Source organism: Alterinioella nitratireducens, from assembly GCF_013155465.1.
GTDB lineage: Bacteria > Pseudomonadota > Alphaproteobacteria > Rhodobacterales > Rhodobacteraceae > Alterinioella > Alterinioella nitratireducens.
Window position 1 is genome coordinate 223,869 of the sequence record NZ_JABJVX010000004.1, and the last position, 52,811, is coordinate 276,679.

The 52,811-nt window shown below is 65.2% G+C and carries 66 protein-coding genes and 1 tRNA gene (2 of these 67 cut by a window edge); 41 read left to right on the forward strand and 26 right to left on the reverse strand.

Translation table 11 applies throughout. From position 1 onward, the window contains the following. From HNS34_RS08795 to HNS34_RS08805, 3 genes are all read right to left on the reverse strand, one after another. Positions 1 to 167, reverse strand: the start of a protein-coding gene (locus tag HNS34_RS08795) for a 3-oxoacid CoA-transferase subunit B (RefSeq protein ID WP_172319684.1). Its footprint begins 460 nt before the window's first position; only the first 167 of its 627 coding nucleotides appear in the window; the start codon lies at positions 165 to 167; the stop codon falls past the left edge of the window. After that, positions 167 to 871, reverse strand: a complete 705-nt coding sequence (locus HNS34_RS08800; RefSeq protein ID WP_172319685.1) for a CoA transferase subunit A — start codon at positions 869 to 871, stop codon at positions 167 to 169. Before HNS34_RS08800 ends, HNS34_RS08795 begins: the two co-directional genes overlap by 1 nt. 87 nt (positions 872 to 958) lie before the next feature. Then, on the reverse strand, positions 959 to 2,056 hold the full coding sequence (locus HNS34_RS08805) for a class II histone deacetylase (RefSeq protein ID WP_172319686.1): 1,098 nt from the start codon (positions 2,054 to 2,056) through the stop codon (positions 959 to 961). Between the two features lie 97 nt (positions 2,057 to 2,153). Between HNS34_RS08805 and HNS34_RS08810 the strand changes: the two genes are divergently transcribed. Continuing rightward, positions 2,154 to 2,501 (forward strand): TraR/DksA family transcriptional regulator, encoded by a 348-nt coding sequence (locus HNS34_RS08810; RefSeq protein ID WP_172319687.1) that lies wholly within the window; start codon positions 2,154 to 2,156, stop codon positions 2,499 to 2,501. A gap of 97 nt (positions 2,502 to 2,598) precedes the next feature. Here the strand turns inward: HNS34_RS08810 and HNS34_RS08815 are convergent, their stop codons facing one another. Beyond that, positions 2,599 to 3,330, reverse strand: coding sequence for a sulfotransferase family protein (locus tag HNS34_RS08815; protein ID WP_172319688.1), 732 nt, complete (start codon positions 3,328 to 3,330; stop codon positions 2,599 to 2,601). A gap of 8 nt (positions 3,331 to 3,338) precedes the next feature. Continuing rightward, on the reverse strand, positions 3,339 to 3,578 hold the full coding sequence (locus HNS34_RS08820) for a DUF8831 family protein (RefSeq protein WP_172319689.1): 240 nt from the start codon (positions 3,576 to 3,578) through the stop codon (positions 3,339 to 3,341). A gap of 194 nt (positions 3,579 to 3,772) precedes the next feature. Between HNS34_RS08820 and HNS34_RS08825 the strand changes: the two genes are divergently transcribed. The 3 genes from HNS34_RS08825 (at position 3,773) to HNS34_RS08835 (ending at position 4,813) form a co-directional block, all read left to right on the forward strand. After that, positions 3,773 to 4,024, forward strand: coding sequence for a DUF6455 family protein (locus HNS34_RS08825; protein ID WP_172319690.1), 252 nt, complete (start codon positions 3,773 to 3,775; stop codon positions 4,022 to 4,024). A gap of 88 nt (positions 4,025 to 4,112) precedes the next feature. Next, entirely contained in the window at positions 4,113 to 4,466 is a 354-nt protein-coding gene (locus tag HNS34_RS08830) for a diacylglycerol kinase (protein WP_172319691.1), read from the forward strand. Then, positions 4,466 to 4,813 carry a YigZ family protein gene (locus HNS34_RS08835; protein WP_172319692.1) on the forward strand — a complete coding sequence of 116 codons (348 nt, stop codon included), beginning with the start codon at positions 4,466 to 4,468 and terminating at the stop codon, positions 4,811 to 4,813. Before HNS34_RS08830 ends, HNS34_RS08835 begins: the two co-directional genes overlap by 1 nt. Before the next feature lie 68 nt (positions 4,814 to 4,881). On the opposite strand, the gene HNS34_RS08840 is transcribed toward HNS34_RS08835, so the two are convergent. Next, a complete protein-coding gene (locus HNS34_RS08840) occupies positions 4,882 to 5,661 on the reverse strand; it encodes an aspartate dehydrogenase (RefSeq protein ID WP_172319693.1) in 780 nt (259 codons plus the stop codon). A gap of 190 nt (positions 5,662 to 5,851) precedes the next feature. Here HNS34_RS08840 and HNS34_RS08845 point away from each other — a divergent pair, with 190 nt between their 5' ends. Then, positions 5,852 to 6,004 carry an RSP_7527 family protein gene (locus tag HNS34_RS08845; protein ID WP_172319694.1) on the forward strand — a complete coding sequence of 51 codons (153 nt, stop codon included), beginning with the start codon at positions 5,852 to 5,854 and terminating at the stop codon, positions 6,002 to 6,004. A 720-nt stretch (positions 6,005 to 6,724) separates the two neighbouring features. Here HNS34_RS08845 and rimO read toward each other — a convergent pair. After that, the gene (rimO, locus tag HNS34_RS08850) at positions 6,725 to 8,119 is read right to left on the reverse strand and encodes a 30S ribosomal protein S12 methylthiotransferase RimO (RefSeq protein WP_172319695.1); all 1,395 of its coding nucleotides are present in this window, start codon (positions 8,117 to 8,119) and stop codon (positions 6,725 to 6,727) included. Between the two features lie 105 nt (positions 8,120 to 8,224). Here rimO and HNS34_RS08855 point away from each other — a divergent pair, with 105 nt between their 5' ends. The 19 genes from HNS34_RS08855 to rplQ all read left to right on the forward strand — a co-directional run bounded on the left by HNS34_RS08855 (position 8,225) and on the right by rplQ (position 19,172). Next, positions 8,225 to 8,527: a DUF4389 domain-containing protein gene (locus HNS34_RS08855; protein ID WP_407925856.1), complete on the forward strand. Its 303-nt coding sequence runs from the start codon at positions 8,225 to 8,227 to the stop codon at positions 8,525 to 8,527. Between the two features lie 791 nt (positions 8,528 to 9,318). After that, positions 9,319 to 9,528, forward strand: coding sequence for a 50S ribosomal protein L29 (gene rpmC / locus HNS34_RS08860; RefSeq protein ID WP_172319697.1), 210 nt, complete (start codon positions 9,319 to 9,321; stop codon positions 9,526 to 9,528). A gap of 4 nt (positions 9,529 to 9,532) precedes the next feature. Then, positions 9,533 to 9,763, forward strand: coding sequence for a 30S ribosomal protein S17 (rpsQ, locus tag HNS34_RS08865; RefSeq protein ID WP_172319698.1), 231 nt, complete (start codon positions 9,533 to 9,535; stop codon positions 9,761 to 9,763). A gap of 81 nt (positions 9,764 to 9,844) precedes the next feature. Continuing rightward, positions 9,845 to 10,213: a 50S ribosomal protein L14 gene (rplN, locus tag HNS34_RS08870; RefSeq protein ID WP_005621870.1), complete on the forward strand. Its 369-nt coding sequence runs from the start codon at positions 9,845 to 9,847 to the stop codon at positions 10,211 to 10,213. Further along, positions 10,213 to 10,524 carry a 50S ribosomal protein L24 gene (gene rplX / locus HNS34_RS08875; RefSeq protein ID WP_172319699.1) on the forward strand — a complete coding sequence of 104 codons (312 nt, stop codon included), beginning with the start codon at positions 10,213 to 10,215 and terminating at the stop codon, positions 10,522 to 10,524. The genes rplN and rplX overlap by 1 nt, the downstream gene beginning before the upstream one ends. After that, positions 10,517 to 11,080 carry a 50S ribosomal protein L5 gene (rplE, locus tag HNS34_RS08880; RefSeq protein WP_172319700.1) on the forward strand — a complete coding sequence of 188 codons (564 nt, stop codon included), beginning with the start codon at positions 10,517 to 10,519 and terminating at the stop codon, positions 11,078 to 11,080. Before rplX ends, rplE begins: the two co-directional genes overlap by 8 nt. A 21-nt stretch (positions 11,081 to 11,101) precedes the next feature. Then, entirely contained in the window at positions 11,102 to 11,407 is a 306-nt protein-coding gene (gene rpsN / locus HNS34_RS08885) for a 30S ribosomal protein S14 (protein WP_172319701.1), read from the forward strand. 13 nt (positions 11,408 to 11,420) lie between these two features. Further along, the gene (rpsH, locus tag HNS34_RS08890; protein ID WP_172319702.1) at positions 11,421 to 11,813 is read left to right on the forward strand and encodes a 30S ribosomal protein S8; all 393 of its coding nucleotides are present in this window, start codon (positions 11,421 to 11,423) and stop codon (positions 11,811 to 11,813) included. An 11-nt stretch (positions 11,814 to 11,824) separates the two neighbouring features. Next, positions 11,825 to 12,358, forward strand: a complete 534-nt coding sequence (rplF, locus tag HNS34_RS08895; protein WP_172319703.1) for a 50S ribosomal protein L6 — start codon at positions 11,825 to 11,827, stop codon at positions 12,356 to 12,358. A gap of 11 nt (positions 12,359 to 12,369) precedes the next feature. Beyond that, positions 12,370 to 12,729: a 50S ribosomal protein L18 gene (gene rplR, locus HNS34_RS08900; RefSeq protein ID WP_172319704.1), complete on the forward strand. Its 360-nt coding sequence runs from the start codon at positions 12,370 to 12,372 to the stop codon at positions 12,727 to 12,729. Between the two features lie 152 nt (positions 12,730 to 12,881). Then, positions 12,882 to 13,460: a 30S ribosomal protein S5 gene (rpsE, locus tag HNS34_RS08905; protein WP_172319705.1), complete on the forward strand. Its 579-nt coding sequence runs from the start codon at positions 12,882 to 12,884 to the stop codon at positions 13,458 to 13,460. Positions 13,461 to 13,465: 5 nt separating this feature from the next. After that, positions 13,466 to 13,654 carry a 50S ribosomal protein L30 gene (gene rpmD, locus HNS34_RS08910; protein ID WP_085802457.1) on the forward strand — a complete coding sequence of 63 codons (189 nt, stop codon included), beginning with the start codon at positions 13,466 to 13,468 and terminating at the stop codon, positions 13,652 to 13,654. Positions 13,655 to 13,883: 229 nt separating this feature from the next. Next, positions 13,884 to 14,357 carry a 50S ribosomal protein L15 gene (rplO, locus tag HNS34_RS08915; protein ID WP_172319706.1) on the forward strand — a complete coding sequence of 158 codons (474 nt, stop codon included), beginning with the start codon at positions 13,884 to 13,886 and terminating at the stop codon, positions 14,355 to 14,357. 119 nt (positions 14,358 to 14,476) lie between these two features. Next, complete coding sequence (secY, locus tag HNS34_RS08920) at positions 14,477 to 15,850, forward strand: preprotein translocase subunit SecY (RefSeq protein WP_172319707.1); 1,374 nt, start codon at positions 14,477 to 14,479, stop codon at positions 15,848 to 15,850. Then, on the forward strand, positions 15,847 to 16,494 hold the full coding sequence (locus HNS34_RS08925; protein WP_172319708.1) for an adenylate kinase: 648 nt from the start codon (positions 15,847 to 15,849) through the stop codon (positions 16,492 to 16,494). The genes secY and HNS34_RS08925 overlap by 4 nt, the downstream gene beginning before the upstream one ends. A gap of 192 nt (positions 16,495 to 16,686) precedes the next feature. Continuing rightward, positions 16,687 to 17,055 (forward strand): 30S ribosomal protein S13, encoded by a 369-nt coding sequence (gene rpsM, locus HNS34_RS08930; protein WP_172319709.1) that lies wholly within the window; start codon positions 16,687 to 16,689, stop codon positions 17,053 to 17,055. Positions 17,056 to 17,067: 12 nt separating this feature from the next. After that, positions 17,068 to 17,457 (forward strand): 30S ribosomal protein S11, encoded by a 390-nt coding sequence (gene rpsK, locus HNS34_RS08935; protein ID WP_172319710.1) that lies wholly within the window; start codon positions 17,068 to 17,070, stop codon positions 17,455 to 17,457. A gap of 114 nt (positions 17,458 to 17,571) precedes the next feature. After that, positions 17,572 to 18,588 (forward strand): DNA-directed RNA polymerase subunit alpha, encoded by a 1,017-nt coding sequence (locus HNS34_RS08940; protein ID WP_172319711.1) that lies wholly within the window; start codon positions 17,572 to 17,574, stop codon positions 18,586 to 18,588. 167 nt (positions 18,589 to 18,755) lie between these two features. Further along, entirely contained in the window at positions 18,756 to 19,172 is a 417-nt protein-coding gene (rplQ, locus tag HNS34_RS08945; protein ID WP_172319712.1) for a 50S ribosomal protein L17, read from the forward strand. A gap of 110 nt (positions 19,173 to 19,282) precedes the next feature. Here rplQ and HNS34_RS08950 read toward each other — a convergent pair whose 3' ends face one another. Then, positions 19,283 to 19,456 (reverse strand): hypothetical protein, encoded by a 174-nt coding sequence (locus HNS34_RS08950; protein ID WP_172319713.1) that lies wholly within the window; start codon positions 19,454 to 19,456, stop codon positions 19,283 to 19,285. A 73-nt stretch (positions 19,457 to 19,529) separates the two neighbouring features. Between HNS34_RS08950 and HNS34_RS08955 the strand changes: the two genes are divergently transcribed. The 11 genes from HNS34_RS08955 to HNS34_RS09005 all read left to right on the forward strand — a co-directional run bounded on the left by HNS34_RS08955 (position 19,530) and on the right by HNS34_RS09005 (position 30,078). Further along, positions 19,530 to 20,141: an autoinducer binding domain-containing protein gene (locus HNS34_RS08955; RefSeq protein ID WP_172319714.1), complete on the forward strand. Its 612-nt coding sequence runs from the start codon at positions 19,530 to 19,532 to the stop codon at positions 20,139 to 20,141. Between the two features lie 57 nt (positions 20,142 to 20,198). Continuing rightward, entirely contained in the window at positions 20,199 to 20,786 is a 588-nt protein-coding gene (locus HNS34_RS08960; protein WP_172319715.1) for an acyl-homoserine-lactone synthase, read from the forward strand. A 54-nt stretch (positions 20,787 to 20,840) separates the two neighbouring features. After that, complete coding sequence (locus tag HNS34_RS08965; protein ID WP_172319716.1) at positions 20,841 to 22,157, forward strand: replication-associated recombination protein A; 1,317 nt, start codon at positions 20,841 to 20,843, stop codon at positions 22,155 to 22,157. Between the two features lie 32 nt (positions 22,158 to 22,189). Then, positions 22,190 to 22,570, forward strand: coding sequence for a fluoride efflux transporter CrcB (gene crcB, locus HNS34_RS08970; protein WP_172319717.1), 381 nt, complete (start codon positions 22,190 to 22,192; stop codon positions 22,568 to 22,570). Further along, positions 22,567 to 23,616, forward strand: a complete 1,050-nt coding sequence (locus tag HNS34_RS08975) for an RluA family pseudouridine synthase (protein WP_172319718.1) — start codon at positions 22,567 to 22,569, stop codon at positions 23,614 to 23,616. The genes crcB and HNS34_RS08975 overlap by 4 nt, the downstream gene beginning before the upstream one ends. Continuing rightward, entirely contained in the window at positions 23,613 to 24,296 is a 684-nt protein-coding gene (locus HNS34_RS08980; RefSeq protein WP_172319719.1) for an HAD-IA family hydrolase, read from the forward strand. Before HNS34_RS08975 ends, HNS34_RS08980 begins: the two co-directional genes overlap by 4 nt. Next, positions 24,293 to 25,006, forward strand: a complete 714-nt coding sequence (locus HNS34_RS08985; protein ID WP_172319720.1) for an ATP12 family chaperone protein — start codon at positions 24,293 to 24,295, stop codon at positions 25,004 to 25,006. The genes HNS34_RS08980 and HNS34_RS08985 overlap by 4 nt, the downstream gene beginning before the upstream one ends. Positions 25,007 to 25,233: 227 nt before the next feature. Further along, positions 25,234 to 26,265 (forward strand): amino acid ABC transporter substrate-binding protein, encoded by a 1,032-nt coding sequence (locus HNS34_RS08990; protein WP_172319721.1) that lies wholly within the window; start codon positions 25,234 to 25,236, stop codon positions 26,263 to 26,265. 140 nt (positions 26,266 to 26,405) lie between these two features. Next, positions 26,406 to 27,944, forward strand: coding sequence for an amino acid ABC transporter permease (locus HNS34_RS08995; RefSeq protein WP_172319722.1), 1,539 nt, complete (start codon positions 26,406 to 26,408; stop codon positions 27,942 to 27,944). Between the two features lies 1 nt (position 27,945). Beyond that, positions 27,946 to 29,271 (forward strand): amino acid ABC transporter permease, encoded by a 1,326-nt coding sequence (locus tag HNS34_RS09000; protein ID WP_172319723.1) that lies wholly within the window; start codon positions 27,946 to 27,948, stop codon positions 29,269 to 29,271. A gap of 12 nt (positions 29,272 to 29,283) precedes the next feature. Beyond that, positions 29,284 to 30,078 carry an amino acid ABC transporter ATP-binding protein gene (locus HNS34_RS09005; RefSeq protein ID WP_328700498.1) on the forward strand — a complete coding sequence of 265 codons (795 nt, stop codon included), beginning with the start codon at positions 29,284 to 29,286 and terminating at the stop codon, positions 30,076 to 30,078. Between the two features lie 54 nt (positions 30,079 to 30,132). On the opposite strand, the gene HNS34_RS09010 is transcribed toward HNS34_RS09005, so the two are convergent. The 8 genes from HNS34_RS09010 to ttcA all read right to left on the reverse strand — a co-directional run bounded on the left by HNS34_RS09010 (position 30,133) and on the right by ttcA (position 38,085). Beyond that, the gene (locus HNS34_RS09010; RefSeq protein ID WP_172319724.1) at positions 30,133 to 30,645 is read right to left on the reverse strand and encodes a SixA phosphatase family protein; all 513 of its coding nucleotides are present in this window, start codon (positions 30,643 to 30,645) and stop codon (positions 30,133 to 30,135) included. Next, the gene (locus HNS34_RS09015) at positions 30,642 to 31,289 is read right to left on the reverse strand and encodes a ferredoxin (protein ID WP_172319725.1); all 648 of its coding nucleotides are present in this window, start codon (positions 31,287 to 31,289) and stop codon (positions 30,642 to 30,644) included. Before HNS34_RS09015 ends, HNS34_RS09010 begins: the two co-directional genes overlap by 4 nt. A gap of 10 nt (positions 31,290 to 31,299) precedes the next feature. After that, on the reverse strand, positions 31,300 to 32,163 hold the full coding sequence (gene argB / locus HNS34_RS09020) for an acetylglutamate kinase (RefSeq protein WP_172319726.1): 864 nt from the start codon (positions 32,161 to 32,163) through the stop codon (positions 31,300 to 31,302). A gap of 58 nt (positions 32,164 to 32,221) precedes the next feature. Continuing rightward, positions 32,222 to 32,872 (reverse strand): ribosome biogenesis GTP-binding protein YihA/YsxC, encoded by a 651-nt coding sequence (gene yihA, locus HNS34_RS09025; RefSeq protein ID WP_172319727.1) that lies wholly within the window; start codon positions 32,870 to 32,872, stop codon positions 32,222 to 32,224. 1 nt (position 32,873) lies between these two features. Beyond that, positions 32,874 to 33,611, reverse strand: a complete 738-nt coding sequence (locus HNS34_RS09030) for an MOSC domain-containing protein (protein WP_172319728.1) — start codon at positions 33,609 to 33,611, stop codon at positions 32,874 to 32,876. Then, positions 33,608 to 35,422, reverse strand: a complete 1,815-nt coding sequence (gene yidC, locus HNS34_RS09035; RefSeq protein WP_172319729.1) for a membrane protein insertase YidC — start codon at positions 35,420 to 35,422, stop codon at positions 33,608 to 33,610. Before yidC ends, HNS34_RS09030 begins: the two co-directional genes overlap by 4 nt. Positions 35,423 to 35,554: 132 nt before the next feature. Then, a complete protein-coding gene (locus tag HNS34_RS09040) occupies positions 35,555 to 37,105 on the reverse strand; it encodes a putative bifunctional diguanylate cyclase/phosphodiesterase (RefSeq protein ID WP_235952671.1) in 1,551 nt (516 codons plus the stop codon). Positions 37,106 to 37,221: 116 nt separating this feature from the next. After that, complete coding sequence (ttcA, locus tag HNS34_RS09045) at positions 37,222 to 38,085, reverse strand: tRNA 2-thiocytidine(32) synthetase TtcA (protein ID WP_172319730.1); 864 nt, start codon at positions 38,083 to 38,085, stop codon at positions 37,222 to 37,224. Positions 38,086 to 38,195: 110 nt separating this feature from the next. Here ttcA and HNS34_RS09050 point away from each other — a divergent pair, with 110 nt between their 5' ends. Then, entirely contained in the window at positions 38,196 to 39,116 is a 921-nt protein-coding gene (locus HNS34_RS09050) for an alpha/beta hydrolase (RefSeq protein WP_172319731.1), read from the forward strand. A gap of 34 nt (positions 39,117 to 39,150) precedes the next feature. Here the strand turns inward: HNS34_RS09050 and HNS34_RS09055 are convergent, their stop codons facing one another. The 4 genes from HNS34_RS09055 to rpmH form a co-directional block, all read right to left on the reverse strand. Beyond that, complete coding sequence (locus HNS34_RS09055; protein WP_172319732.1) at positions 39,151 to 39,291, reverse strand: hypothetical protein; 141 nt, start codon at positions 39,289 to 39,291, stop codon at positions 39,151 to 39,153. Positions 39,292 to 39,346: 55 nt separating this feature from the next. Continuing rightward, complete coding sequence (yidD, locus tag HNS34_RS09060; RefSeq protein ID WP_172319733.1) at positions 39,347 to 39,592, reverse strand: membrane protein insertion efficiency factor YidD; 246 nt, start codon at positions 39,590 to 39,592, stop codon at positions 39,347 to 39,349. Continuing rightward, complete coding sequence (rnpA, locus tag HNS34_RS09065) at positions 39,589 to 39,942, reverse strand: ribonuclease P protein component (protein ID WP_172319734.1); 354 nt, start codon at positions 39,940 to 39,942, stop codon at positions 39,589 to 39,591. Before rnpA ends, yidD begins: the two co-directional genes overlap by 4 nt. Positions 39,943 to 40,049: 107 nt before the next feature. After that, positions 40,050 to 40,184, reverse strand: coding sequence for a 50S ribosomal protein L34 (rpmH, locus tag HNS34_RS09070; protein ID WP_005980833.1), 135 nt, complete (start codon positions 40,182 to 40,184; stop codon positions 40,050 to 40,052). A 322-nt stretch (positions 40,185 to 40,506) separates the two neighbouring features. Between rpmH and HNS34_RS09075 the strand changes: the two genes are divergently transcribed. From HNS34_RS09075 to HNS34_RS09090, 4 genes are all read left to right on the forward strand, one after another. Continuing rightward, a complete protein-coding gene (locus tag HNS34_RS09075; protein ID WP_407925857.1) occupies positions 40,507 to 41,205 on the forward strand; it encodes a TVP38/TMEM64 family protein in 699 nt (232 codons plus the stop codon). Between the two features lie 3 nt (positions 41,206 to 41,208). Then, on the forward strand, positions 41,209 to 42,621 hold the full coding sequence (locus HNS34_RS09080) for a dihydrolipoyl dehydrogenase family protein (RefSeq protein WP_172319736.1): 1,413 nt from the start codon (positions 41,209 to 41,211) through the stop codon (positions 42,619 to 42,621). Between the two features lie 76 nt (positions 42,622 to 42,697). Next, positions 42,698 to 44,044 (forward strand): sensor histidine kinase, encoded by a 1,347-nt coding sequence (locus tag HNS34_RS09085; protein WP_172319866.1) that lies wholly within the window; start codon positions 42,698 to 42,700, stop codon positions 44,042 to 44,044. 69 nt (positions 44,045 to 44,113) lie between these two features. Next, positions 44,114 to 44,190: transfer RNA gene (locus tag HNS34_RS09090), tRNA-Arg, on the forward strand. Between the two features lie 44 nt (positions 44,191 to 44,234). Here HNS34_RS09090 and HNS34_RS09095 read toward each other — a convergent pair. From HNS34_RS09095 to HNS34_RS09120, 6 genes are all read right to left on the reverse strand, one after another. Next, on the reverse strand, positions 44,235 to 47,546 hold the full coding sequence (locus HNS34_RS09095) for an error-prone DNA polymerase (protein ID WP_172319737.1): 3,312 nt from the start codon (positions 47,544 to 47,546) through the stop codon (positions 44,235 to 44,237). Then, positions 47,546 to 49,090 (reverse strand): Y-family DNA polymerase, encoded by a 1,545-nt coding sequence (locus HNS34_RS09100; RefSeq protein WP_235952672.1) that lies wholly within the window; start codon positions 49,088 to 49,090, stop codon positions 47,546 to 47,548. Before HNS34_RS09100 ends, HNS34_RS09095 begins: the two co-directional genes overlap by 1 nt. After that, complete coding sequence (locus tag HNS34_RS09105) at positions 48,981 to 49,679, reverse strand: ImuA family protein (protein WP_328700500.1); 699 nt, start codon at positions 49,677 to 49,679, stop codon at positions 48,981 to 48,983. The genes HNS34_RS09100 and HNS34_RS09105 overlap by 110 nt, the downstream gene beginning before the upstream one ends. Positions 49,680 to 49,788: 109 nt before the next feature. Beyond that, on the reverse strand, positions 49,789 to 50,538 hold the full coding sequence (locus tag HNS34_RS09110; protein ID WP_172319739.1) for a maleate cis-trans isomerase family protein: 750 nt from the start codon (positions 50,536 to 50,538) through the stop codon (positions 49,789 to 49,791). Continuing rightward, on the reverse strand, positions 50,535 to 51,569 hold the full coding sequence (locus HNS34_RS09115; RefSeq protein WP_172319740.1) for a pyridoxal-phosphate dependent enzyme: 1,035 nt from the start codon (positions 51,567 to 51,569) through the stop codon (positions 50,535 to 50,537). Before HNS34_RS09115 ends, HNS34_RS09110 begins: the two co-directional genes overlap by 4 nt. A gap of 10 nt (positions 51,570 to 51,579) precedes the next feature. Further along, positions 51,580 to 52,401 (reverse strand): hormone-sensitive lipase, encoded by an 822-nt coding sequence (locus tag HNS34_RS09120; protein ID WP_172319741.1) that lies wholly within the window; start codon positions 52,399 to 52,401, stop codon positions 51,580 to 51,582. 70 nt (positions 52,402 to 52,471) lie between these two features. On the opposite strand from HNS34_RS09120, the gene kynU reads away from it, so the two are divergent. After that, positions 52,472 to 52,811, forward strand: the beginning of a protein-coding gene (gene kynU, locus HNS34_RS09125; RefSeq protein WP_172319742.1) for a kynureninase. It continues 848 nt past the right edge of the window; only the first 340 of its 1,188 coding nucleotides appear in the window; its start codon is at positions 52,472 to 52,474; its stop codon lies off the right edge, out of view.

The window sequence follows — 52,811 nt, forward strand, 5'->3', positions numbered from 1 at the left end:
GGGAACGGGCCCATGCCGAGCATGCCGTTTTCGGATTGCAGGGTGATGTCCTTGTCGCCCACGTAATTCGCCACCAGCGTCGGAATGCCGATGCCGAGGTTCACATACCAGCCGTCTTCCAGTTCTTCCGCGGCACGCGCCGCCATTTGGTTGCGATCCCAGGGCATTATGCGTCCTCCCGCTTGCGCACGGTGCGCTGTTCGATGCGTTTTTCGTGCTGCCCTTGGATCAGGCGATGCACGTAGATGCCGGGCAGGTGGATCAGGTCGGGGTCCAGCGAGCCGCGCGGCACGATCTCCTCGACCTCGGCGATGCAGATACGCCCACACATCGCGGCGGGCGGGTTGAAGTTGCGCGCCGTCTTGCGGAAGATCAGGTTGCCGGTGTCGTCCGCTTTCCACGCCTTGACGATGGAGAGGTCGGCGAAGATGCCTTCCTCCATGATGTAGTCCTCGCCGTTGAATTGCTTGACGTCCTTGCCCTCGGCGATCTGGGTGCCGACGCCGGTCTTGGTGTAGAAGCCCGGAATACCGGCCCCGCCCGCGCGCATCCGTTCGGCCAGCGTGCCTTGCGGGTTGAACTCAAGCTCCAGCTCGCCGGACAGGTATTGCCGCATGAATTCGGCATTCTCGCCCACGTAGGACGACATCATTTTCTTGATCTGCCGGGTCTCCAGGAGCTTGCCGAGGCCGAAGCCATCAACGCCCGCATTGTTCGAGGCAACCGTCAGATCCTTGACGCCCGACGCGACGATGCCGTCGATCAGCAGTTCCGGAATACCGCAGAGGCCGAACCCCCCCGCGGCGATAAGCATGCCGTCGTGCAGGACACCGTCCAGCGCTTCAGTAGCCGAGCCGTATACCTTCTTCATGGAGCACCTTTCCCATTGAAACCCCGCGCAACCTGACGCGGGCCGATGTAACTGTCAACGCATGTGCCGCAGCGCGGCAAAGCGCATCTAGAGCGCCGCCTCCATTTCCGCGATCAGGATCGAGCAGTAATGCTCGAACCGGGCGTTCGGCTGGCGGGCGTCGAAGGTGTCGCCCAGGGGGTCGGGCGCGTCGATCGTGCTGCCCGCCATTTCGGCAATCACGCCATGGCCGCAAAAGGGCACGTAAGCCTCGGAATAGCCGCCCTCATGGACCACCAGCAGCTTGCCGCCGCAGAGGTCGGCGGCGGCCTCCATCACCATCGTGGTCATGGCGCGGAAGGTCTCGGCGGTGGCCAGCATCCGGCTGAGCGGGTCGATGGCCGCCGCGTCATAGCCGCAGGCGACGATGATCACGTCGGGCTGGAACTCGGTCAGGGCGGGGAGGACCAGCCGCTCCATCGCCTCAAGATAGGTCGCATGGCCCGCGCCGGGGGGCAGGGGGATATTGAGGTTGAACCCCTCGCCCGCGCCCAGGCCGCGATCCTCGAAATCCCCGGTGTCGATGGGGTAGTTGCGTTCCTGGTGCAGCGAGATCGCCAGCACATCGTCGCGGTCGTAATAGATCGCCTCGGTGCCGTTGCCGTGATGCACGTCCCAATCCACAACCGCGACGCGGGTGGCCAGCCCGCCCGCCAGCGCCGCCTCGATCGCGATGGGAATGTTGGCCAGCAGGCAGAACCCGTTGGGATAATCCGGCAGGCAGTGATGGCCGGGCGGGCGCGACAGGGAATAGGCATTGTCCACCTCGCCGGTCAGCACGGCCGCAAGCGCCGCCTTGGCCAGCCCTGCCGAGACGCAGGCGATCTCGTATCCGCCGGGGCCGAACGGCGTGCGCAGCCCCAACTCTCCGCCGCCCGCATCTGACATCTCCTTGAACCGGGACAGGTAGCGCTCGGGGTGGACGCGCCGCAGGTCTTCATATGTCGCGGGCGGGGCGTGGCGCTGGATCAACTCGTCGATCAGGCCGGTCACCTCCATCAGGTTCTTGAGCCGCCGCTTGGTCTCGGGGTTCTCGGGCAGCCCGCCCGCCATCGGCTGCACCAGCCCACCGACCGGCATCGTTGCGGCGTAATTTCCACCCGAATGCCAGAAACAGCGTTCGTCCCAGAAAAACCCTGTGCGCATGATCCCTCCCGTTGATGGCCTTGCCGCCAGAGTGGCCCCGCCCGCCTTGCGTTGCAAGTGCTTGACGAGGGCGGGTGCGGGCGGCTTCTCTGGGGGCATGACGGACCCTACCGACACCGAGCTGGCCGACCGCTACCGAACCGCCCTGGAGGAGGAGCGCGCCGCCCTGCTGACCGCGTCCGAGGACACCGGCGAGGGGCGCAAGCCGGTCATGCTGGATCAGACGCAGGTGGGGCGGCTGTCGCGCATGGACGCGATGCAGGGCCAGGCGATGGAGGCGGCGCTCGAGGCGCGCCGACACGGGCGCATCCGCGCCATCGACGCCGCCCTGCGCCGGATCGAGGAAGGCGAATTCGGCTGGTGCGATGATTGCGGCAGCTTCATCGGCTTTGGGCGGCTCGATTCCGATGCCGCCGCGATGCGCTGCATCTCCTGCGCGTCCTGAGGCGTTTCGGGTTCCAACGAAAAGTGAGGATCGGTTTTCGCGTTCGACCCTGAAACGGGCGAGGCAGAGAAACCGATGCAACTGGACCTGAAACGATCTATGCCGCTTTCCAGGCACTCAGGTCGCGCCCGGTCTGCTCTTCCAACAGGGCGATGTCGTCTTGGTAATAGGCGTGCAGCTTGGCCCGCAGCCCGTCGCTCAACCGGGGCATCACGGGCCAGTCGTTCTTCTTGAACTTGCGCGCCTTGGCGTTGACTACGAAATCCAGATCGGCATCCGCCACGTCGCGCGCGACATCCAGATCACCCAGGATTGTTGAAAAGAACGCCGATTTGTCTGCTACGAAATCGTCGAAGAAATAGACCCGCACCTGCGGCAGAACCTTGCGCCAATGGGCCAGGATCGCCCCGTATAGCCCGAAGGCCAGCATATTGCGGGAACTCTCCATCACGTCGATCTCGGGCGCATAGGGATAGCGCGATTTCATCATGTGATGGGTATAGGCGCTGAGGTATCTATCGACGGGATTGCGCAGGATCACGAGGATCTCGGCATCGGGCAGCACCTCGGCAATCCGCGCGGCCACATCGCCCCGGTCGCCCGGAAGCCGGAAATACTCGGGCGAGGATTCGTAAGCATGGCGCACGCCGTCCCGCGCCGGGAAATGCGCCGCGTAACTGTCGAGTTTCGCGGCATAATCCGGGTCGAGGAAAAAGTTCAGCTCCTTCGGTTTCGAGGCCTGGAACTGCGCCGATTTCCTCAGCGCCTGGTGCAGCCATGTGGTCGCCGATTTCTGCGCGCCCGCGATCAGCAGATTGGGAAGGGGCATGGGCGGTCCTAGCTCTCGGCGGGGCGCAGGCGGTAGATGCCTTCGGGCAGGTCCAACGCCGCGGCCAGGTCGCGCAACTGGCTTTCCGACAGGGTGATCTTCTGCACCCGGTCGGTGCGCGGATCAAGCTGCTCCAGCGTGACGCATTCGGCAAAGGCCGCGATGGTCAGATCCTCCTGCAGGGGGGCTGCGCCTTCATCCACGAGGGTCACGACCGTGGCGTCGAATTCATGCTCGATGGTAAACATGGGCCGCAGCTTAGAACCGGTGTCGCGGCTTGCCTAGCCCTGATCTGGGGGCATGAGTTCATCAAGGGAAACAAGCGCTTGTAGGCGTGTGACAGGCGGCATTGATCTGCATCAAGGTCAAGGTTGACCTTAGGTCGCAGGCTTTCACCATCCGCCGTGCCGGGGGGCATGGCCCAAGGCGAAAGGGCTGCAAGATGCCAAGTAGCAAGCAGATGGAGAAACACGGGCGGCTGGTTGCCAGGATGGCCGACCGGTTGGGCACCGATCTGGACGAGGCCGAGCTGCGCGGCGACCTGAGACCGGGGGAGCGGAACGCGATGGTGTTGAGCTGCACCAACTGCACCTCGCCCGAGGCCTGTGAGGCCTGGCTGGAAGCGCATGACAGCGCCGGGGATACGCCAACCTATTGTCGGAACGGCGAAAAACTGAAGTCGCTGAAGCCCTGACAGGGTGCCGCATGGCGGTTTCCCGGTGACAGGGGGCCGACGCCGCAGTAGCGTCTCTTGCGGGATCCGAAGCGGGGGAGGGGCGAGCATGCTGCGCCGGGAATGGGAGCGATTGAGGAACCGGTGCATCTGGTCCTGGGCCGGATGGCGGCGGGCCTGGGCCGAGGAACCGAGCCTCAAATTCTGGACCTGCATGAATATCCCTTCTGCCGCGCTGGCGCTATGGCTTCCTCTAACCCGTTCCGAAACAATGATAATCCTGATGGGCGGTGTGCTGATTCTGGCGGCTGAGCTGCTCAATACGGGGATTGAGCGGGTGGTCGATATTGCCGATTCCACGCGCAGCGATCAGGCGCGGGATGCCAAGGATATGGCCAGCGCGGGCGTGGCGCTGAGCGCGATCGCTGTGGGTGTGGCCTGGGCCGTGGTGCTGGTGGGCTGATGCGGGTGATCGAGGGGGTGATCCGCGACCGGGGGTCGAAATATGCTGTCTCGGGCGCGCCTGTTGCATCGCGTGCGGATGTGGATGACGTTCTGAAAGCTCTGAAAAAGAAGAAGAAATTCGCAAAGGCCACCCATAATTCCTGGGCCGTGCTGCTGCCCGAGGGGCCGCTCAAATCCGACGATGGCGAGGCCGGGGCGGGCAATGTGATCTTGCAGGTGCTGGAGGGCGCGGGGGTGCAAGATCACGTTGTCATCGTCACGCGCTGGTTCGGTGGCAAGCATCTGGGCGGCGACCGGTTCCGGCATGTGGCCGAGGCGGTCCGGGTCTATCTGGCCGAAAAATAGGCGTACACCCCCCGTACACCCCCCGATGCACCCCCCGTACACCCCCCTGGGGCGTCAAAGCCCCGCCCTTAACTGCGGATGCGCGCCGCGATCCGGGCCAGCGTGGCGACGACGCTCATCGCGGCCAGCGCGGAGGTGCGGGGGCTGGCGGGCAGGGAATGGCCCGAGATGGTGAAGGTGAAGTCTCCGAAATCGCCCTCTGCCCGGACCTCGTGGATATTGGTCGTCACGGTCGGATCGGCGATCAGCTCCACCTGCGTGGCCTCGAACCCCAGACCGGCCAGCGCCACGGCGGCGGCGACATTGGCGTTCTTGGGGTATTGCAACGCGGCCTCGCGCGCCGTGCCACTGAAATGCGTCTGCGGTCCGTCCATCGGGGCGGTCAGGTCGATCCGGTCCTCGGCGGGCGAGCCGAGCCAACCCTTCGGCGGCTTGCGGCCCGTATAGGTGACGGATCTGAGCTGCCCCGCGCGGGCCGATTGCAGCGCGTCGAGCCCGCCGAGCGCGCCGCTGGCCAGATGCAGGCGGGCATTGCCGGCCTCGGCGGCGGCTTGCAGGTCTTGCAGGAGACCCGGATTGGCCAGCGCGCCGATGGAGACGGTGATCACGTCGATGCCCTTGGCGAGCGCGTCGGGGCCGTGGCTGGCCAGCGCCTCATGGCCCGCGCAATCGACGAGATGGGTGACTTGGGCGGGCAGGTCGGCGGCGCAGGCGACACGGGGGATGTCGGAGGGCTCGGAAAGGCGCGCGGGCCGGACGAGGAGGGCGGCGGGGGGCTTGCCTTGCGCGGCCAGCGCGTCCTGAACGTAAGTCGAGATGGCACCGGTGCCGATGAGGGCGATCTGCATGGGGGCGTCCTCCGTCTGGATCGCGGTCATGAAAGCCCGGTTTTGCTGGCCGGGGCAAGTGCGGCCGGCAGGCACCCATACATGCAGCGCAAGCATAGCGGGTCTTCGCGGATGGGCGGTGTTGCCGCGCCGCCAAGGGTCTATCTAGCGCCTGAGACCCAACCTCAGACTCTCCGAAAGAGACCACCAGATGACTGATACAGATTTCCATATGGCCACGGATGCCGAGATTCGCGCCGTGCTGGCACAGGCAAGGCGATTGCGCGCCGAGGCGATGAAGGACATGGCCCGGACCGTCGGCCAGTGGCTGACCCGGCCCCGGTTCGGGGTGCGCCCGGCCTGAACGGGTGCGCGCGCAACATTGGTGGGAGAAAAGAGAAATGCGGCGCGGGATGCGTCGCATTTTTCGGTTTTGGGGTGACGGCGGCGTGGTGGGCAGAACTGCCCACCCTACGAATTCTGGCGCGGAATCAAGGCGTAGCCGCAGCGCCATCGTCAGCGTTGACCCGGCAGGCGATTTCCAAGAGAAATCTGCCGAGAGGGGGCAGGGACAAGCTGCTGCCGCTTTTAGCCCCGAATCTCGATTGCGTGTCAGTTCGCGCTCGGGGACGTATACCAGCGATTGAATCGGATTACGCTGTTTTGGGTGTCACTGGGGGCGCCAAACGCTATTCTGACTGCGGACGGCGAAGCGCACGAGAATAATTGCTGGCCCGAACTGTTGGTAATACCAATACAGATTCCCGGATAACTCTGATCGACTTCACCAGAAAAGAGTTCCCACCATCCAAGGTTGCTGGTGCTGCCAGTCAGGTCGCAGACGTTCACAATGCGATTTGCACCGTCCCACGCATATTGCACGATTTGCGTATAGTTTCGTCTTGCTTCGGGCAGTGATACGCGAGCACTGGCAACGGCGCGACCAGCGGAACAGTCAGGAGCGGCAGTCGCGGCAAATGAAGAGAGGAATAGGGCCACAATTGTCAACGCAGATAGGCAAACGTTTTTCAAGGCAATCTCCCAGAATTGGCTGAATATCCTAAACCAAGAATGTACATTCTAGCTATGGTTGTGTCGAGAAATTTGTTTGCCCGCTTTCGTTGACTCGCCCCCACAAATCATACTCCGAGGCCTCATCCACCTCCACCGTGACGATATCCCCTGGCCCCAACCCCTCGAACCCCTCGTCAATAAAGAGGTTCCCGTCGATCTCGGGGGCGTCCGCTTTCGTCCGGCAAGTGGCGCCTTCCGCGTCGACCTCGTCCACGATCACCTCAAGCCGCGACCCCACCTTGGCCGCCAGTTTGGCCTCGGAAATCGCTTGGCTCTTCTCCATGAAGCGGTGGTAGCGCTCGGCCTTGACCTCATCGGCCACATGATCGGGCAGGGCGTTCGAGCGCGCGCCCGCGACGTTTTCGTACTGAAAACAGCCGACGCGATCCAGTTGGGCCTCGTCGAGCCAATCCAGCAGGGTCTGGAACTCGGCCTCGGTCTCGCCGGGATAGCCGACGATGAAGGTGGAGCGCAGGGTGATATCCGGACAATCCGCGCGCCAGGCGGCGATCTCGTCCAGCGTGCGGGCGGCGGCGGCGGGGCGGGCCATGCGTTTCAATGTGTCGGGATGGGCGTGCTGGAAGGGGATGTCGAGATAGGGCAGGATCAGGCCCTCGGCCATCGCGGGGATCATCTCGCGCACATGCGGGTAGGGGTAGACGTAGTGCATCCGCACCCAGGCCCCCAGGCTGCCCAGATCGCGGGCGAGGGGGAGGATCGGGAACTTGTCGTCGCGGTCCTTCCAGTCCGTGCCATAGGCGGAGGTGTCCTGGGAGATCACCAGCAGCTCCTTGACGCCCGCATCAACGAGGCGTTCCGCCTCGCGCATCACCACCTTGTGGGGGCGGGAGGCGAGGCGACCGCGCATGTCGGGGATGATGCAGAACTTGCACTTGTGGTTACAGCCCTCGGAGATCTTGAGATAGCTGTAATGGCGCGGCGTGAGGGAGACGCCGGAGGCGGGCAGCAGGTCGATGTAAGGGTCGGGGCTGGGCGGCACGGCGGCGTGGACGGCATCCAGGACTTGTTCGTATTGCTGCGGGCCGGTGACGGCGAGGACGGTGGGATGCGTGCCGGTGATGGCCTCGGGCTCCGCGCCGAGGCAGCCGGTGACGATGACCTTGCCGTTTTGCGTGAGCGCCTCGCCGATGGCCTCGAGGCTCTCCATCTTGGCGCTGTCCAGAAACCCGCAGGTGTTGACAATGACCGCCTCCGCGCCCGCGTAATCGGGGGAGATCGCGTAGCCCTCGGCGCGCAGGCGGGTCAGGATGCGTTCGCTGTCGACCAGCGCCTTGGGGCAGCCGAGCGAGACCATGCCGATGGTCGGCTGGCCGGGGCGGTTTGGCTCCGCGATGCGGGCTTTGGGCGCGAGGTCGGGGCGGAGGTCGGGGGGGTTCTGGCTCATGGGATCGGGCTATAGGGCAGGGACGGCATCGGGGGAAGGGGGCGCTTTACATTGGGGCTGCGCTCATGTCCCATATGTGCGGACGGTCAGCCGGAGGAAATGACGATGCGCGACACCGACGAAGACAGGATATCGGGTCGCCTGCATGGTGAGCAGTTCGAGACCGAGGAGGACAGCATCCTTCTGCGGCTGGTCTTCATGGTGATCATCTGGGTCATGATCCAGCTGGCGCAGACCGTGCTGGGCGTGGCCACTGTGATCCAGTTCATCATCATGGCCGTCCAGAAGGAGCGCAACGAGAGGCTGGCCGAGTTCGGCACCGATCTGGGCATCTGGATGGCGAAGGCGGCGCGCTACCAGACGGCGGCGAGCAACGTGAAACCCTGGCCCTGGACGGACCTCGACTGAAGGCTAGCGCGCCGCGTTCATCTGCAATCACGCAGGCGCACTCCAACCCATTGAGACGCATGTCCGAGAAGCCCAAAACCGGTTCCCATTTTTGAGCGACATGCTTGCCTTATGCTGATCGTGGTTCTTATGCGAAGAAAGAGCCAGCGTGCGCCACACCAGCTATGGCGCACGCTGGCGGTGGCTGGATCGTCACAGGCTTCGTCGTGAGGGACCGTGTTGGAGTGTGATCAGCCATCGTCTTCGCATTGGGCCTGAACGGATACAGGGCGGCATGAAGCGCTCTACGACAAGCATAGGACACGCGAAGATGATGAAAGATAGCATTGGCATCGATATCTCGAAAGCGCACCTCGACGTGCATCGCCTTACCACCGGCGACGCCGCGCAATTTGCCAATAGGACCATGTGAATTCACGCCCTGCGCCGCTGGATCGGCGCGGGTGGCCCCCGACCTCGTGGTCTACGAGACGACCGGCGCCCATCACGCCGCTTTCGAGCGCTTCAACGCGTGACCGTATCTGAAACCTGCATGGGCCGCGCCAGATACACAGAGTTCTTGACACTCCCCGGCCTGATAGCGGATTGCTTTGCTCCTGCTCGCGTGCAGCCATGTGCCATCGTCCCCCCCCAAACTTCCCCCTTGCCACCCGCGCCCATCCCCCCTAGAAGGCCCCATCTGCCGAGTCCCCGGATCACCTCCGGGGATTCGTCGTTTGTCATTCATCCACCAGGTCAAGGGTGACCCGTCTTTGGGGCCTGCTGGTGTTTTGAGAGAAGGAAGAGGCGACATGAACGCCAGTGAACTGCGCGACAAGACACCGGACCAGCTCCGGGATGAGCTTGCCAACCTGAAAAAGGAGGCCTTCAACCTCCGCTTCCAGCAGGCCACCAGCCAGCTGGAAAACACCGCGCGCATGCGCAGCGTCCGTCGTGACGCCGCGCGCGTGAAGACCATCCTGAACGAAAAAGCAGCCGCCGCTGCGCAATCGGAGGCCTGAGCCCATGCCCAAACGCATCCTGACAGGTACCGTGACCAGCGACGCCAACGACCAGACCGTCAGCGTTTCCGTGGAACGCCGCTTCAAGCACCCGGTGCTGCAGAAGACCATCCGGAAGTCCAAGAAATATCGGGCCCACGATCCGGAGAACAGTTTCAAGATCGGGGATACCGTCCGTATCCAGGAATGTGCCCCGATGTCGAAAACCAAACGCTGGGAGGTGATCGCCTCCTAAGGGCCATCACACCCGGTTTAATCGAAACCGCGGGGGAAAAGGGCATAACTGAAGCCCTCCCCACAGGTCGGGAGAAACCACATGATCCAGATGCAGACCAATCTGGATGTTGCTGACAACTCCGGCGCTCGCCGAGTTCAGTGCATCAAGGTCCTGGGTGGTTCCAAGCGTAAATACGCCTCCGTTGGCGACATCATTGTCGTCTCGGTGAAGGAAGCCATCCCGCGCGGCCGCGTGAAGAAGGGCGACGTCCGCAAGGCCGTCGTCGTGCGCACCGCCAAGGAAGTTCGCCGTGAAGACGGCACCGCGATCCGCTTCGATCGCAACGCCGCCGTGATCCTCAACAACAACAACGAGCCCGTCGGCACCCGTATCTTCGGGCCGGTGGTTCGTGAGCTGCGCGCGAAGAACTTCATGAAGATCATCTCGCTTGCGCCGGAGGTGCTGTGATGGCCGCGAAACTGAAAAAGGGCGACAAGGTCGTCGTGCTGGCCGGCAAGGACAAGGGAAAGGAGGGCGAGATTGCCTCCGTCGATCCCAAATCCGGCAAGGCCGTGGTCGATGGCATCAACATGGCCGTCCGCCACACCAAGCAATCCCAGAGCGACCAGGGCGGACGTCTGCCCAAGGCGATGCCGATCCAGCTGAGCAACCTGGCGCTGCTGGATGCCAAGGGCAAGGCAACGCGCGTCGGCTTCCGCATGGAAGACGGCAAGAAGGTGCGTTTTGCGAAAACCACGGGGGACGTGATCGATGCTTGATAGTGCAAATTACACCCCGCGCCTGAAGGCCGACTACAAGGACCGCATCCGCGCGGCCATGAAAGAGCAGTTCGGCTACGACAACGACATGCAGATCCCGCGCCTGGACAAGATCGTCCTGAATATCGGCTGCGGGGCCGAGGCGGTGCGTGACAGCAAGAAGGCCAAGTCTGCGCAGGAAGATCTGACGCTGATCGCGGGCCAGAAGGCGATGACCACCAAGGCCAAGAAATCCATCGCGGGCTTCCGCGTGCGTGAAGAGATGCCGCTTGGCGCCAAGGTCACGCTGCGCGGCGACCGGATGTATGAATTTCTGGATCGTCTGATCACCATCGCAATGCCCCGTATCCGCGACTTCCGCGGCGTCCCGGGCAAGAGCTTCGACGGTCGTGGCAACTATGCCATGGGCATGAAGGAGCATATCGTGTTCCCCGAGATCAACTTCGACAAGGTCGATGAGGTCTGGGGCCTGGATATCGTGATCGCCACCACCGCGAATACCGACGCGGAAGCAAAGGCGCTGTTGAAGCTCTTCAACATGCCCTTCAACAGCTGATCCGCGGAGAGGACCAAAGACATGGCTAAGAAAGCAATGATCGAACGCGAGCTGAAGCGTCAGCGCCTGGTGGAGAAATACGCCGCCAAACGTGCCGAGCTGAAGGCGATCGCGTCTGACGAAGACCGCCCGATGGAGGAGCGCTTCAAGGCGCGCCTGAAACTGGCCGAACTGCCGCGCAACAGCTCGGCCACCCGGCTGCACAACCGTTGCCAGCTGACCGGCCGCCCCAAGGCGTATTACCGCAAGCTGAAAATGTCGCGGATCAAGCTGCGTGATCTGGCCTCGAACGGCCAGATCCCCGGCATGGTCAAGTCGAGCTGGTAAGGGAGGGAAAGCAATGAACGATCCTATCGGTGATATGCTGACCCGCATCCGCAACGGTCAGCTGCGCGGCAAATCCACGGTTCTCACCCCGGCCTCCAAGCTGCGCGGTTGGGTTCTGGATGTGCTGGCGGACGAAGGCTATATCCGCGGCTACGAGGCCACCACGGTTGACGGTGGTCATCCCGGCTTCGAAATCAGCCTGAAATACTACGAAGGCACCCCGGTGATCCGCGAAGTCAAGCGCGTGTCCACCCCGGGCCGTCGTGTTTACATGGGCGTGAACGACATCCCGCAGGTCCGTCAGGGCCTGGGTGTTTCCATCGTCTCCACGTCGAAGGGCGTGATGTCGGACGCAGCAGCGCGCGGTGCCAATGTTGGCGGCGAAGTGCTCTGCACCGTATTCTAAGGAGGTCTGGAATGTCTCGTATTGGGAAAAAACCGGTCGACCTGCCCGGCGGCGTCAGCGCCTCGGTGTCCGGCCAGACCGTTGAAGTGAAGGGGCCGAAAGGCACCCGCAGCTTCACCGCAACCGACGATGTGACGATCACGGTCGAAGACAATGCCGTGACGATCACGCCGCGTGGGCGCTCCAAGCGTGCCCGTCAGCAATGGGGCATGTCGCGCACCCAGGTGGCCAATCTGGTCACCGGTGTGACGGAAGGCTTCAAGAAAGAGCTCGAGATCCAGGGTGTGGGCTATCGCGCGCAGATGCAGGGCAATTCGCTCAAGCTGGCGCTCGGCCTCAGCCATGACGTGATCTTCGATGTGCCGCAGGGGGTCACCGTGACCGCCCCGAAGCCCACCGAAGTGATCATCGAGGGCATCGACGAGCAACTGGTCGGTCAAGTGGCGGCGAACATCCGTGAATGGCGCAAGCCCGAGCCCTACAAGGGCAAGGGCATCCGCTACAAGGGTGAGTTCGTCTTCCGCAAAGAAGGCAAGAAGAAGTAAAGGCGCGAAAAATGGCAAACAGCAAAAAAGTCCTGTTCCAGAAACGCCGCCTGCGCGTTCGGAACAAGTTGCGGCGCACCGCGAACGGGCGTCCGCGCCTCAGCGTGCACCGCTCGAACAAGAACATCAGCGTGCAGCTGATCGACGATGTGAACGGCGTCACGCTCGCCTCGGCCTCTTCGATGGAGAAGGACCTGGGCGTCGTGGGCAAGAACAACGTCGAAGCGGCGGCCAAGATCGGGTCGGCAATCGCCGAGCGCGCCAAGGCGGCGGGCATCGAGGATTGCTACTTCGACCGTGGCGGCTTCCTCTTTCACGGCAAGGTGAAGGCCCTGGCCGACGCCGCGCGTGAAGGTGGCCTGAAGTTCTGACGGGTTGAGGTGGGCTAACAGCCCACCCTACGGATTGAAAATGCGGGCGGCGCGCTACCTGCGCCGCCTCGATGATCGGGGGGCCTGCGGGCTCACTTCGATTGAGACAAGAGCGGCGCGCACAAGCGCCTTGATGGAAAGGACGCCTGAGAATGGCAGAACGTAACGAACGCCGGGGCCGTCGCCAGGAACGCGACGAAACCCCCGAATTCGCAGACCGCCTGGTCGCGATCAACCGGGTCTCCAAGACCGTCAAGGGCGGCAAGCGCTTCGGCTTCGCGGCCCTCGTCGTCGTCGGCGACCAGCGGGGCCGTGTCGGCTTTGGCAAGGGCAAGGCGAAAGAGGTGCCCGAGGCGATCCGCAAGGCCACCGAGCAGGCCAAGCGCCAGCTGATCCGCGTGCCGCTGAAGGAAGGCCGCACGCTGCATCACGACGTCAAGGGCCATCACGGCGCCGGCAAGGTCACGATGCGCACGGCACCGGAAGGGACCGGGATCATCGCGGGTGGCCCGATGCGCGCCATCTTCGAGATGCTCGGCGTCAAGGACGTCGTCGCCAAATCGACCGGCACGCAGAACCCCTACAACATGATCCGCGCCACGCTGGACGGTCTGCGCCAGGAAAGCAGCCCCCGCATGGTCGCGTCGCGCCGTGGCAAGAAGGTCGCCGATATCCTGCCCAAGCGGGATGACGCGCCGGCCGAGTCCAGCCAAGTTGCCGAGGAGGCCTGAGACCAATGGCAAAAACAATCGTCGTCAAGCAGATCGGCTCGCCGATTCGCCGCCCCGAAAAGCAGCGCCAGACGCTGATCGGCCTGGGTCTGAACAAGATGCACAAGACCCGTGAGCTGGAAGACACCCCCGCCGTGCGCGGCATGATCGCCAAGATCCCGCATATGGTGGAGATCGTGGAAGAGAAGGGCTGACGTTTGGTGGGCAGAACTGCCCACCCTGCGGATGGAACAGAGTGCCCCGGTCAGTGATGGCCGGGGCGTTTTTCTTTTTGGGGCCAGGGCCTCAGGTCATTGCCCCTTGATCCACCCCCTCACCCCGTCTATACGCCCCCGGTGGCCTCATACCGCCACCAGAATCAACCACAAAGCCGTGTTTGGCCCCAGATCGCTTCGGGGGTCAGTTCCGGCAAGGAGAAGCGACATGAAACTCAACGAACTGCGCGACAATCCCGGCGCGACGAAGCCCAAGAAACGCGTCGGACGCGGTGCCGGGTCCGGCATGGGCAAGACCGCCGGGCGCGGCATCAAGGGTCAGAAATCCCGTTCCGGCGTGGCCATCAAGGGCTACGAGGGCGGCCAGATGCCGATCTACCAGCGTCTGCCCAAGCGCGGCTTCAACAAGCCCAACCGCAAGTCCTTTGCCGTGGTGAACCTCGGGAACATCCAGAAATTCATCGACGACGGCAAGCTGGACGCGAAATCCGAGATCACCGAGGATGTTCTGCTGGCCTCGGGCCTCGTGCGGCGCAAGCTTGACGGTGTGCGCGTGCTGGCCAAGGGCGATCTGTCCGCGAAAGTCACCCTGACGGTGACCGGTGCCTCCAAATCGGCCGTCGAGGCCGTCGAGAAGGCCGGTGGCAGCCTGACCGTGGCGGCGCCTGCTGCGGCGGAATAACCGCGCGCCTTGATGAATGCTTGTGAGCGCGCCCGTTAGCGCTTACATCATCAGGCAACGTTCTTCCCGCGCCGCGTGGTCGATCCCGATCTCGCGGCGCAGTGCATGAGAGAGACCACATGGCATCTGCTGCAGAGCAAATGGCGGCCAACCTGAGTTGGAGCACTTTTGGCAAGGCCACCGAGCTGCGCCAGCGCATCCTTTTCACCATCGGCCTTCTGATCATCTACCGCCTCGGCACCTATATTCCGGTTCCCGGCATCGACGGCGGCGAATTGCGCGCCTTCATGGAGCAGGCGGCGGCGGGCCTCGGCGGGGTCATCGACCTCTTTACCGGTGGCGCGATCGGGCGGATGGGCGTCTTTGCCCTGGGCATCATGCCCTATATCTCGGCCTCGATCATCATCCAGCTGATGACCGCCATGGTCCCGGCGCTTGAGAACATCAAGAAAGAGGGTGAGCAGGGCCGCAAGAAGATCAACCAGTACACGCGCTACGGCACCGTGCTGCTGGCGACCTTCCAGGCCTACGGGCTTGCCGTCAGCCTTGAAGCGGGCGGGCTGGTCACCGATCCCGGCTGGTTCTTCCGCGCGGCCTGCGTGGTGACGCTGGTCGGCGGCACGATGTTCCTGATGTGGCTTGGCGAACAGATCACCGCGCGCGGTATCGGCAACGGTATCAGCCTGATCATCTTCGTCGGCATCATCGCCGAGATCCCCGGCGCCTTCGCCCAGTTCTTCGAGCAGGGGCGCCAGAACGCGATCACCACGCCGGTGATCCTGGGCGTGCTGGTGATGATCATGGCGACGCTGCTTTTCGTCGTGTTCATGGAGCGATCCCTGCGCAAGATCCATATCCAGTATCCGCGCCGCCAGGTGGGGATGAAGGTCTATGACGGCGGCTCCAGCCACCTGCCGATCAAGGTGAACCCGGCGGGCGTGATCCCGGCGATCTTCGCCTCGTCGCTGCTGCTGCTGCCGACGACGATCAGCACCTTCTCCGGGCAGAATGCCGGTCCGCTGATGACCTGGATCCTGACGCTCTTCGGTCCCGGTCAGCCGCTCTACCTGATCTTCTTTGCCGGGATGATCATCTTCTTCACCTATTTCTACACGCTCAACGTGTCGTTCAAGGTCGAGGACGTCGCCGACAACCTGAAGAACCAGAACGGCTTCATCCCCGGTATCCGCCCCGGTCCCAAGACCGCCGAATACCTGGAATACGTGGTCAACCGCGTCCTCGTCCTCGGCTCGGGCTACCTGGCGCTGGTGGTGTTGCTGCCCGAGATGATCCGCACGCAATTGTCGATCACGGCCTATTTCGGCGGCACCTCGATCCTGATCATCGTCTCGGTGGGCATGGACACGGTCCAACAGGTGCAAAGCCATCTTCTGGCGCATCAGTATGAGGGCCTGATCGAGAAATCGCAGCTGCGCGGCCGCAAGGGTGGTGCCAAGGCTGGCAAACGGAAGAAGGGACCGGCGCGGCGATGAACATCATCCTTCTCGGACCGCCGGGGGCGGGCAAGGGCACGCAGGCGCGTCGCCTGGTTGACGACCGCAACATGGTGCAGCTCTCGACCGGCGACATGCTGCGCGCGGCGCAAAGCTCGGGCACCGAGATGGGCAAGCGCGTGGCCGATGTCATGGCGCGCGGTGAGCTTGTCACCGACGAGATCGTGATCGGCCTGATCGAGGAGCAGATCGAGACGGTGGACGCCGCGGGCTTCATCTTCGACGGCTTTCCCCGGACGCTGGCCCAGGCCGACGCGCTTGGGGAATTGCTGGAGAAGGAAGGCGAGACCCTCGATGCCGTGATCGAGATGAAGGTCGATGACGAGGCACTGGTCGCGCGCGTCACCGGACGCTCGACCTGCGCAAATTGCGGCGAGGTCTATCACGACGAGACCAAGCCGCAGCCCGCCGACGGCACATGCGCCAAATGCGGCGCGTCCGAGTTCAAGCGCCGCCCCGACGACAACGAGGACAGCTTTCGCACCCGGCTTCTGGCCTATTACCGCGATACCTCGCCCCTGATTGGCTATTATTATGCCAAGGGGCAGCATGTGGCGGTGGACGGAATGGCCGATATCGAGGCTGTTTCGGCAGAAATCAAGGAAGTTCTTGACAGGGCCTGACCGGCCCCTTGACCCCAGGGTGAAATGCCACTACCTGCAAGCGTCCCGTAAGGGAATCGCCTGGGAAATGGCCGCGACCCGCGACCCGACAGTGCAAATCAGTTTCGACGGCCCGGTGGCACCCCGCCTCGGGCTTTCGGTTGTGAAAAAAGGTTCTGGAAGCACGGAACCGCAACGAAAAGGAAGACTTACGTGGCACGTATTGCTGGCGTGAACATCCCCACCGCCAAGCGCGTTCCGATCGCGCTGACCTATATCACCGGAATCGGCCCCTCGTCGGCCAAGGAAATCTGCGACGCCGTCGGCATCGACCAGACCCGCCGGGTCAATGAGCTGTCGGATGCCGAGGTTCTGCAGATCCGCGAACATATCGACGCCAACTTCACCGTTGAAGGCGACCTGCGCCGCGAGACGCAGATGAACGTCAAGCGCCTGATGGACCTGGGCTGCTACCGTGGCCTGCGCCACCGCCGCAACCTGCCCGTGCGCGGTCAGCGCACCCATACCAACGCACGCACCCGCAAAGGCCCCGCAAAGGCCATTGCCGGCAAGAAGAAGTAAGGGGGCAGATCAATGGCACGCGACAAGAGAGCACCCAAGCGCAAAGAGCGCAAGAATATTGCCACCGGCGTGGCACATGTGAACAGCTCGTTCAACAACACCAAGATCCTCATCTCGGATATCCAGGGCAACGCGATTTCCTGGTCTTCCGCTGGCACGATGGGCTTCAAGGGCAGCCGGAAATCCACGCCCTACGCGGCGCAGATGGCTGCGGAAGATGCAGGCAAGAAGGCACAGGAACACGGCGTGAAATCGCTTGAGGTCGAAGTGCAGGGACCGGGATCGGGCCGCGAAAGCGCGCTGCGGGCCTTGGCTGCTGTCGGCTTCAACATCACCGCGATTCGCGACGTGACCCCGATGGCGCATAACGGCTGCCGTCCGCCGAAGCGCCGCCGCGTTTAAGATACCGTTTACTCTCCCCGGGCCGTGCCATTTTGCGCGGCCCGTGGTGTCATTTTGATCCTCGAGCGTTCCGGCCACGGATCACAAGGCCCGGAACAGGAATGGAGGCGACACATGATCCATAAGAATTGGCAAGAGCTGATCAAGCCCACGCAACTGGTGGTGAACCCCGGCAACGATCCCGCCCGTCAGGCGACCGTCGTGGCCGAACCGCTGGAACGTGGCTTTGGCCTGACGCTCGGCAACGCGCTGCGCCGCGTGCTGATGTCCTCGCTGCAAGGTGCCGCGATCACCTCGGTGCAGATCGACAATGTCCTGCACGAGTTCTCCTCGATCTCGGGTGTGCGCGAAGACGTCACCGATGTCGTGCTGAACCTCAAGGGCGTCTCGATCCGCATGGATGCCGATGGCCCCAAGCGTGTCTCGATTTCCGCCAAGGGCCCCAAGGTCGTCACCGCCGGTGACATTTCCGAAAGCGCCGGGATCGAGATCCTGAACCGCGATCACGTGATCTGCCACCTCGACGAGGGCGCGGACCTGTTCATGGAGCTGACGGTCAACACCGGCAAGGGTTATGTTGCCGCCGACAAGAACCGCCCCGAGGATGCGCCCATCGGCCTGATCGCCATCGACGCGATCTATTCGCCGGTCAAGAAGGTCAGCTATGACGTGCAGCCCACCCGCGAGGGGCAGGTGCTGGATTATGACAAGCTGACGCTCAAGCTGGAAACCGACGGCTCGCTGAGCCCCGACGATGCCGTGGCCTATGCCGCGCGGATCATCCAGGATCAGCTGTCGATCTTCGTCAACTTCGACGAGCCCGAGGCCGCCGGCCGCCAGGACGACGAGGACGATCTGGAATTCAACCCGCTTCTGCTGAAGAAGGTCGATGAGCTGGAACTGTCGGTGCGGTCCGCCAACTGCCTGAAGAACGACAATATCGTCTATATCGGCGATCTGATCCAGAAAACCGAAGCCGAGATGCTGCGCACGCCGAACTTTGGCCGCAAATCCCTGAACGAGATCAAGGAAGTGCTGTCGGGCATGGGCCTGCACCTGGGCATGGACATCATCGACTGGCCCCCCGACAATATCGAGGATCTGGCGAAGAAGTTCGAAGACAATTTCTGATTGGTGGGCAAACTGCCCACCCTACGGCAGGGCGCAATGTCCTGCCGCACGACAACAGCGGAACCTGGCCCTTGGCCAAAACCCGCCTTGGGCAACCACGCCCCAATAGGTGAGGGACGGGCACGCACCTGTCCCCGGACAAAGCAAAATGTAAGGAGACCCAAATCATGCGTCACGCACGAGGATACCGCCGCCTGAACCGCACCCATGAGCACCGCAAGGCGCTGTGGGCGAACATGGCCGGCTCGCTCATCGAACATGAGCAGATCAAGACCACCCTGCCCAAGGCCAAGGAATTGCGTCCGATCGTCGAGAAACTGATCACGCTGGCCAAGCGCGGCGACCTGCACGCGCGCCGCCAGGCCGCGAGCCAGCTCAAGCAAGACGCCTATGTTGCGAAACTGTTCGAGGTTCTCGGCCCCCGCTATGCCGAGCGTCAGGGTGGCTATGTCCGCATCATGAAGGCGGGCTTCCGCTACGGCGACATGGCCCCGATGGCGATCATCGAGTTCGTCGACCGCGACGTCGATGCCAAGGGTGCGGGCGACCGCGCACGGGTCGAGGCCGAGGAAGCGGCGGAATAACGCCGCCCGCGCCGCCCCCGAGGACGGCCCGAAAAACACGAAACCCCGCCTTGGGAAAGGGCGGGGTTTTCTCGTGATGGAGCGGCATTCTGCCGCTTTCGCGTAATCTGTTAAACCGGTTTTGGTGTTTCGCTGTTACCTTTCTGAGCGATCTCTTCGATCAGCCGTTCCAGTTCCGCTTCCGCAATAGGGGTTTCCCCCATGAATTCCAAAAGATCCCTGCGTGCCGGGTGGGCCAGACCCATCAGACGCGCGAAAAGATCCGCATTAATCTTCTCGGACATTCGACTCGCCAAGTTGTTCGTCATAATAAGACTTTACGGCCCGTTCCATTTCAGACAACCTATCTAAAAAGACATGTCCCAAAGTAGAGTACTCATATCCTTGCTTAATCAGTTAGGCACATTGGCCCCGATGGGATACACCGTCGGCCTGCACATTCGGTTTGCCTCCCCCCTCATTCTTCGCAGCACATACCCTGCCGCCTGGCAGCAGGAGTATCAGGATAACGCTTATGCCCTGCGCGATCCCCTCGTCTTCTGGGGGATCGGCATCAGTGGCCAGACACGGTGGAGCGAGATCAGGCTGCCGGACCCGTTCAGCATCATGCAGAAGGCCAAGCAGCATGGCCTGCTCTATGGGGCGGTGGTGTCCTGCGGGCCGATCACGTCGCGGTCGATCATCGGTGCCGCGCGCGGAGATCGCGAATTCACCGACGCCGAGATCGACCAGATCGCCGAATGTGCGCGGTCGCTGCATGACGCGGCGGCCCCCCCGACCGAACTTACCAAGGCACAAGTCGAGGCGCTCCGCCTCATTGCCGATGGTGATCGTCATACCGCAGCGGCTGCCAAGCTAGGTATTTCCGAAAGCGCGCTGAAGGCGCGCCTTTCCTCCGCCAGGGTTCGTCTGGGTGCGCGAACCACGGCGGAGGCATTGAAAAAGGCACGGGAATTCCGATTATTATGAAGGCTGACGCAGTTGCCTCGGTGCAGGTTTTTCAACCGCCAACCAGGAGGCACCCACATGCAAGTCACTACCCTCTCTTTCGAGAACATGCACAATCATGGTGAACTGTTCGCAAACATGCTGCGCGCGAGACACCAGACATTTATTGTCCAGAACAACTGGGACCTGCCGGAAGCGAACGGCATGGAGTTTGACCAGTACGACACGCCTGCCAGCCGCTGGATAGCGGTACATGAATACGGGCAGGTCATGGCCGGGGTGCGTCTGACCCCGACCACGCATCGTTGCGGCATCTACACCTACATGATCCGTGACGCGCAGCGGGGGCTGCTGGATTCGATCCCGTCCGACCTGTTGGACGAGACCGCGCCCGTGGCCCCGCATATCTGGGAAAGCAGCCGCGTCTTCGTCAGCCGCGATGTGCCCGCCAAGCTGCGGATGCGGGTGCAGATGCAGCTGATCTCGGAAATGGTCAACTCGGCGCGCGAGTTGGGGGCAACCTCGGTGCTGGGAATCATCCCGGCCAACAGCCCGCGCCTGGCGCGTCGGGTGGGGCTGGATTGCGTTCCGGCGGGCCGAATCCTCGATTTCGACGGGGAGGAAAGCCGCTGCGTTACGATCAGCATGGCCACGAAGATGCACTGACCGGGATCGTGCCTTTGGCTTTTCCCCAACGCATCGACAGCATAGGGTGCGGGCATGGCCGACCTGTTCGACACTGCCCCGCCCGCAAACCCCGACGCAGCCGGCCCCCGCCCCCTGGCGGATCGGCTGCGTCCCCGTGCCCTGGATCAGGTGATCGGCCAGGCGCATCTGCTGGGCGAGAATGGCAGCCTGCGGGGCATGCTGGACGCCGGCGCGCTCGGCTCGCTGGTCTTCTGGGGGCCGCCCGGCGTGGGCAAGACCACCATCGCCCGGCTTCTGGCGCAGGAGACGGACCTGCATTTCGTCCAGATCAGTGCCATTTTTACCGGGATCTCCGACCTTCGTAAGGTCTTCGAGGCCGCGAAGATCCGGCGCGCCAATGGCTCCGGCACGCTCCTGTTCGTCGATGAGATCCATCGCTTCAACAAGGCGCAGCAGGACGGGTTCTTGCCGCATATGGAGGATGGGACCATTCTTCTGGTCGGCGCGACCACCGAAAACCCCTCGTTCGAGTTGAATGCCGCCGTGCTGTCGCGCAGCCAGGTGCTGGTGCTGGAGCGGCTCTCGGATGAGGATCTGGAGGAACTCATGCAACGTGCGGAAGCGGCGCTGGAACGCCGCCTGCCGCTGGATGACAGTGCGCGCGCGACGCTGCGCGAGATGGCCGATGGCGACGGGCGGGCGCTGCTCAACCTGGTCGAACAGGCGGCGGCGTGGAAGACCGACGCGCCCCTCGGCCCGGCCGAGCTTGGCAAGCGCCTCAGCCGCCGCGCGGCGCAATACGACAAATCGGGCGACGCGCATTACAACCTGATTTCCGCCTTGCACAAATCGGTGCGCGGCTCGGACCCCGATGCCGCGCTTTACTGGTTCGCCCGGATGCTGGAGGGCGGCGAGGATCCCCGGTTCCTTGCCCGACGCCTGACCCGCATGGCGGTGGAGGATATCGGCCTGGCCGACCCGGCGGCGCAGCGTCAATGCCTCGATGCCTGGGAAACCTATGAGCGGCTCGGCAGCCCCGAGGGCGAGCTGGCCCTGGCGCAGGCGGTGATCTACGTGGCGCTGGCCCCGAAATCGAACGGCGCCTATGTCGCCTACAAGGCGGCGCGCAAGGCGGCGGCCAAGACCGGGTCGGAACCGCCACCCAAGCACATCCTGAACGCGCCCACGGGGATGATGAAGGACCAGGGCTATGGCGCGGGCTATGCCTATGACCATGATGCCGAGGACGGGTTCTCGGGGCAGGACTACTTCCCCGAGACCATGGCGCGCGAGGCCTATTACCAGCCGGTCGAGCGCGGGTTCGAGCGTGACCTGGCCAAGCGGCTGGCCTATTTCTCCAAGCTGCGCGCCAAGCGGCAGGGCGGTTGACAAGCGCCCCGCCAAGGCACACACCGCGCCCCATGTTTGCAACGCTTCTCCAGGTCGCCATCGGCGGCGCGATCGGGGCCTGCCTGCGCTATTCGGCGGGGCTGGGCATCATCCGGCTGACGGGGCACTGGGGTTTCCCTGTCGCCATCCTTGCGGTCAATGTCCTGGGCTCGTTCCTGATGGGCGTTTTCGTGGTCGCAGCCGCGCAGCGCGGGCTGACCTATCTGTCGCCTTTCGTGATGACGGGGCTCCTGGGCGGGTTCACCACCTTTTCCGCCTTCTCGCTGGAGGCGATGACGCTATATGAGCGCGGCGATATCGGCAGTGCTGCGCTCTATGTCGTGCTGTCGGTGGTATTGTCCATAATGGGATTGGGGCTGGGCGTGATGCTGGCCAGAGGGGTGTTCGCATGAGCCGGGTTCAGACCATCGAGGTTGCGAAGGGCGACGCGGACCAGCGGCTTGATCGCTGGTTCCGCCGCCAGTTCCCGCATATCTCGCATGGCGCGGTGGAGAAGCTCTGCCGCAAGGGCGAGATCCGCGTCGATGGCGGTCGGGTCAAGGCCAATACACGGCTGCAGCCGGGGCAAACGGTGCGCGTGCCGCCCTTGCCCGATGACGTGATCGAGCCGCCCGCCAATGCAAAGGTCCGGATCACCGATGCCGATGCGGCGATGATGCGGAACCTCGTGATCTATCGCGACGATCATGTCATTGCCCTGAACAAGCCCCCGGGGCTGCCGACGCAGGGCGGCACCGGGCAGACGCGCCATATCGACGGGCTGGCCGATGCGCTGTGTTTCGGGCTGGATGAGAAACCGCGCCTGGTGCATCGGCTGGACAAGGACACGTCGGGCGTGCTGCTGATGGCGCGCACACGGGCGGCGGCCTCGAAACTGACGGCGTCCTTCCGGCACCGCAATACGCGCAAGATCTATTGGGGCGCGGTCGCGGGCGTGCCGCAGCCGCGCATGGGCACGATCAAATACGGGCTGGTCAAGGCCCCCGGCCACGGCAAGGGCGGCGAGGGCGAGAAGATGCACTGCATCCACCCGGCCGAGGTCGATGCGACCGAGGGCGCCAAGCGGGCAACCACGGATTATGCGGTGCTGTCAGGGCTTGGCGGGCGCGTCTCCTGGGTCGCGATGGTGCCGGTCACGGGCCGCACCCACCAGCTGCGCGCACATATGGCCGAGCTTGGCCATCCGATCATCGGCGACGGCAAATACGGCGGCTCGGGGCAGGAGAATCTCGGCGACGGCTGGGGCGCCCAACTGGGCGGAGAGATCAGCCGCAAACTGCACCTTCATTCGCGCAGCCTGACGCTGGAGCACCCGTTCACCGGCGCGACGCTGAACCTGACGGCGCCCTTGCCCGAGCATATGAAACGGACCTGGGACACGCTGGGCTGGCACGAACGCGACGTGCCCGCCGACCCGTTCGAGGAGCCGGAGTTTTGAGCAGCCGCCCCAGGCTGGTCATCTTCGATGTCGACGGCACGCTGGTCGACAGCCAGGCGCATATCATGGCCGCCGCCACCCGCGCCTTCGAGGGGGAAGGACTGGCCACGCCGGCCCGCGCGGCGGTCCTGGGATGCGTCGGCCTGTCGCTGCCGGTCCTGATGGCGCGCATCGCGCCCGAGGCGGATGCCGGTCTGCAGGCGCGGCTGGTCGCGGGCTACCGGAAGGGCTATGGCGATCTGCGGGCAGTGGGGGCCGAGGATTTGTCGCCGCTCTATCCCGGTGCCCGCGATGCGCTGGACGCGTTGGCGGGCCGCGACGATGTCCTGCTGGCGGTCGCGACCGGCAAATCGCGGCGCGGCATGGCGCATCTCATCGCGCAGCACGGGCTTGTGGGGATGTTCCAGAGCATCCAGACAGCCGATGACCACCCCTCCAAGCCAAGCCCCGAGATGCTGCGCGCCTGCCTTGTCGAGACCGGGGTTGATGCGCGGGACGCAACGATTCTCGGGGATACGGCGTTTGACATGGAAATGGGCCGCAACGCGGGCGTTCACGCGCTGGGCGTCACCTGGGGCTATCACGATAGGAACAGATTGTTTCAGGGCGGCGCGTCGGAGGTCATCGACGATTTCACGGGCGTGATCCCGGCCCTGGAGCGCCGATGGAGGCTGCAATGAGCGATTGGAAAGCGAAACGGTTCTGGAGCGAGACCAACGTGGTCGAGGGCGATACCGGTTTCGAGCTGCGCCTCGATGGGCGGCCCGTGCGCACGCCGCTGAAGACGCTGCTGGTGATGCCCACCCGGTCGATGGCCGAGGCCGCCGCCGCCGAATGGGACGCGCAGGAGGGGGTGATCGACCCGATGACGATGCCGGTCACGCGCTCGGCCAATTCGGCGTTGGACCAGCTGATGCCGCAGCAAGAGGCCGTCGCGGCCATGCTGGCGGGCTATGCCGAGACCGATCTGCTGTGCTATCGCGCACCGCAGCCGCAGGGCCTGATTGATCAGCAAAACAAGGGCTGGACCCCGATCCTGACTTGGGCCGCGGATCGTTATGGCGCGCCGCTGATCACGGTGACGGGGGTGCTGCCCGCCGAACAGCCCGCCTCCAGCCTGAGCGTATACCACCGTGCGGTCGCCGCGTTCCGGCCCTTTTCGATGACCGCCCTGCATGACCTTGTCACGCTGTCGGGCTCGCTGATCCTGGCGCTTTGGGTCGCCGATGGCGCGGGCGAGGCCGAGGCGGCCTGGGCGCTCAGCCGGATCGACGAGGATTGGCAGGTTGCGCAATGGGGCGAGGATCGCCAGGCCGCCGAAGAGGCGGCGCTGAAACGTGCGGCTTTCCTGCACGCGGCCCGGTTCCTGGACCTTTCTGGCTGGGCCTGAGTGCCGCAGCGCAGAAAAGCGCCCCGAACGGCCCGGTTTACCCCGCGTAAGGCGGGGTGTCCGGCAAATCGTCAGAACGAACCCTTGACCTGACGGGCCAGATTTGCCCAATTAAGACCCGTTGGGGGCGCCTTCTGGCACCTCTTACGCTATAGCAATGGTCGCAAGGCCAATAAAACCGCCCGTGGGTTCACCCTCATGCGGCGGTCCATCAGGAAGAGGATAACATGAAAAAATCCGTATTTCTCGGCACTCTTGCCGTGACTGGTCTCGCAGCCGGCTTCGCCGCTGCCGACGCGCATAGCGGCGGCACGCTGGGCGAAGTGCAGGCGCGCGGCGCTCTGAACTGCGGCGTCACCACCGGCCTCGTGGGCTTTGCCGCCCCCGATGCGAATGGCGAGTGGCAGGGCTTCGACGTCGATGTCTGCCGTGCCGTTGCCGCCGCCGTGCTTGACGACCCGAGCGCAGTGAACTTCGTGCCCACCACCGGCCAGACCCGCTTTACCGCGCTGGCCTCGGGCGAGATCGACCTCTTGGCCCGGAACACCACCTGGACCTTCAGCCGCGACGTCGACCTGCGTTTCGAGTTTGTCGGCATCAACTACTATGACGGCCAGGGCTTCATGGTTCCGCGCGACCTGGGCGTTGCCTCGGCGCTGGAACTGGACGGCGCGACCGTCTGCATCCAGACCGGCACCACCACAGAACTGAACCTGGCCGACTTCTTCAGCTCCAACAACATGAGCTATGAGCCGGTTCCGGTCGAAACCAACGCCGAAGCGCAGCAGCAGTATCTGGCTGGCGCCTGCGACGTCTACACCACCGACGCCTCCGGCCTTGCCGCGACCCGCGCCACCTTCGAGGATCCGGCCGCGCATGTCGTTCTGCCCGAGATCATCTCGAAAGAGCCGCTTGGGCCGCTGGTGCGCCATGGCGACAACGAGTGGGGCGACATCGCCCGCTGGACGCTGAACGCACTGATCGCCGCCGAAGAGCTGGGCGTGACCTCGGCCAACGTCGCCGAACTGGCCGGTGGCACCGAGAACCCGGAAATCAACCGCCTGTTGGGCACCGAAGGTGCGCTGGGCGAGATGCTGGGCCTCGACAATGACTGGGCACAGCGCGCGATTGCCGCTGTCGGCAACTACGGTGAAAGCTTCGAGCGCAACATCGGTGAGAACTCCGCGATCGGCCTCTCGCGTGGCCTGAACGCACAGTGGACCGATGGTGGCCTGCTCTACGCACCGCCGTTCCGCTAAATCCAAGGAAAAGGGCGCGGTCACACCGCGCCCTTTTTCCATCCACGTCACAACGACAATCGACCGACCGACCAGAGCCGCCGTAACAATGAGCATGGCTCGGATCGCTCGGCATTCCAACAGAACCGGGGTTCCCTGCTATGTCAGCAATTTCAGACCCGCCAGCGCAGTCGTTCCGACTTAGCCAGCTTATCTATGACAGCCGATACCGTTCGATGACCATCCAGGTGATCGCGCTGATCCTGATCATGGGCGGCATCTACTGGCTGGCCCGCAACACCGTCCAGAACCTCTCGGAACTGGGCAAGGATTTCGACTTCGGTTTCCTGTCGCAGCGCGCGGGGTATGACATCAACCAGCGCCTGGTCGAATACACCAATGACAGCACCCACGCCCGCGCGGCCCTGGTGGGTATCCTCAACACGCTGCTGGTGGCCTTCCTGGGCTGCCTCATGGCGACGATCCTGGGTGTCATCGCGGGCGTGCTGCGCCTGTCGAAGAACTGGATCGTGGGCCGCCTGATGACGGTCTATGTCGAGGGTTTCCGCAACGTGCCGCTGCTTTTGTGGATCATCGCCATTTTCGCGGTGATGACCGAAGCCACGCCACAGCCGAGGGATTTCCGGGGCGATGACCCCGATGCCTCGATGATCCTGGGCGAAAGCGTCGCCATCACCAATCGCGGCATCTTCATTCCGTCTCCGGTCTGGGGCGATGGGGCGATGCTGCTGGTCCTGACATTCGTGGCATCGCTGGTCGCGATCTTCCTGTTCCGCCGCTTTGCCCATAAACGGCAAGAGGCAACCGGGGAGATCCTTCCGGTCCTGTGGGTCTCGCTTGGTCTGTTCATCGTCCCGACGCTTCTGGTCTACCTGGCCTATTCGGCGACCGGTGCGCGCGATCAGTTTCCGGTTCTGGCCGTCGGCGCCCAACAGGGCATGACGCTGGAGGAGTTCACCGACGAGAACCGCAACCCCGCGATATGCGCCTTGCCGCGCACTGCCGCGGTGAACCTTTCGACCGACCTCCGCGCCATCGGTGAACGTGCCTCGATCGTGCCGGTGGAAACCTCCGCCGATCTGCAATCCAACATCGAATCGGGTGAGTGCGTCCTGGCGGTGATCTCGCCGGAGGCCGGCGAAACCCTGGTCGCCGGTGTCGAGGGCGTGGCCCTCGCGCCGCTGGAGGACACGGTCGATCGCGGCCGCCCGCTGCAATTCGAGCGTCCGCAACTGGCCGGCTTCAACTTCGAGGGCGGCTTGCAGCTTCGCAACTCGCTGATCGCGCTGTGGTTCGCCCTGTCCCTCTACACGGGCGCCTTCATCGCCGAGATCGTGCGCGCCGGTATCCTTGCCGTCAGCCACGGCCAGACCGAGGCCGCGGGGGCCCTGGGAATGCGGTCGAACCGGATCATGAACCTGGTTGTGCTGCCGCAGGCGCTGCGGGTGATCATCCCGCCCTTGATCTCGCAATATCTGAACCTGACCAAGAACTCGTCACTGGCCATCGCCGTGGGCTACATGGATGTGCGCGCGACGCTTGGCGGGATCACCATCAACCAGACCGGTCGTGAGCTGGAGGGGATGCTGCTGCTTGGCCTCTTCTACCTGATCACGTCGCTGGCGATTGCAGGTGTGATGAACATCTACAATGCCTCCGTCAAACTGAAGGAGCGCTGAGATGAGCGATACACATTCCGAAAGCGCCCTGCACACCGCCTATGTCCGCAAGGAGATGCTGCCCGAACGGGACCCGCCGGCATCGCAGAAAGGGGCCGTGCTGTGGATGCGGGAGAACCTGTTTTCCTCCATCCCCAATGCGATCATGACCGTCGTGTCGCTCTACGTGATCTACTACATCCTTGCGGGGATCGGTCCGTGGATGATCGGCGGCATCTGGGACGCGGAATCCCTGACGGAATGCCGCGCCATCCGCGACGAGCTTTATGGCCACGGCCGTGAGGTCGCCTGTTGGGCCGTCATCACGGATCGCTGGCATCAGCTGCTGTTCGGCTTCTACCCGCAGGACCTCTACTGGCGTCCGATCCTGACGCTGGCGCTGTTCGGTGTGGCCGTGGCCCCGGTACTGTTCGAGAACGCGCCGCGCCCGCTGCTGATCGTCACCGCGATCTTCCCCTTCGTGGCCTATTTCCTGCTCTGGGGCGGGTCGGTCTGGGGTCCGGCGGCGGTTGCGGTCGGGTTCATCCTGGCCTGGGCGATCCTGACCTATACGCAGGACATCCTGGGCTCGCTTGCGGCAACCCTGGCTGCGATCGTGGTGCCGCTGCTCTACTGGCTCTACCTTGTCGGCCCGGTGGCCGGATGGCTGCACGGGTTGGCCCCGATCGGGATCGAGGCGGTTGGATCGGATGAAATCGGCGGCTTCCTCCTGGCGCTTGTCATCGGCGGCACAGGCATCATCCTGTCGCTGCCCATCGGCATCCTGCTGGCGCTCGGGCGGCAATCGGACCTTTTCATCATCAACAAGTGCTCGGTGATCTTCATCGAAGTGATCCGGGGCGTCCCGCTGATCGTGTGGCTGTTCACGGCCTCGCTGCTGCTGAACTACTTTCTGCCGCCGGGGACCAATTTCGACCTGATGCTGCGGGTGATCATCATGGTGACGCTGTTCGCCTCGGCCTATATCGCCGAGGTGGTCCGGGGGGGCCTCGCCGCCCTGCCGCGCGGGCAGTATGAAGGCGCCGACAGCCTGGGCCTGAATTACTGGCAGTCCATGCAGTTGATCGTGCTGCCGCAGGCGCTGAAGATTTCCATTCCGGGCATCGTCAGCACCTTTATCGGCCTGTTCAAGGACACCACGCTGGTGGTCTTCGTGGGCCTCTCTGATCCGATCGGCTTTTCCAACCTGATCCGCGCCACTTCCGAGTGGAACGGTATCTATTGGGAACTGTTCATCTTCATCGGGATCTGCTTCTGGATCTTCTGTTTTTCCATGTCCCGCTATTCGCAGTGGTTGGAGCGCAAGCTCAACACCGGACATCGCTAAGGAACCTTTGACATGACTGACACAGCAACCAAACCCCGCTCCGTCAACCGGTCGCAGATGAAAGTCTCGGATGAGGTGGCCATCGAGATCACGGACATGAACAAGTGGTTCGGCACCTTCCACGTGCTGCGCGACATCAACCTGACCGTGAACCAGGGCGAACGGATCGTGATCTGCGGGCCTTCTGGCTCTGGCAAGTCGACCCTGATCCGCTGCATCAACGCGCTGGAGGAACACCAGCAGGGCAAGATCGTCGTCGATGGCACGGAACTGTCCAACGACCTCAAGAATATCGACAAGATCCGGTCCGAGGTCGGCATGTGCTTCCAGCACTTCAACCTGTTTCCGCATCTGACGATTCTGGAAAACTGCACGCTGGCCCCGATCTGGGTGCGCAAGACGCCCAAGCGCGAGGCCGAGGAAACGGCGATGTATTTCCTGGAGAAGGTCAAGATCCCCGACCAGGCCAACAAGTATCCCGGCCAGTTGTCCGGCGGTCAGCAGCAGCGCGTGGCCATCGCGCGCAGCCTGTGCATGCGGCCCCGGATCATGCTCTTTGATGAACCCACCTCGGCGCTCGATCCCGAGATGATCAAGGAGGTGCTGGACACCATGATCCAGCTGGCCGAGGAAGGCATGACCATGCTCTGCGTGACGCATGAGATGGGCTTTGCCCGCCAGGTCGCCAACCGCGTGATCTTCATGGATGCGGGCCAGATCATCGAACAGAACGAACCCGAAGAGTTCTTCAACAACCCGCAGAGCGACCGGACCAAGCTGTTCCTGAGCCAGATTCTGGGGCACTGAAGGTCGGTTCCAGGTGACAAGCAGGGCCCTCCGCGCAATCGGAGGGCCCTTTTTTCATGCCGGGTCTGGCAGGTCGCGCGGGGTGACAAAGGCGCGAACCTGGCCGGTGCCGGGGGCGATGTCCCGCCAATCCTCCGCGTCAAACCCCAACACCGTTGTCGCCGCCGTCGGGTAGCGCCCGAAGTCGGGATGCGCGGGCGGGGTCTTCGCCAGCATCCGGGCCAGGGCCGCGGTGCCGGGGTTATGGGCGACCATCGCCACGACGGGGGCCGAGGCGTCGCGCAGATGACGCAGCATCGTGTCGGGGCTGGCATGGTAGAGGGCCGGGATCAGCCTGGGGGCGGGGGCGTCCGGCAGGCGATCCGCGATCAGGTGCCAGGTCTCCTGGGTGCGGGTGGCGTCCGAGACCAGCGCCTCCTCCGGCGTCAGCCCCTCGCGGGCCAGCCAGGCCCCGATGCGCGGGGCGGCGCGGCGACCGCGCGGGTTCAGCGCGCGCTGGTGATCGGTGAGGCGCGGATCGTCCCAATCGGACTTGGCGTGGCGGATCAGGATCAGGGTGCGGGTCATTTGTGAAACTGCCTCATGTGATAGGCGGATTGGGTGGGAACGCGCCCCGATGCGGCGCTGAGGGGGCAGGCGCGGCGGGCCTTGCAGCCCAATTCCATGCAATCCCTGCCGGGGTCGGTGTCCAGATAGGCATGGCAGGCCGCCACATCATAGCCGTCCGGCCCAAGCGCATCCACCGGGCAGGCGCTGCGGCAGGGGGCGGCGCAGGTCTCGCAGGGGCGCGGGCCGGTTGCGGGCCGGTCGATGGAATAGGGCAGGGCGATGGCCCCCCGGATCGAGATCATGAGCCCGGCGCGGTCATGCACCAGCATCCCGACAGGCGAGGGCCAGGCCCGCCCGGTGCGCGTGGCCCAGGCGATAAAGGGCAGGTAGGGCGGCCCGCCGAAGGGGAAAAGCGCCCGGCCGCCGGTGGTCTCGGCCAGCGCGCCGATCACCCGCGTGGACCAACGGTCGAGCGGGTCGGGGGCCTCGTCCTGAAACTCGGGCGTGGCGGCGACGCGGGGCCAGAAACCGGGCTCCTCCGGCGCGAAGAGCAGCATCGTGGCCGTGCCATCGGGGCAGGCATCCGCCGGTTCGGGAAGGAAGCCTCCGAAGATCGTCAGGCCCTCACCTGCGGCCCTCCTGTGGATGTCGTCATAGGTCATCGCACCCGCCTCAGGCGCGGATCATGCTGCCCGCCCCGTGATCGGTATAGAGCTCCAGCAGCACGGCGTTCGAGACCCGGCCATCGACGATGGTGCAGGCCCGCACGCCCGCGCGCACGGCGGCCAGCGCGGTCTGCGTCTTGGGGATCATGCCGCCCGCGATGATGCCATCGGCGGTCATGCGCACGACATCCTCGGCGCTCAACTCGGTCACGACCTCGCCGCTGGCATCCTTGACGCCCGCCACATCGGTCAGCAACAGCAGCCGGTCGGCCTTGAGCGCCGCCGCGATGGCGCCCGCCGCCGTGTCGCCGTTGATGTTGAATGTCTCGCCTCCCCGGCCCGCGCCCAAGGGGGCGACGACGGGGATGATCTTGTCCTTGAACAGGTTGTGCAGCACCTCGGGGTTCACGTCATTCGGCACGCCCACAAAGCCGAATTTCGGATCTTCCGGGTCGCAGGTGATGAGGTTCGCATCCTTGCCCGAGAGGCCGACGGCCCGTCCCCCCTGCGCATTGATGGCCTGCACGATGCGCTTGTTGACGCTGCCCGACAGCACCATTTCCACAACCTCGACCGTGGCCGCATCGGTGACGCGCTTGCCATCGACGAATTCCGAGATGACGCCGAGCTTCTTCAGCATCTCGTTGATCATCGGCCCGCCGCCATGCACGATGACAGGATTCACGCCGACCTGCCGCATCAACACGATATCGCGGGCGAAAGTCGCCATGGCCTCGTCATCGCCCATGGCGTGACCGCCGAACTTGATCACCACGATGGCGTCGTTGAAGCGTTGCAGGTAGGGCAGCGCCTCGGACAGGGTGCGGGCGGTGGCGGCGTAGTCACGGGACATGGCGGTCTGCTTTTTCATCGGAGGAACCTCTCTGGTCCGACCTTGTTAGCCCCGCGCTGCGCCCCGCTCAAGCGGATCAGTCGATCCCGGCGATGATCGCGCGCAGGGTGGCGATGCCGTCGCCCTTCTCGGACGAGGTCAGCACAAGTTCGGGAAAGGCCGCAGGGTGCCTTGCCAGTGCCCCGCGCACCTGCGCCAACACCTTCTCTCGGTCCTTTTCCTTGACCTTGTCGGATTTGGTCAGCACCGCCTGGAACGGCACGGCGGAGCGGTCGAGCAACTCCATGATCTCGCTATCCACCGGCTTCACGCCGTGGCGCGCGTCGATCAGCACGAAGGCACGGCGCAGGTTGGCGCGGCCTGAAAGGTAAGCCTTGAGCAGGCGCTGCCATTTCTCGATCACGTTGACCGGCGCGTTGGCATAGCCATAGCCGGGCAGATCGACCAGGTAGCGCTCATTGCCCAGAGTGAAGAAGTTGATTTCCTGCGTGCGGCCCGGCGTATTGGACGCCCGCGCCAGCGCCTTGCGGCCCGTCAGCGCGTTGATCAGCGTGGATTTGCCCACGTTGGAGCGGCCCGCGAAACAGACCTCGACCCGGTCGGGCGGAGGCATACCGTCCATCGCGACGACGCCTTTCAGGAACTCGGTCTCACCGGCGAAGAGGATGCGGCCCTTCTCGGCGGCCTGCGCGTCTGGTGCCTCGGCCAGGGGGAATTTCAACTCCATCTCAGAGCACCTCGATACCATTGCCAAGCGCGATCTCGCCGCTTGTAACCACCTCGCCATAAACGCAGAACTCGCGCGCCTCGTTCAGCACGCTCAGCGTGTCGGCGTCGCGCTGGCCGGTCTCGGGGTTGGCCGTGGTGGCAAGGCAGCGCACGACCGGTTCGCGCACTGCGATCTCGGCGCTGCCGATGCGCACGGTCTTGCCGATCCAGTCGCCCTCGTCCCAGGGCGGCAATCCATCGAGCCAGATATTCGCGCGCCAGCGCTTTTCCGACAGGCTCTGCCCCAGCTTGTGTTCCACAGCGCGGTGCGAGGCCATGTTTCCGATGCTGACCGAGGGGAAATCCGTATCCGTCATGCCGCGCCCCGGAACCCGGACGACACGGGCCGATTGGGCGCGGTTCTCCGGTTGCAGTGGCCTTGACCAGGCAATCAGCGCGTCGCCGTCCTTATCGGGGTCGATTATCAGGTCGGGCAGGTCCGGATGGGACAGGGTGACCGTGCCCGTGGCGTCATCCAGCCGCGCGTCGATGGCCATCAGGCCGGGCGCCTTCGACCCGATGGTGAAGTTGCGGCAATGCGCCCATGCGCTGCCATCCACGTCGCTTGCATCATGCGCCACGGCCCAGGTCCGGTCCCAAGGCATGGTGGCGCCGGCCTCAAGCCGGACCGAGGTCAGCGCCTCGCGCCCATGGCTCTTGATCGGGTGCCGCCAGAGGCCGGTGACACGGGGCGTCATGTGTCGTCCGGTTTCTTGCGCTGGAAACTGCGGCGGATATTGCCGAACACGTCGGGCTTGAAGCCCTGGCTGCGCATGATCGTGTATTGCTGGATGAAAGTCACCGTGTTGTTGGTGATCCAGTAGACCAGCAGGCCGCTGGCGAAGCTGCCCAACATGAACATGAAGACCCAGGGCAGGTAGGCGAAGATCATCGCCTGCGTCGGATCGGTGGGCGCCGGGTTCAGTTTTTGCTGCAGCCACATCGAGACGCCCAGAAGCAGGGGCAGCACGCCGATGAAGATCAGCGCCATGATGGTGCCGGGTTCGGGTGCCGCGTAGGGCAGCAACCCGTAGAGGTTGAAGATCGACGAGCTGTCGGGCGCCGAGAGGTCATTCAGCCAGCCGAAGAACGGCGCGTGGCGCAGCTCCAGCGTGACGAAAATCACCTTGTAGAGCGAGAAGAATATCGGGATTTGCAGAAGGATCGGCAGACAGCCCGAGGCCGGGTTCACCTTTTCCTTCTTGTAGAGCTCCATCATGCCCTGTTGCAGCTTCTGGCGGTCATCGCCCGCACGTTCCTTCAGCTCCTCCATCTTGGGCTGAAGCTCCTTCATCTTGGCCATCGAGACGTAGGATTTATAGGCCAGCGGGAAGAGCGCGGCCTTGATCAGCAGCGTCAGCGCGATGATGGCGACGCCCATATTGCCGATAAGCGCGTTGAGGTTGTGAAGCAGCCAGAAGATCGGCTTGGTCAGGAAGTAGAACCAGCCCCAGTCGATGGAATCGAGGAAGCCGTCGATGCCGTCCTCGTTCTGGTAGTTGCGGATGGTTTCCCATTCCTTGGCGCCCGCGAAAAGGCGCGTCGAGCGCTCGACCGTTTGCCCCGGTTCGACGGTGACGGCGGGCAGGCGGGCCTCGGTCTGGTAGATCTCGGCGCTGGCGACATAGCGGGAAACGGCGGTGAAGGGCTGGCCCGCCTCGGGGATCAGCGTGGTCATCCAGTACTTGTCGGTGAAACCGATCCAGCCTTCCTCGGCTACGTCCGTCACTTCGGCCCGCGCGCCTTCGCGTTCGAGGAAATCGAGGTCGGTCATGTCGTCGTAATCAAGCTCGTTCAGGGTGCCGTCCGAGCTTTGCACGACGCCTTCGTGCAGGATGAAGAAGTTCTGCAGGTCATCGGGCAGCCCGTGGCGCGCGACGATGCCGTAGGGGGCAAGGCGGGCCGCGTCCTCGTTAGTGTTCTCGACCGATTGGGTGATCGTGAACATGTAATCTTCATCGACCGAGATCGTGCGGCGGAAGATCAGGCCGGTGCCATTGTCCCACCGAAGCGTCACCGGGGTCTCGACGGTCAGCGTCTCGCCCTCCTCGACCTCCCATTCGGTGTTCGCACCGGGGACATCCTCATAGCCAAGCGCGCCGCCGGGGGTCCAGCCGTAGAGCGCGTAATAGGCCCCGGATTGCCCGACCGGCGAGAGCAGGCGGACATTGGGCGAGTCCTCTTCCAGCGTTTCGAAATAGTTGCGCAGTTCGAGGTCGTCGAGGCGGCCACCGGTGAGAGAGATGGAGCCCGAAAGCGCCTGCGTGTCGATGGCGATGCGCGGGGCTTCCGCGGTCGCCTCGACCGGCGCGCCGGCCTCGGTTTCGGTCCCGCCGACAGTGGGCGGGGTCAGAGCAAGATCGGGGGCCTCGCCCTCGGTGGTGACGACGGCCTCGGGGCTGTCGGGATCGGTCGGGAGGTCGGCGGGCGGGAACAGGATCGACCAGATCAGGATCACACCCAGGCTCAAGGCCATTGCAAGAATGAAATTCTTGTTCTGATTGTCCATAACCGCCCTGTCCAGCCTTGTTTGAATCCACGGAGGTTCAACAGATTGAGGCCGCAAAGGTCAAGCGGTTTTCCCCGCCTGTGGCACCGTTGCGCGCGGTTTGGCATCGGTTTCACCCCGGATGGGGCCGGATCAGCCCGCGCGGCGTCCGATCCGGGGCGTTTGGGGGATCTTTTCGTTGTAGCTGCGCATCCAGCCGATGGTGTCTTCCAGCGGCATGGGGCGCGACAGCCCGTAGCCCTGGATATGGTCGCAGCCCAGTTGCGCCAGCACGCTTTGTTCGCCCTCGGTCTCGACGCCTTCGGCCACGGTGGCGACGCCAAGCCGTTCGGCCAGCGCCAGGATACCGGCGACCACGGCCTGCTGGCTGGATTCGCGGTCCATCCGCGTCACGAAGCTGCGGTCGATCTTGATGCGGTTGACGCGGAAGCGGGCGATATTGGCGATGGCGGCACTGCCGGTGCCGAAATCGTCGAGGTCGATGTTGAAGCCATGCGCGCTGAGCCGTTCGATATTCTGCACCACCACGTCGTCCTGCGATTGCGCGGCGACGGTCTCCAGGATCTCGACGGTCAGGCGCGAGGGGCGCATCTCGTGACGGTCGACCTCCCATTTGACGCGGTCGGCCAGGGTCGGGTCATGCAGTTCCTCAGCCGAGAAATTGACCGAGACCGAGGGGATCGCGAACCCGGCCTCGTCCCAGACCTTCAGCGCGGCCAGCGCGTGCGACAAGATCACCTCGCCCAACCGGCCCATGCAGCCGGCATCGTCGATGGCGGGCAGGAAATCGGCGGGGATCAGCACGCCTTCTTCAGGGTGATGCCAGCGCGCGAGCGCCTCGAAGCCCGACACCGCCCCGGTATCGGTGCTGATCTGGGGCTGAAACCAGGGCCGGATGGCCCCGGAATCGAGCGCGGTTTCAACCTCCTCGGACAGGCCATGGCGGCGGCGCGAGCGGGTTTTCACGCGTTCGGAATAGCCGCGCACCCCGGCGGGGCCATTCCTGCGCGCCTCGGTCAACGCGGTCAGGGCGGCATCCAGCACGCATTCGGCATTGCCGTATTCGGCCTGCGCGGGCGTGGCAAAGCCGACCGAGAGGGTCGGGTGGGCCGCCGATCCGGCGATGGCGACAGGTTCGGAAAGTGCGCGTTGCAGGCGTTCGACCACCGACACGACGAGGTCGAGCTTGGCATTGGCGATGGGTTCCAGCGCGATGGCAAAGCGGCCCTCGCCGATGCAGGCGACGGCATCGCCCCGGCGCAGCGAGGTCTGAAGACGTTCGGCGCTGCGGCGCAGGATCTGATCGCCCGCCGACGCGCCCCAACGCGCCACCAGATCGGGGAAATCGTCGATCTCGGCAATCAGGCAGGCGGTGGCGCGGCCCTGCGCCTCGGGGCTGTTCATGGACCGATCCAGCGCGGTCAGGAACGCCTCGCGCATGGGCAGGCCGGTCTTGCCGTCGCGCGGGCCTGTGTCGGGGTCGATGCGCGCGGGCGGGCGCAGCGCCTGAAGCGCCAGGAGCGCGGGCAACAGGACCGAAGTGGCAAAGATGATCTCGGCCTTGCCGATCCAGACCGCGCCAAGCGCCAGCAGCGGAAAGATCGCCAGGAATTCGACGCGGGCCAGCGCGCCGCGAATGCCGCGGGCAAGCCGGTCCATCGAGGAGGTCGCAGAAACACGCATCGGCACACCCTTTGTCTCACACCGTCCCCAGGTGAACGGAATGGGAACGTTGCCGAAAAGGGCTAAGCCAAACTGCCAAACAGGCTGTTAATGACCGCCGATTACTGTCTCTGATTTCAGTCGAATTGTTCCGACCGTGCCAGTCCGGCGAAGTCGAAAAGGCTCGGGTCCAGCAGATGCGAAGGCCGCGCATTCATCAGGGACGAGAACATCTTGCCGCGCCGTCCGGGGCTGCGCGCCTCCCACTCGTTCAGCATCGCCTTGATCTGCTGGCGTTGCAGCCCGTCCTGCGATCCGCAGAGATCACAGGGGATGATGGGATAGTTCATGGCGCGGGAAAACGCCTCGCAATCGGCCTCGGCGACATGGGCGAGGGGGCGGTAGACAAAGAGGTCGCCCTCATCGTTGAGCAGCTTGGGCGGCATCGTGGCCAGCTTGCCGCCATGAAACAAATTCAGGAAAAATGTCTCGAGAATATCGTCGCGGTGATGGCCCAGAACAACCGCCGAACACCCTTCCTCACGCGCGATTCGGTAGAGGTTGCCACGGCGCAGCCGCGAGCAGAGCGCGCAATAGGTCCGGCCCTGGGGCACCTTGTCCATGACGATGGAGTAGGTGTCCTGATACTCGATCCGGTGCTCCACACCCATCTTCTCCAGAAACTCCGGCAGCACGGTCGCGGGAAAGCCCGGCTGGCCCTGGTCGAGGTTGCAGGCGAGGATCTGGACCGGCAGCAGCCCGCGCCATTTGAGCTCGGTCAGGGCGGCCAGCAGGGTGTAACTGTCCTTGCCGCCCGAGAGGCAGACCAGCCACTTGTCCGGCTGCGTGCCCTCGGCGCGACGTGAGCCGCGTTCGATCATTCCGTAGCGCTGGATCGCCTCGCGGGTCTCGCGGATGATCCGCTTGCGCAGTTTCTTGAACTCCGCCGTCTTCGGCGCGCCGTGAAAGAGCGGGTGGATATCGTCGCTGTCGTCAAGCATCTGGGACCTCCGGGTGTCGCGGTCCCCGCATAGTGCCGCCGGGTGCCCCGCGCAACGGTTTTGATATCCGCGCGGCCTGGGGCATACTGCGGGACAGGGAGGGCCGCGACATGGATTATTTCTTCTCGCGCCGCACGTTCAACCAGAGCAAGGGCACGTTCACCAAGGACTTCGCGGCGCTGACGCGCTATGCCCGCGTGCCTGAGCCCATTGCCGAGGCCGGGGCCGCGCATCTGATCAGCCGCGACCAGTGGTTGCAAGGCGTGTTGTCCTCGGCCACCACCAACGACGTCGTCATCTTCGTGCATGGCTTCAACACCTCGCAGGCGGAAATGCTGATCCGCCAGCGCAAGATCCAGGGTGGCCTCATGGCGCATGGCTTCGGCGGCGCTGTGATCGGGCTGGACTGGGCCAGCGACGGTGTGCTGTCCGGCTATGGCCGCGACCGCACGGACGCCAAGAGAACCGCGCCCTACCTGGTGCTGGACGGGATCGGGCCGATCCTCAACGCGCGGCCCGGTATCCGCATCCACATCCTGGCCCATTCGATGGGCGCCTACCTGACGTTGCGCGGTTTCAGCCAGGTGGGCGATTCCGGCGCGCCCGGCACCCATCCCTGGGGCGTGGAGCAGGTGTTGTTCCTGGCCGCCGATGTCACCGTGGGCTGGATGGAGGCGGGGGCCTGGGGCGGGCTGGTCATGGATCATCGCTGCAAGCGGCTGACCAACTATTACAGCGGTTTTGACGATGTGCTGGCCCTGTCCGAGATCAACAAGTTCGGCACGGCCCCCAAGATCGGCCGCAACGGCATGTCGGGGCCGCTGCCGGGCCGGTTCAACGACCTCTATTGCGGCCAGCAATATGACCGCACGGTGCCGCAGGCACAGCGCAGCGTGCGTTATTCCCACACCTGGTATTTCGACAATGCCGGCGTCTACCAGGATGTCGCCCGCACCCTGGCGGGGCAATCGGCGGCGACTATGCCGACGCGTCTGCCGGCGTCGAACGGGGATCAGGCGCTGCGGGTGTGAGGGGGCCTGTGCGACGCCCCGGCCCCTTGCGTTTTCAGAAATCAAACTGCCGTTTCGGTGGCGGCGGCTGCGATGGTGGCAGGCCAAGGTCGCGGCGCAGATGCGGCGTCAGGCCGTCCTCGAACCGGGCCCTGCGCAAGGCGCGCGCCGCCTCGCTGACCACCGCGCGCAACACGCGCCACAACCCGGCCTCGTGGGTGATGTCGGACAGGACGGCCTGAAGGTCAGTGTCACCCGTCGGACATATCGCTGTCAGGGTCCGGCACCGGATCGTAGCCGGAGGAGCCAAGCGGATGGCAGCGCCCGATGCGGCGCAGCGCCAGCCAGCCGCCTTTCAGCGCGCCATGCTTCTCAAGCGCCTCCAGCGCGTAGGCGGAACAGGTGGGCTGATAGCGGCAGTTGAACCCGACCCAAGGCGAAAAGATCAGCCGGTAGGCACGCACCGGCAGGGCGGCGATATGGGCCAGCGGGCTCATCCGTGCAGCTTTTGCAGGGCGCGGGACAGGTCGGCGCGCATCTGGTCCATGGGCAGGGTCGCGGTAAGCTCGGGCCTGCCGATCAGCACGTAGTCCCATCCAGGACGCCCCTCGGTCGTGATCACGGCGCGGGCAATCTCGCGCAGGCGGCGCTTTGCGCGGTTGCGGGCGACGGCATTGCCGACCTTCTTGGAACAGGTATAGCCGACGCGGATCAGGTCGGGGTCGGCGGGCTCCCCCTCGCGCCGTTTGCGGCCCTGCACCAGAAAGCCCGGCGCATGGGCGCGGCCTGCACGGGCGGCGCGCAGGAAATCGGGGCGATTGGCCAGGGTCTCGATCCGCTGCGTCACGCGCGATCCTTCAAAACACGAAAAGCCGAAATACGAAAAGCCCCTGTGGCCATGATGGCCGAAGGGGCTCCTCCAGGGGGCGCATCGGCCCCCAAATCGGCACGCGATTACGCGCTGAGCGACTTCCGGCCGCGGGCGCGGCGGGCGTTCAGGATCTTGCGGCCGGCCTTGGTTGCCATGCGGGCGCGGAACCCGTGGCGGCGTTTGCGGACCAGGTTGGACGGCTGGTAAGTGCGTTTCATCTCTCAAGCTCCGTATCGTCACGGGCCGGAACGCGCGAGGGATTGCGCATCGACGGCCAGAGAATCCGTTTGAAGCCCCGCCAATAGAACCAGTGCCGCGCGGTGTCAACAATGGCGCGGGCCGAAAAGCGGGGTTTGAAACATCCGCGCGGCGAAATCCTTCAGATCGGGCCGGAAACCGACATATCCGGCCCGAAACGGTCACGCCCCATCAAGCGGGCGTGAAGGGCCTGTTGCGGGGCCGCCGGAACGCGCATCTTCTGGTCAAGCGATTGCGAAAGGTGCAACCATGTCCGATACCACAGCCCCGTCAGGAAGTTCGATGACCCGATATCTGCCGCTGATCGTGATTGCACTCGTGGCGGCATCCGGCTGGTTCTTCTTTCGCGATTACCTGAGCTTCGAGGCGCTGCGCGACAATCGTGAAGCGCTCCTGGCCTTTCGGGATGCGAATTACCTGGCAATGGTCGCGGGTTACATCGTGGCATATGTCGCTATCGTGGCGTTTTCCCTGCCCGGCGCGACACCGGCGACACTGGCGGGGGGCTTCCTCTTCGGTCTCTTCCCCGGTGCGTTCTATGTCGTGGTCTCGGCGACGCTCGGCGCGATCGTCATCTTCCTGGCCGCCAAGTGGGGCCTGGGCGAGGCGCTGGCGGCGCGGATGGATGCCTCCTCGGGCCGGATCAAGCGCATCAAGGAGGGGATCGAGGCGAACGAGCTGCCGATGCTGTTCCTGATCCGTCTGGTCCCCGCCGTGCCCTTTTTCGTTGCCAACCTGCTGCCCGCGCTCGTCGGTGTCGCGCTGGGGCCGTATGTCTTCACCACGTTCTTCGGAATCATGCCGGGCACGGTGGTCTACACCTGGGTCGGCGCGGGACTGGGTGAGGTTTTCGCCCGTGGCGACACGCCCGATCTGGGGATCATCTTCGAGCCGATGATCCTGGGGCCGATCCTTGGGCTCTGCGCGCTGGCGCTGCTGCCGATCATCATCAAGGCCGTGCGCGGCAAGGAAGGGGTCTGAGCGATGGCCGAGATCAGATGCGACATCTGCGTGATCGGGGCCGGAAGCGGTGGCCTGTCCGTCGCGTCCGGGGCCGTGCAGATGGGGGCCGACGTGGTCCTGCTGGAAGGGCACAAGATGGGTGGCGATTGCCTGAACTATGGCTGCGTGCCGTCCAAGGCGCTGCTGGCGGCGGGGCACAAGGCGCATGCGATGGGGCAGGGGGCGTTCGGCGTCAGCGGCGGGGCGGTCACGACCGATTTCGCCGCCGCCAAGGATCACGTGGAGCAGGTCATCGCCAGTATCGCCCCGCATGACAGCGAGGAGCGGTTCAAAGGGCTCGGCGTGCGCGTCATCCGCGATTACGGGCGCTTCATCGACCATGACAGGGTGCAGGTGGGCGCGGACGTGATCACCGCGCGCCGCTTTGTCATCGCCACCGGGTCGCGCCCCTTCGTGCCGCCGATTCCGGGGCTCAAGGATGTGCCTTACCTGACCAACGAAACCGTCTTCGACCTGCGCGAGCGGCCTGAGCACCTGATCGTCATCGGCGGCGGCCCGATCGGCATGGAAATGGCGCAGGCGCATCGCCGCCTCGGCAGCAAGGTCACGGTGCTGGAGGGCGAAAAGGCGCTTGGCAAGGATGACCCGGACCTGGCGGCAATCGCGCTGGAGCATCTGCGCGGCGAAGGCATCGAGATCGTCGAAGGCGCGCTGGCCAGCCAGATCAGCGGCGGCGCGGGCGACATCACGGTCGAGACCAGGGACGGCGCGCGCTTCCACGGCTCTCACCTGCTGGTCGCGGTCGGGCGCAAGGTCAATATCGACCGGCTCGACCTGCACAAGGCGGGGCTGGAGGAAGAGAACGGCGCGGTCAGGGTGGATGCCCGCCTGCGCTCGCCCACCAACCGGCGCGTCTATGCCGTGGGCGATGCCGCGGGCGGGCTGCAATTCACCCATGTCGCAAGCTATCACGCGGGCGTCGTCATCCGCTCCATGCTGCTTGGCCTGCCGTCAAAGGCGCGCAGAGATCACCTGCCCTGGGCGACCTTTACCGACCCCGAAATGGCGCAGGTCGGCCTGACCGAAGCGCAAGCGCGCAAGGCCCATGGTGACAGGTTGACCGTGGTGCGGGCCGAGTTCTCCGGCAATGACCGCGCCGTCGCTACCGGGCAGACAGTGGGACTGATCAAGGTCATGGTGGTGAAGGGGCGGCCTGTCGGGGCTTCCATCGTCGGCGCGCAGGCGGGTGAATTGATCCAGACCTGGGCGCTGGCCATCGCCAACCGTTTGAAAATGAGTGCAATTTCCGCCATGGTGGCGCCATATCCCACATTGGGAGAGGTCAACAAGCGCGCCGCCGGGGCCTATTTTACGCCCAAGCTGTTCGAAAATCCGTGGATCAAGCGTATCGTGCGGCTGGTGCAGCGGTTCTGACACCGCGCGAAGGAAGGGAGGGACAGAGGTGAACTCACTTTCAGGTCGGTTCCTGATCCTGACGGTCATTTTCGTGATGCTGGCCGAAGTTCTGATCTTCGTCCCCTCCATCGCGCGCTTCCGCGAGGATTACCTGCTGGCGCGTCTGGAACGGGCACAGATCGCCTCGCTGGCCGTGCTGGCCGACGAGACCATGATGCTCGATGAGGCGCTGGAGGGCGAGCTTCTGGAAAATGCGGGCGTCCTCAACGTCGTGATGCGCCGCGATGCGTTCAGCCAGTTGATCCTGACCAGCGAGGAAATTCCCCCGGTCTCGGGCTTTTTCGACCTGCGCGATCCCGGTGCCTGGCGGTTGATGGTCGATGCAATGGCCCGCCTGTGGCAGCCCGAGGACCAGGTGATCCGCGTCATGGGCAACCCGGTGCGCGAGGCCGGGATCCAGATCGAGGTGACCCTGCATACCGGCCCCTTGCGCGACGCGATGCTGGAATACGGGCTGAACATCCTGCTTCTGTCGCTGGTGATCTCGGTCATTACGGCCGCGCTGCTTTTCCTGGCCGTGCGCCGGGTGATCGTGATGCCGATCAAGCGGGTCGTGGCCTCGATGCATGCCTATTCCGAACAGCCCGAGGATACCCGCCGCATCATCGAGCCTTCGGCGGGCGCGCGCGAATTGCGCGATGCCGAGGTGACGCTGCGCAAGTTGCAGACCCAATTGACCGCCTCGCTGAAGCAGCGCGAACACCTGGCGCAACTGGGGGCCGCCGTGGCCAAGATCAGCCACGATCTGCGCAACATCCTGACCGTGGCGACCCTGCTGGCCGACCGGCTGGAAAGCTCGGCCGACCCGGCGGTCAAGCGCACCGCGCCGAAACTGCTTTCCTCGCTGTCGCGCGCGGTCAACCTCTGCGAAGGCACGCTTGCCTTTGGACGCGCCGAGGAGGCCCCACCGGCCCTCATGCGCATCGACATCGCCACGCTGGTCGCCGATGTGATCGAACATGAACGGCTCTCGGCGGATGTCGAGGATGTGACTCTGACCGCCGATGTGCCGCCGGGCCTGATGGTGCGCTGCGATCCCGAACAACTCTACCGCGTGTTGGGCAACCTGATCCGCAACGCCCGCCAGGCCATCGCGGGAACAAGCGCACACGGCGAGGTGACGATCAAGGCGGGCGAGGGCGATACGAGTTGGTGGATCACGGTCTCGGATACCGGTCCGGGCCTGCCGAAAAAGGCGCTCGATCACCTCTTCACGCCGTTCCAGGGCGGCGCGCGCAAGGGCGGCACCGGTCTTGGCCTGGCCATCGCGGCGGAACTGGTGCGCGGCCATGGCGGGACGCTGGAGCTGGAGGAGACCGGGCCCGAGGGCTCGACCTTCCGCATCACCCTGCCGTCCTCGCGCGTGGCGCTTGCAAGTTGAGGTCAGAAAGCTGCCGATTGCCCCTTGCAATGCCCCGCCCGTGGCGATACATCCGCCCCACTCTGATGCGGACTGGTAGCTCAGTTGGATAGAGTACTTGACTACGAATCAAGGGGTCGGGGGTTCGAATCCTCCCCAGTCCGCCACTTTCCCCTTTTCTGAACATTGATGCCTGGTCGGGACTTTCGGCTCAATGGAAATCCCGCGACTTCGGGATGACGCGGGCGTTGCGGGGGTGGCCGCGCATGCCGACCTGGTTCGGCAGCGGATGGGTCGGGTGGTCGCCGCGTGTGGTGATCGGGGGCAGGTTGACATCCGAGAGGCCGTCCAGCCGGTCGCTGCGATCCTCCAGCCTCTCGGCGACGATATGGATCACGCGGCCATCGGTCTGGACCTGGCCATGCACCACCAGAAGCCGCGCCGCCATGATCACGGAGCGGAAATGCTTGAAGAGCTTGGGCCAGATCACCAGGTTCGCCACCCCCGTCTCATCCTCCAGCGTGATGAAGCAGACGCCCTTGGCGCTGCCCGGTTTCTGGCGCACCAGCACGAGGCCCGCCAGCGAGACCCGCGCGCCATGGCCAAGCCCGGTCAGATCGGCGGCGCAGCGATAGCCCTGCGCGCGCAGGCTGGCGCGGTAGAACGAGATCGGATGCGCCTTCAGCGACAGCCGCAGGGTCTGGTAATCGGCGACCACATGTTCGGCCTTTGGCATGGCGGGCAGATGCACCTCGGGCTCCGGGCCTTCGCCTGCCGCCTCGGCATGGTCGAAGATCGGCAGGGCGGGCGCGTCACGCAGGGCCTGCGCCTGCCACAGGGCCTGCCGCCGGTCGGCGCCCATGCTGCGCATCGCATCGGCGGCGGCGAGGCGGCGGATGGTGCCCGCATCCAGCCGCGCGCGCGATTTCAGCGCCGCCACATCCTCGTAAGGCATGTCCCGCGCGGCCATGATCCTGAGCGCCGCCTCCTCGCGCATCCCCCCCACCTGACGTAGCCCGAGGCGCAGCGCGAAGCCCTCGCCACCCGGTTCCAGCGTGCAGTTCCAATCCGACAGGTTCACATCGACGGGCCGCACCGCCACGCCGTGATCGCGGGCATCGCGCACGATCTGGGCGGGGGCGTAGAACCCCATCGGCTGCGAATTGAGCAGCGCGCAGGCGAAGGCGGCGGGGTAGTGGCATTTCATCCAGCTCGACACGTAGACCAGCTTGGCGAAGCTGGCGGCGTGGCTTTCGGGAAAGCCGTATTCGCCGAAGCCCTCGATCTGGCTGAAGCAGCGGGCGGCGAAATCGGGGTCGTAGCCGCGCCCGACCATGCGGCTGACCATCTTCTCCTTGTGGCTGGAGACCAGCCCGCGCGAGCGGAAGGTCGCCATCGCCTTGCGCAGCTGGTTGGCCTCGGCGGGGCTGAACTCGGCGGCGACCATGGCGATCTTCATCGCCTGTTCCTGGAAGATCGGCACGCCCAGGGTGCGCCCGAGGATGTTGAGCAACTCATCTTGCGGATGCTCCGGCCCCGGCGCGGGGTAATTCACCGGCTCCTGCCGTTGACGCCGACGCAGATAGGGATGCACCATGTCGCCCTGAATGGGACCGGGGCGCACGATGGCGACCTCGATCACCAGGTCGTAGAACCGGCGCGGGCGCAGTTTCGGCAGCATCGCCATCTGCGCCCGGCTTTCGACCTGGAAGACGCCGAGGCTGTCGCCCGCGCACAGCATGTCATAGGTGGCGGTGTCATCCGCCGGAATGCTGGCCAGCTCGTGATCCTGCCCGTAATGCGCGCGCATCAGGTCGAAGCATTTGGCGATACAGGTCAGCATTCCAAGCGCCAGGATATCGACCTTGAAGATGCCGAGCGCGTCAATATCGTCCTTGTCCCATTCGATGAAGCTGCGGTCAGCCATGGCGCCATTGCCGATGGGCACGATCTCGGTCAGGGGCGCTTCCGTCAGGATGAAGCCGCCGACATGCTGGCTCAGGTGGCGCGGCATCCCGGTCATCTGGCGGGCCAGTGTCAGCACCATGCGCAGGTAGGGATCAGACAGGTCCAGCCCGGCCTCGCGCACGCGGTCGTCCTGCACCTCTGCGTCGAAACTGCCCCAGACCGTGCCCGCCAGTTTCGAGGTCACATCCTCGCTGAGCCCCATCACCTTGCCGACCTCGCGGATCGCGGATCGCGGGCGGTAATGGATCACGGTGGCGCAGAGGCCGGCGCGGTGGCGGCCGTATTTGCCATACATGTACTGGATCACCTCCTCGCGCCGCTCATGCTCGAAATCGACGTCGATATCGGGCGGCTCGTCGCGCTCCTCGCTCAGGAACCGCTCGAACAGGAGGTCATGTTCGGCAGGATCGACCGAGGTGATGCCGAGGCAGAAACAGACCGCCGAATTCGCCGCCGAGCCGCGCCCCTGGCACAGGATCGGCGGGGTGGCCTCCTCGCGGGCGAAGCGCACGATGTCGTGGATGGTCAGGAAATAACGCGCGATCTTCTTGGACCGGATCAGGGAAAATTCCTTCTCGATGGTCTTGCGGATCGCCTCCGGCACGCCTTGCGGATAGCGCCCCGTAGCACCTTCCCATGTCAGGCGCTCCAGCTCCTCCTGCGCGGTGCGGCCTTCGGGGACGATCTCATGCGGATATTCGTATTTCAGGTCATCCAGCGTGAATGTGATGCTGTCTGCCAGGGCCCGCGTCGCGGCAATCGCATGGGGCCAGTCTGCGAAGAGGCGGCGCATCTCATCGGGCGATTTCAGGTGGCGTTCGGCATTGGCCTCCAAGAGCCGCCCGGCGCTGGCGATGGTCACGCCCTGCCGGATGCAGGTCATCACATCCTGCAGCGGGCGGCGGTCGGGGGTGGCGTAAAGCACGTCATTGGTGGCGAGGATCGACAGGCCGTGCGCCCGCGCCATTCCGTCCAGCCGGTTGATCCGCGCCCGGTCATCGCCGCGATAGAGGTGGCTCGCCGCGATATGACGCAGCCCCGGCAGGGCGCGGAGAAGACGCGGCAGACCGGCGGCAAAGCGCTCCAGATCGGGGCCGGGCAGGGCGATGAGGTGCAGGGTATCCGTCGCGTGATCCGCCAGCATCTCCAGCGTCAGGTGGGTTTCGCCCTTCTCCTGCCAGTCGCCCTCGGCATCCGTCATCTTGCCCTTCGACAGCAGCGTCGACAGCCCCGCATAGGCGGCGCGGTCCCTTGGATAGGCCAGAAACTCCGCCCCGCAGAGCAGTTCCAGCCGCGCGCCGATCAGGGGATGGATGCAGGCGGCCTTGGCCTCGCTATACATCCGCACCACACCGGCCAGGGAATTGTGATCGGCGATCCCGATGCGGTCATAGCCAAGCCGGTTCGCCGTCGCCGTCAGGTCCACCGCGTCCGAGGCCGCGCGCAGGAACGAGAAGCAACTGGCCAGCCCCAGTTCCACGTAACCCGCGCGCGGATTCGGGGTGAAGCCGTCTTCCTCATGGCTGCGCCGCTTATGCCCCTCCTGCTGCGGCATCAGGCAAAGAGCCCATGCAGGAACCAGCGCGGATCGGCCCCGCGCCCGTCGCCCATCACGCCCTGACGGTAGAGCCAGAAGCGGCGGCCATCCGTGACCTCGACCTTGTAATAGTCGCGCAGCCGCGTGCCGGGACGGTCCTGCCACCATTCCGGTGCGATCCGTTCGGGGCCTTCATAGCGCGCGGTGCGGAAGGTCACGCGCCGCCAGCGGAACTGCGCCGGTGCGCCTTCCGGCACGGCATAGAGCACGCGCAATTCCTCGGCCGGGTCGAAGATGCGCAAGGGGCGGTCGCGGGTAATGACGGGCGGCGCGGCGGGCGTGGCGGTCAGCGCGGGGATGCGGGCCTCGGCGCGTTCCGGCACGTGGCTCTCGCGCCAGCCGGTCCAGGTGATCCGGTCGGGCCCCAGCCGCGCGCTGAGCCGGTCCATGAGGGCGGCCAGATCCTTGTCGGTGTCGCGCGCGCCGTCCAGCCGTTCCTGCGTCAGTGACACGGGCTCGACATCCAGCGCCTCCAGCGTCAGCAGGTCAAAGCCGAAACCGGGATCGACATTGGCGAATTTGCCATCGAAGAGCCGCAGGATATGGGCCGGGTCGCGGGTCGCCTGCGCGGTGCCAAGCGTGACCGCGCGGCGTTCGCCGTCGATGCGGTAGATGGTCAGCCTCAGCCGCCGCGCGCCCTGTTCGGCCTCGGCCAGCGCCGCGCAGAGCTTACGCGCCAGCCCCGGCATATGCGGCTCGGGGTCCATCACGGGTTCGGCCAGCCGCACCCGCATCAGCCAGTTCACGGGATCGGGCGGCGGGCTGAGCGGATCGGCCTGCCGCCCCATCGCGCGGTCGAGCAGGATCAGCGGGTTGTGGCCCGCCTCCATATTGGCGAAGCGGCGCATCAGGGCGCTGCGCGGCATCTCGGCCAGCGTGCCGATGGTCTTGAGGCCCAACCGGTGCAGCAGGCGCTGTGTCTCGGCCCCGATCCGCAACGCGGCAAGGGGCAGGGGGGCGAGGTGATCCGCGACATCCTCCGCGCCACAGATCGCCCGATTTTCCCCGTGACAGGCCAGCGCCTGCGCCGCGATGCGGGTCGGTGCCATGGCCAGCCGCGCGGTCAGCCCCTGGATGGCGAACCGGGTCTCGATATCGCGCATCAGCGCCGCCTCGCCGCCGAACAGATGCGCCGAGCCGGTGGTGTCCAGGATCAGCCCGCCCGCGCGGTCAACCACAGTCCAGGGGCACCAGCGCCGCGCCCAATGCACCAGCCGGTCCAGCATCGCGGCATCGCCCGCGACATCGGCGGGCTCCACATGCAGGTCGGGATGGATCGCCTGGGCATCGACCACGCGCAGGCCCTCGGACAGCCCACGCGCCATGGCGGCCTGGCTCAGCGCGTGGATTACCGGGCCATGGGTGCCGTCGCGGGCCAGCACCACGGGCACGTCACCCCCCGGCAGCGTCCGCTCGCGGCTGGCCGTCCTGCGCCAGCGCTGCATCGCCAGATGCGGGAACCAGACCGAGACGATCCGTTGATCGGGCCGCGCGCGGGTCATACTCGGCCACCCATGCGCCCGGTGGCCGTCCGCGCGCGCGGAAAAGCTCCGCCGTCCAGCGGGGCGGCCCCGGCGCGCGGGCGTCGTGCGGATTGGCCCCCGAGGGCAGCGCCCCGATGCGCCAGCGTTCGCGCGCGGCGCTGAGCGTGCCGGGATCGCCGCTGCGGATCAGCCAGATCGGCACGTTCGCGCGTTCCGCGCGCAGGGCCAGCCGCTTGGTCGCGGTGAAGTCCAGCACCGTCGGCGCGCCATGGATCTCGCCCACCACCGCCGAGAGACCGGCACAGCCCGCGCCCTGTTCCATCGCCCAAAGCGCATCGCGCGGGTGGTTTACAGTGACCTGTAACACAGGTGCCTTCAGCCCCAGTTGCGCCAGCCCGATGCCATAAAGCCCGCCGTTTTCCTGCCGCGACAGCCGGTCCTGCACCCACAGGATGGGCCGATCCGCGCCCGCAAGCCGCGCCAGCACGAAGCCGGTGGCCGAGATATCCAGCGCGCCCGCGCTCAACGCATCGCGCAGCACAGCCGCCTCCGCCCCCGGAGCCTCCCGGTTGGCGGGGGGCGGGGCGCGTCGGGAAAGGCGTTTCACCTGCCCATATGACGAATCGAGGCGCATACACCTTTCCATATGTTCATACTTTGTTCTCATTTTCCAGTGGTGCCATGCAGCTTGCCAAGCCCCTGTCAAATCACGAAAATCACGCCCGCCACAGCCGTCCGGGCGCGAAATCGCCCGCGCCGGAGCCCGCCAGGCGGAACAGGTGCCAGGCCAGCACCTGGTTGCTGGACAGCACGGGCATGCCAAGGCGCGCCTCCATCTCCTCGATCACGTCCAGCGTGCGCAGGTTGGTGCAGGACAGGAACAGACCGTCGCAATCTGCCATCCCGGCCACCGCGCAGCCCGCCTCGATGATGGACTCGGGCGCGATGCGCACGACCCGCGCCTCCTCGGCCACGTTGAAACTGCCGAAACCAGTGGTGGCCACGCCCGCCCCGGCCAGGACGGTGCGCAACCGGGCCGAGACATCGGCGATGTAGGGGCTCAGGATCGCCAGCCGCCCGATCCCCAGATGCGCGCAAGCCGCGATCAGCGCGCTGACCGGTTCGGTCACTTCCGGCGTCGCGATGCCCGCGCGGATCAGATCGGCCACCCGACCCGGCCCGATCTGCGCCGCGCCCGAGGTGCAGCCATAACCAACAGCCGCCATCCGTGCGCCATCGGGGAACAGGGCCGCCGAGCCGGTCAGATGCCCCGCCATCGCCTCCAGCGTGTCGGGCCGCACCTCAAGGCCCGAGGCAACGCGCGAGATCATCAGTTCCAGACCGTACGGCAGCATCCGGCGGAAATCGCGTTCGATGCTTTCATCGCTTTGCAGGATGATCAGCCCGACCTGCGGCGCGCGGGTTTCCGTCAGCGTGTACGGCAAGTCGGGCAGGGGCGCGCTCATCCCTCCGGCCCTTCGCTGAGGATGACCAGCGCGCGGGAGGTGGCGTCCAACCCGAAGGCAGAGCTTGCCGCCAGCAAACCGGACAGCCCCGCCGCGCCCGAAGGTGTCGTTTCCAACCCCGCCGCCGCGCAAGCCGCGTTCCCGGCCTCGCCCTCGGCCTCGCTGATCGTCATGAACCAATCGGCATCGCGCGCGAGGCCCTTCAGCGCAATCAGCGACGGTGTCTTGCAGTCGAGCCGCCCCATGGCGGAAACCGGGCCTTGCGTCTCGACCGGGCGGCCCGCGCGGATCGAGGCGATGAGGGCGGGGGCGGCCTCGGGCTCCACCACCACGATCTGCGGCGCGTCCCCCCAAGCGGCGCGGGCAAGGGCGGCGCAGGCCACCGCCAGCCCGCCGACGCCCGCTTGCAGGAAGATATGGGTGGGGGCGTCCATCGCGCGGGTCACTTCCTGCATCAGGACAAGGTAGCCCTCCATCAGGCGGTGCGGGCGCGCGGCATACCCGGCCCAGGAGCTGTCCGAGAGCAACTGCCAGCCGTTTTCCTCCGCCGCCTGTTGCGCGGCCTCCATGCTGGCCTCGTAAGTCGCGCCCGCGCGCACCACCTCGGCCCCCTCGCGGCGCAGCCGGTCGGCAAAAGTCTCGGGCACCGTCTCGGCCAGGTAGATGATGGCGCGCGCACCAAAGGCGGCGGCCCCGGCGGCGACGGAGAGGCCATGATTGCCCGCGCTGGCGGTGACGTAGCTTTGCCCCCTGGCGCGGCCCGCCTCGGCATCGCAGGCGATGACATAGGCCGCGCCGAGCGCCTTGAAACTGCCCAGTCCCATCCGGTCGCGTTCATCCTTGATCAGCAGCGTCCCGATCTCGGCTTGGCGCGCCAGATCGGCACTCTCCACCAACGGCGTGGCGTCTGCGCGCGGGCAGCGGGCAACCAGCGCGGTGGGTTTCTCCGCGTCAATACTCGGCCATGGCATCTCAGCCAGATCGGGACAGTCCAATCCGGTGCCGCGATGGGGGTTCTTCAGAATATCCATGATCCGCCTTTCAATCCAACAGCGCCCGTGTCAGCGGATCATCGGCCTCGCGCAGCCCGTCGATCACGTCGAAATGGTGCCTCTCCGGCGCGAAGACCGGCGGCCGCATGTCGGTCTTGCCCGCCCAGGCCTCGGCCAGCAGCGCGGCTTGTCGCAGGAACTCGGGCCGCTCCAGCGCGCCGGTCCAGCAGGTCACCGCGATCCCCGGCAACGGGGCCAGCAGCACCGGGCTTTCGGTCCGCGCCTCGGCCCTGTCCAGCCGCAGATCGGCGTTCATCGAGTGCAGCCGCAGGGGCCGCAGGTCATGGACGCCCGAGATCGAGATCACGCGGTCGATCCGGCTGGCCACACTTGGGCTCAGCGGGCTGTCCCGGCACGCCATGCGCGTCACCAGATGCCCGCCCGCCGAATGTCCCGCCAGCCGAATGGGCCCCGCCACGCGCCCCGCCGCCGATTCCAGCGCCGAGGCGATCTGATGCGTGATCTGCGAAATCCGCGCCTCGGGGGCCAGCGTGTAGCCGGGCATCGCCACCGCCCATCCCCGCGCCAGGGGCCCCATCGCCAGGTCGGACCAGAGCGATTTGTCCATTGCCTTCCAGTAGCCGCCATGCACAAAGATCACGAGACCCTGCGGGCTGCCCTCGGGCAGGAACAGGTCCAGCCGCTCGCGCGCGCCATGGCCGTAGGCCACGTCCAGCCGCATATCGGTGCCGCCCGCGCGAAACGCCTCGGCCCGCTCGGCCCATCGCGCCGGATACTCCGTGCCACCGGGGATGTAATCGCCGTTCTGGAACGCATCCTCCCAGTCTATTCCGGTCTCGGCATCTTGCATATTCCGCGCCTCTTTGCCTTTCATGGCCGCAACCCTAGCCGCACACAGGCCCCGATAGAAAGGCCCGCCCATGACCCTGCCGCGAAAAGAGCTGTTCGACCTGCCCGAGGGGGTTCTCTATCTCGACGGGAATTCGCTCGGGCCGCTGCCGAAAGGGGCCGCCGAGCGTGTGGCCCGCGTGATGCGCGACGAATGGGGCGCGGACCTGATCAAGGCCTGGAACACGGCGGGCTGGATGGACCTGCCGCGCGTCGTGGGCGACCGGATCGGGCAGTTGATCGGCGCGCCGGAAGGGTCCGTGGCCACCGGTGACACCCTGTCGATCAAGGTCTACCAGGCGCTGGCGGCGGCGCTTCAGATGCGGCCCGCGCGCAAGGTGGTGCTGTCCGATACCGGCAATTTCCCTTCCG

Coding starts and splice junctions, on each gene's coding strand:
- HNS34_RS08800 (WP_172319685.1), bottom strand. CDS start 871: ATGAAGAAGGTATACGGCTCGGCTACTGAAGCGCTGGACGGTGTCCTG.
- HNS34_RS08805 (WP_172319686.1), bottom strand. CDS start 2,056: ATGCGCACAGGGTTTTTCTGGGACGAACGCTGTTTCTGGCATTCGGGT.
- HNS34_RS08810 (WP_172319687.1), top strand. CDS start 2,154: ATGACGGACCCTACCGACACCGAGCTGGCCGACCGCTACCGAACCGCC.
- HNS34_RS08815 (WP_172319688.1), bottom strand. CDS start 3,330: ATGCCCCTTCCCAATCTGCTGATCGCGGGCGCGCAGAAATCGGCGACC.
- HNS34_RS08820 (WP_172319689.1), bottom strand. CDS start 3,578: ATGTTTACCATCGAGCATGAATTCGACGCCACGGTCGTGACCCTCGTG.
- HNS34_RS08825 (WP_172319690.1), top strand. CDS start 3,773: ATGCCAAGTAGCAAGCAGATGGAGAAACACGGGCGGCTGGTTGCCAGG.
- HNS34_RS08830 (WP_172319691.1), top strand. CDS start 4,113: ATGCTGCGCCGGGAATGGGAGCGATTGAGGAACCGGTGCATCTGGTCC.
- HNS34_RS08835 (WP_172319692.1), top strand. CDS start 4,466: ATGCGGGTGATCGAGGGGGTGATCCGCGACCGGGGGTCGAAATATGCT.
- HNS34_RS08840 (WP_172319693.1), bottom strand. CDS start 5,661: ATGCAGATCGCCCTCATCGGCACCGGTGCCATCTCGACTTACGTTCAG.
- HNS34_RS08845 (WP_172319694.1), top strand. CDS start 5,852: ATGACTGATACAGATTTCCATATGGCCACGGATGCCGAGATTCGCGCC.
- rimO (WP_172319695.1), bottom strand. CDS start 8,119: ATGAGCCAGAACCCCCCCGACCTCCGCCCCGACCTCGCGCCCAAAGCC.
- HNS34_RS08855 (WP_407925856.1), top strand. CDS start 8,225: ATGCGCGACACCGACGAAGACAGGATATCGGGTCGCCTGCATGGTGAG.
- rpmC (WP_172319697.1), top strand. CDS start 9,319: ATGAACGCCAGTGAACTGCGCGACAAGACACCGGACCAGCTCCGGGAT.
- rpsQ (WP_172319698.1), top strand. CDS start 9,533: ATGCCCAAACGCATCCTGACAGGTACCGTGACCAGCGACGCCAACGAC.
- rplN (WP_005621870.1), top strand. CDS start 9,845: ATGATCCAGATGCAGACCAATCTGGATGTTGCTGACAACTCCGGCGCT.
- rplX (WP_172319699.1), top strand. CDS start 10,213: ATGGCCGCGAAACTGAAAAAGGGCGACAAGGTCGTCGTGCTGGCCGGC.
- rplE (WP_172319700.1), top strand. CDS start 10,517: ATGCTTGATAGTGCAAATTACACCCCGCGCCTGAAGGCCGACTACAAG.
- rpsN (WP_172319701.1), top strand. CDS start 11,102: ATGGCTAAGAAAGCAATGATCGAACGCGAGCTGAAGCGTCAGCGCCTG.
- rpsH (WP_172319702.1), top strand. CDS start 11,421: ATGAACGATCCTATCGGTGATATGCTGACCCGCATCCGCAACGGTCAG.
- rplF (WP_172319703.1), top strand. CDS start 11,825: ATGTCTCGTATTGGGAAAAAACCGGTCGACCTGCCCGGCGGCGTCAGC.
- rplR (WP_172319704.1), top strand. CDS start 12,370: ATGGCAAACAGCAAAAAAGTCCTGTTCCAGAAACGCCGCCTGCGCGTT.
- rpsE (WP_172319705.1), top strand. CDS start 12,882: ATGGCAGAACGTAACGAACGCCGGGGCCGTCGCCAGGAACGCGACGAA.
- rpmD (WP_085802457.1), top strand. CDS start 13,466: ATGGCAAAAACAATCGTCGTCAAGCAGATCGGCTCGCCGATTCGCCGC.
- rplO (WP_172319706.1), top strand. CDS start 13,884: ATGAAACTCAACGAACTGCGCGACAATCCCGGCGCGACGAAGCCCAAG.
- secY (WP_172319707.1), top strand. CDS start 14,477: ATGGCATCTGCTGCAGAGCAAATGGCGGCCAACCTGAGTTGGAGCACT.
- HNS34_RS08925 (WP_172319708.1), top strand. CDS start 15,847: ATGAACATCATCCTTCTCGGACCGCCGGGGGCGGGCAAGGGCACGCAG.
- rpsK (WP_172319710.1), top strand. CDS start 17,068: ATGGCACGCGACAAGAGAGCACCCAAGCGCAAAGAGCGCAAGAATATT.
- HNS34_RS08940 (WP_172319711.1), top strand. CDS start 17,572: ATGATCCATAAGAATTGGCAAGAGCTGATCAAGCCCACGCAACTGGTG.
- rplQ (WP_172319712.1), top strand. CDS start 18,756: ATGCGTCACGCACGAGGATACCGCCGCCTGAACCGCACCCATGAGCAC.
- HNS34_RS08950 (WP_172319713.1), bottom strand. CDS start 19,456: ATGTCCGAGAAGATTAATGCGGATCTTTTCGCGCGTCTGATGGGTCTG.
- HNS34_RS08955 (WP_172319714.1), top strand. CDS start 19,530: ATGTCCCAAAGTAGAGTACTCATATCCTTGCTTAATCAGTTAGGCACA.
- HNS34_RS08960 (WP_172319715.1), top strand. CDS start 20,199: ATGCAAGTCACTACCCTCTCTTTCGAGAACATGCACAATCATGGTGAA.
- HNS34_RS08965 (WP_172319716.1), top strand. CDS start 20,841: ATGGCCGACCTGTTCGACACTGCCCCGCCCGCAAACCCCGACGCAGCC.
- crcB (WP_172319717.1), top strand. CDS start 22,190: ATGTTTGCAACGCTTCTCCAGGTCGCCATCGGCGGCGCGATCGGGGCC.
- HNS34_RS08975 (WP_172319718.1), top strand. CDS start 22,567: ATGAGCCGGGTTCAGACCATCGAGGTTGCGAAGGGCGACGCGGACCAG.
- HNS34_RS08985 (WP_172319720.1), top strand. CDS start 24,293: ATGAGCGATTGGAAAGCGAAACGGTTCTGGAGCGAGACCAACGTGGTC.
- HNS34_RS08990 (WP_172319721.1), top strand. CDS start 25,234: ATGAAAAAATCCGTATTTCTCGGCACTCTTGCCGTGACTGGTCTCGCA.
- HNS34_RS08995 (WP_172319722.1), top strand. CDS start 26,406: ATGTCAGCAATTTCAGACCCGCCAGCGCAGTCGTTCCGACTTAGCCAG.
- HNS34_RS09000 (WP_172319723.1), top strand. CDS start 27,946: ATGAGCGATACACATTCCGAAAGCGCCCTGCACACCGCCTATGTCCGC.
- HNS34_RS09005 (WP_328700498.1), top strand. CDS start 29,284: ATGACTGACACAGCAACCAAACCCCGCTCCGTCAACCGGTCGCAGATG.
- HNS34_RS09010 (WP_172319724.1), bottom strand. CDS start 30,645: ATGACCCGCACCCTGATCCTGATCCGCCACGCCAAGTCCGATTGGGAC.
- HNS34_RS09015 (WP_172319725.1), bottom strand. CDS start 31,289: ATGACCTATGACGACATCCACAGGAGGGCCGCAGGTGAGGGCCTGACG.
- argB (WP_172319726.1), bottom strand. CDS start 32,163: ATGAAAAAGCAGACCGCCATGTCCCGTGACTACGCCGCCACCGCCCGC.
- yihA (WP_172319727.1), bottom strand. CDS start 32,872: ATGGAGTTGAAATTCCCCCTGGCCGAGGCACCAGACGCGCAGGCCGCC.
- HNS34_RS09030 (WP_172319728.1), bottom strand. CDS start 33,611: ATGACGCCCCGTGTCACCGGCCTCTGGCGGCACCCGATCAAGAGCCAT.
- yidC (WP_172319729.1), bottom strand. CDS start 35,422: ATGGACAATCAGAACAAGAATTTCATTCTTGCAATGGCCTTGAGCCTG.
- HNS34_RS09040 (WP_235952671.1), bottom strand. CDS start 37,105: ATGCGTGTTTCTGCGACCTCCTCGATGGACCGGCTTGCCCGCGGCATT.
- ttcA (WP_172319730.1), bottom strand. CDS start 38,085: ATGCTTGACGACAGCGACGATATCCACCCGCTCTTTCACGGCGCGCCG.
- HNS34_RS09050 (WP_172319731.1), top strand. CDS start 38,196: ATGGATTATTTCTTCTCGCGCCGCACGTTCAACCAGAGCAAGGGCACG.
- yidD (WP_172319733.1), bottom strand. CDS start 39,592: ATGAGCCCGCTGGCCCATATCGCCGCCCTGCCGGTGCGTGCCTACCGG.
- rpmH (WP_005980833.1), bottom strand. CDS start 40,184: ATGAAACGCACTTACCAGCCGTCCAACCTGGTCCGCAAACGCCGCCAC.
- HNS34_RS09075 (WP_407925857.1), top strand. CDS start 40,507: ATGACCCGATATCTGCCGCTGATCGTGATTGCACTCGTGGCGGCATCC.
- HNS34_RS09080 (WP_172319736.1), top strand. CDS start 41,209: ATGGCCGAGATCAGATGCGACATCTGCGTGATCGGGGCCGGAAGCGGT.
- HNS34_RS09085 (WP_172319866.1), top strand. CDS start 42,698: ATGCTGGCCGAAGTTCTGATCTTCGTCCCCTCCATCGCGCGCTTCCGC.
- HNS34_RS09095 (WP_172319737.1), bottom strand. CDS start 47,546: ATGCCGCAGCAGGAGGGGCATAAGCGGCGCAGCCATGAGGAAGACGGC.
- HNS34_RS09100 (WP_235952672.1), bottom strand. CDS start 49,090: ATGACCCGCGCGCGGCCCGATCAACGGATCGTCTCGGTCTGGTTCCCG.
- HNS34_RS09110 (WP_172319739.1), bottom strand. CDS start 50,538: ATGAGCGCGCCCCTGCCCGACTTGCCGTACACGCTGACGGAAACCCGC.
- HNS34_RS09115 (WP_172319740.1), bottom strand. CDS start 51,569: ATGGATATTCTGAAGAACCCCCATCGCGGCACCGGATTGGACTGTCCC.
- HNS34_RS09120 (WP_172319741.1), bottom strand. CDS start 52,401: ATGCAAGATGCCGAGACCGGAATAGACTGGGAGGATGCGTTCCAGAAC.